Source organism: Actinocorallia aurea, from assembly GCF_054783995.1.
Window position 1 is genome coordinate 56,577 of record NZ_BAAGPQ010000029.1, and the last position, 55,827, is coordinate 112,403.

53 protein-coding genes and 1 pseudogene (2 of these 54 running past the window's edge) are annotated in these 55,827 nt (G+C 72.3%); 21 read left to right on the forward strand and 33 right to left on the reverse strand.

Going from position 1 to position 55,827, the window contains the following annotated elements:
• On the reverse strand, positions 1-461 hold the 5' portion of the coding sequence (locus ACYVOM_RS32915; protein ID WP_460307468.1) for a hypothetical protein. Its footprint begins 94 nt before the window's first position; 461 of the gene's 555 nt are visible here — the first part of the coding sequence; it begins with the start codon at positions 459-461; its stop codon lies beyond the left edge, outside the window.
• A gap of 69 nt (positions 462-530) precedes the next feature.
• Complete coding sequence (locus ACYVOM_RS32920) at positions 531-1,091, reverse strand: TetR/AcrR family transcriptional regulator (RefSeq protein ID WP_460307469.1); 561 nt, start codon at positions 1,089-1,091, stop codon at positions 531-533.
• Between the two features lie 80 nt (positions 1,092-1,171).
• Between ACYVOM_RS32920 and ACYVOM_RS32925 the strand changes: the two genes are divergently transcribed.
• Entirely contained in the window at positions 1,172-2,065 is an 894-nt protein-coding gene (locus tag ACYVOM_RS32925; protein WP_460307470.1) for a DUF4437 domain-containing protein, read from the forward strand.
• A 157-nt stretch (positions 2,066-2,222) separates the two neighbouring features.
• Entirely contained in the window at positions 2,223-2,801 is a 579-nt protein-coding gene (locus tag ACYVOM_RS32930) for a DUF6668 family protein (protein ID WP_460307471.1), read from the forward strand.
• 18 nt (positions 2,802-2,819) lie between these two features.
• Here the strand turns inward: ACYVOM_RS32930 and ACYVOM_RS32935 are convergent, their stop codons facing one another.
• Positions 2,820-3,500 carry a hypothetical protein gene (locus ACYVOM_RS32935; protein WP_460307472.1) on the reverse strand — a complete coding sequence of 227 codons (681 nt, stop codon included), beginning with the start codon at positions 3,498-3,500 and terminating at the stop codon, positions 2,820-2,822.
• Positions 3,467-3,721, reverse strand: a complete 255-nt coding sequence (locus ACYVOM_RS32940; protein ID WP_460307473.1) for a hypothetical protein — start codon at positions 3,719-3,721, stop codon at positions 3,467-3,469. Before ACYVOM_RS32940 ends, ACYVOM_RS32935 begins: the two co-directional genes overlap by 34 nt.
• 161 nt (positions 3,722-3,882) lie before the next feature.
• On the opposite strand from ACYVOM_RS32940, the gene ACYVOM_RS32945 reads away from it, so the two are divergent.
• Together ACYVOM_RS32945 and ACYVOM_RS32950 are read left to right on the forward strand one after the other, a co-directional pair.
• Positions 3,883-4,437 (forward strand): hemerythrin domain-containing protein, encoded by a 555-nt coding sequence (locus ACYVOM_RS32945; protein WP_460307474.1) that lies wholly within the window; start codon positions 3,883-3,885, stop codon positions 4,435-4,437.
• A gap of 147 nt (positions 4,438-4,584) precedes the next feature.
• Positions 4,585-5,049: a hypothetical protein gene (locus tag ACYVOM_RS32950; RefSeq protein ID WP_460307475.1), complete on the forward strand. Its 465-nt coding sequence runs from the start codon at positions 4,585-4,587 to the stop codon at positions 5,047-5,049.
• A gap of 155 nt (positions 5,050-5,204) precedes the next feature.
• Here ACYVOM_RS32950 and ACYVOM_RS32955 read toward each other — a convergent pair whose 3' ends face one another.
• Positions 5,205-5,915 (reverse strand): DNA alkylation repair protein, encoded by a 711-nt coding sequence (locus tag ACYVOM_RS32955; protein ID WP_460307476.1) that lies wholly within the window; start codon positions 5,913-5,915, stop codon positions 5,205-5,207.
• 61 nt (positions 5,916-5,976) lie between these two features.
• A complete protein-coding gene (locus ACYVOM_RS32960; RefSeq protein WP_460307477.1) occupies positions 5,977-6,624 on the reverse strand; it encodes a hypothetical protein in 648 nt (215 codons plus the stop codon).
• Between the two features lie 230 nt (positions 6,625-6,854).
• Here ACYVOM_RS32960 and ACYVOM_RS32965 point away from each other — a divergent pair, with 230 nt between their 5' ends.
• The gene (locus ACYVOM_RS32965) at positions 6,855-6,998 is read left to right on the forward strand and encodes a hypothetical protein (protein ID WP_460307478.1); all 144 of its coding nucleotides are present in this window, start codon (positions 6,855-6,857) and stop codon (positions 6,996-6,998) included.
• A 234-nt stretch (positions 6,999-7,232) separates the two neighbouring features.
• On the opposite strand, the gene ACYVOM_RS32970 is transcribed toward ACYVOM_RS32965, so the two are convergent.
• From ACYVOM_RS32970 to ACYVOM_RS32980, 3 genes are all read right to left on the reverse strand, one after another.
• On the reverse strand, positions 7,233-8,807 hold the full coding sequence (locus tag ACYVOM_RS32970) for an acyl-CoA carboxylase subunit beta (RefSeq protein ID WP_460307479.1): 1,575 nt from the start codon (positions 8,805-8,807) through the stop codon (positions 7,233-7,235).
• Between the two features lie 219 nt (positions 8,808-9,026).
• Positions 9,027-9,599: a dihydrofolate reductase family protein gene (locus ACYVOM_RS32975; RefSeq protein ID WP_460307480.1), complete on the reverse strand. Its 573-nt coding sequence runs from the start codon at positions 9,597-9,599 to the stop codon at positions 9,027-9,029.
• The gene (locus ACYVOM_RS32980; RefSeq protein ID WP_460307481.1) at positions 9,526-10,707 is read right to left on the reverse strand and encodes an MFS transporter; all 1,182 of its coding nucleotides are present in this window, start codon (positions 10,705-10,707) and stop codon (positions 9,526-9,528) included. The genes ACYVOM_RS32975 and ACYVOM_RS32980 overlap by 74 nt, the downstream gene beginning before the upstream one ends.
• Before the next feature lie 47 nt (positions 10,708-10,754).
• On the opposite strand from ACYVOM_RS32980, the gene pdxR reads away from it, so the two are divergent.
• On the forward strand, positions 10,755-12,131 hold the full coding sequence (gene pdxR / locus ACYVOM_RS32985) for a MocR-like pyridoxine biosynthesis transcription factor PdxR (RefSeq protein ID WP_460307482.1): 1,377 nt from the start codon (positions 10,755-10,757) through the stop codon (positions 12,129-12,131).
• 55 nt (positions 12,132-12,186) lie between these two features.
• On the opposite strand, the gene ACYVOM_RS32990 is transcribed toward pdxR, so the two are convergent.
• The 3 genes from ACYVOM_RS32990 to ACYVOM_RS33000 form a co-directional block, all read right to left on the reverse strand.
• On the reverse strand, positions 12,187-13,026 hold the full coding sequence (locus ACYVOM_RS32990; RefSeq protein WP_460307483.1) for a class I SAM-dependent methyltransferase: 840 nt from the start codon (positions 13,024-13,026) through the stop codon (positions 12,187-12,189).
• Positions 13,027-13,138: 112 nt separating this feature from the next.
• Complete coding sequence (locus ACYVOM_RS32995; protein ID WP_460307484.1) at positions 13,139-14,347, reverse strand: HEAT repeat domain-containing protein; 1,209 nt, start codon at positions 14,345-14,347, stop codon at positions 13,139-13,141.
• 23 nt (positions 14,348-14,370) lie between these two features.
• The gene (locus tag ACYVOM_RS33000; protein ID WP_460307485.1) at positions 14,371-15,501 is read right to left on the reverse strand and encodes a HEAT repeat domain-containing protein; all 1,131 of its coding nucleotides are present in this window, start codon (positions 15,499-15,501) and stop codon (positions 14,371-14,373) included.
• Positions 15,502-15,992: 491 nt separating this feature from the next.
• Here ACYVOM_RS33000 and ACYVOM_RS33005 point away from each other — a divergent pair, with 491 nt between their 5' ends.
• Positions 15,993-17,582 (forward strand): GMC oxidoreductase, encoded by a 1,590-nt coding sequence (locus tag ACYVOM_RS33005; RefSeq protein ID WP_460307486.1) that lies wholly within the window; start codon positions 15,993-15,995, stop codon positions 17,580-17,582.
• Between the two features lie 295 nt (positions 17,583-17,877).
• On the opposite strand, the gene ACYVOM_RS33010 is transcribed toward ACYVOM_RS33005, so the two are convergent.
• The gene (locus ACYVOM_RS33010; RefSeq protein ID WP_460307487.1) at positions 17,878-18,090 is read right to left on the reverse strand and encodes a hypothetical protein; all 213 of its coding nucleotides are present in this window, start codon (positions 18,088-18,090) and stop codon (positions 17,878-17,880) included.
• Between the two features lie 222 nt (positions 18,091-18,312).
• On the opposite strand from ACYVOM_RS33010, the gene ACYVOM_RS33015 reads away from it, so the two are divergent.
• Together ACYVOM_RS33015 and ACYVOM_RS33020 are read left to right on the forward strand one after the other, a co-directional pair.
• Positions 18,313-19,119: a helix-turn-helix domain-containing protein gene (locus ACYVOM_RS33015; protein ID WP_460307568.1), complete on the forward strand. Its 807-nt coding sequence runs from the start codon at positions 18,313-18,315 to the stop codon at positions 19,117-19,119.
• A gap of 17 nt (positions 19,120-19,136) precedes the next feature.
• Positions 19,137-19,319 (forward strand): DUF397 domain-containing protein, encoded by a 183-nt coding sequence (locus tag ACYVOM_RS33020; RefSeq protein ID WP_460307569.1) that lies wholly within the window; start codon positions 19,137-19,139, stop codon positions 19,317-19,319.
• Here the strand turns inward: ACYVOM_RS33020 and ACYVOM_RS33025 are convergent.
• Positions 19,294-19,434 (reverse strand): hypothetical protein, encoded by a 141-nt coding sequence (locus ACYVOM_RS33025; protein WP_460307488.1) that lies wholly within the window; start codon positions 19,432-19,434, stop codon positions 19,294-19,296. The genes ACYVOM_RS33020 and ACYVOM_RS33025 overlap by 26 nt on opposite strands.
• Before the next feature lie 6 nt (positions 19,435-19,440).
• Between ACYVOM_RS33025 and ACYVOM_RS33030 the strand changes: the two are divergent.
• Together ACYVOM_RS33030 and ACYVOM_RS33035 are read left to right on the forward strand one after the other, a co-directional pair.
• A pseudogene (locus ACYVOM_RS33030) lies at positions 19,441-19,677 on the forward strand (TetR/AcrR family transcriptional regulator); the annotation flags it as partial.
• A gap of 204 nt (positions 19,678-19,881) precedes the next feature.
• A complete protein-coding gene (locus tag ACYVOM_RS33035; protein ID WP_460307570.1) occupies positions 19,882-20,697 on the forward strand; it encodes a VOC family protein in 816 nt (271 codons plus the stop codon).
• Here ACYVOM_RS33035 and ACYVOM_RS33040 read toward each other — a convergent pair.
• On the reverse strand, positions 20,684-21,571 hold the full coding sequence (locus tag ACYVOM_RS33040; RefSeq protein ID WP_460307489.1) for a helix-turn-helix domain-containing protein: 888 nt from the start codon (positions 21,569-21,571) through the stop codon (positions 20,684-20,686). The genes ACYVOM_RS33035 and ACYVOM_RS33040 overlap by 14 nt on opposite strands.
• A 180-nt stretch (positions 21,572-21,751) precedes the next feature.
• On the opposite strand from ACYVOM_RS33040, the gene ACYVOM_RS33045 reads away from it, so the two are divergent.
• From ACYVOM_RS33045 to ACYVOM_RS33060, 4 genes are all read left to right on the forward strand, one after another.
• Positions 21,752-22,219, forward strand: a complete 468-nt coding sequence (locus ACYVOM_RS33045) for a DUF4262 domain-containing protein (protein ID WP_460307490.1) — start codon at positions 21,752-21,754, stop codon at positions 22,217-22,219.
• 163 nt (positions 22,220-22,382) lie between these two features.
• Positions 22,383-23,732 (forward strand): sensor histidine kinase, encoded by a 1,350-nt coding sequence (locus ACYVOM_RS33050; RefSeq protein WP_460307491.1) that lies wholly within the window; start codon positions 22,383-22,385, stop codon positions 23,730-23,732.
• 207 nt (positions 23,733-23,939) lie between these two features.
• A complete protein-coding gene (locus tag ACYVOM_RS33055) occupies positions 23,940-24,803 on the forward strand; it encodes an amidohydrolase family protein (protein WP_460307492.1) in 864 nt (287 codons plus the stop codon).
• A 9-nt stretch (positions 24,804-24,812) separates the two neighbouring features.
• On the forward strand, positions 24,813-26,975 hold the full coding sequence (locus ACYVOM_RS33060; RefSeq protein WP_460307493.1) for an acyl-CoA dehydrogenase family protein: 2,163 nt from the start codon (positions 24,813-24,815) through the stop codon (positions 26,973-26,975).
• Between the two features lie 150 nt (positions 26,976-27,125).
• Here the strand turns inward: ACYVOM_RS33060 and ACYVOM_RS33065 are convergent, their stop codons facing one another.
• The 6 genes from ACYVOM_RS33065 to ACYVOM_RS33090 are packed head-to-tail and all read right to left on the reverse strand — an operon-like array spanning position 27,126 to position 39,977.
• Entirely contained in the window at positions 27,126-28,895 is a 1,770-nt protein-coding gene (locus tag ACYVOM_RS33065) for a hypothetical protein (protein WP_460307494.1), read from the reverse strand.
• On the reverse strand, positions 28,888-33,234 hold the full coding sequence (locus ACYVOM_RS33070; RefSeq protein WP_460307495.1) for a DUF6603 domain-containing protein: 4,347 nt from the start codon (positions 33,232-33,234) through the stop codon (positions 28,888-28,890). The genes ACYVOM_RS33065 and ACYVOM_RS33070 overlap by 8 nt, the downstream gene beginning before the upstream one ends.
• Positions 33,231-34,433, reverse strand: a complete 1,203-nt coding sequence (locus tag ACYVOM_RS33075) for a ComEC/Rec2 family competence protein (protein ID WP_460307496.1) — start codon at positions 34,431-34,433, stop codon at positions 33,231-33,233. The genes ACYVOM_RS33070 and ACYVOM_RS33075 overlap by 4 nt, the downstream gene beginning before the upstream one ends.
• 11 nt (positions 34,434-34,444) lie before the next feature.
• Entirely contained in the window at positions 34,445-36,565 is a 2,121-nt protein-coding gene (locus ACYVOM_RS33080; RefSeq protein WP_460307497.1) for a LamG-like jellyroll fold domain-containing protein, read from the reverse strand.
• On the reverse strand, positions 36,562-36,726 hold the full coding sequence (locus ACYVOM_RS33085; RefSeq protein WP_460307498.1) for a hypothetical protein: 165 nt from the start codon (positions 36,724-36,726) through the stop codon (positions 36,562-36,564). Before ACYVOM_RS33085 ends, ACYVOM_RS33080 begins: the two co-directional genes overlap by 4 nt.
• A gap of 8 nt (positions 36,727-36,734) precedes the next feature.
• Entirely contained in the window at positions 36,735-39,977 is a 3,243-nt protein-coding gene (locus ACYVOM_RS33090) for a hypothetical protein (protein ID WP_460307499.1), read from the reverse strand.
• 472 nt (positions 39,978-40,449) lie between these two features.
• Between ACYVOM_RS33090 and ACYVOM_RS33095 the strand changes: the two genes are divergently transcribed.
• Positions 40,450-41,064 (forward strand): TetR family transcriptional regulator, encoded by a 615-nt coding sequence (locus tag ACYVOM_RS33095; RefSeq protein ID WP_460307500.1) that lies wholly within the window; start codon positions 40,450-40,452, stop codon positions 41,062-41,064.
• 118 nt (positions 41,065-41,182) lie between these two features.
• Here the strand turns inward: ACYVOM_RS33095 and ACYVOM_RS33100 are convergent, their stop codons facing one another.
• Together ACYVOM_RS33100 and ACYVOM_RS33105 are read right to left on the reverse strand one after the other, a co-directional pair.
• A complete protein-coding gene (locus ACYVOM_RS33100; protein ID WP_460307501.1) occupies positions 41,183-42,619 on the reverse strand; it encodes a DEAD/DEAH box helicase in 1,437 nt (478 codons plus the stop codon).
• A 127-nt stretch (positions 42,620-42,746) separates the two neighbouring features.
• On the reverse strand, positions 42,747-42,950 hold the full coding sequence (locus tag ACYVOM_RS33105; RefSeq protein ID WP_460307502.1) for a cold-shock protein: 204 nt from the start codon (positions 42,948-42,950) through the stop codon (positions 42,747-42,749).
• A gap of 886 nt (positions 42,951-43,836) precedes the next feature.
• Between ACYVOM_RS33105 and ACYVOM_RS33110 the strand changes: the two genes are divergently transcribed.
• Entirely contained in the window at positions 43,837-44,151 is a 315-nt protein-coding gene (locus ACYVOM_RS33110; RefSeq protein WP_460307503.1) for a MerR family transcriptional regulator, read from the forward strand.
• Positions 44,152-44,363: 212 nt separating this feature from the next.
• On the opposite strand, the gene ACYVOM_RS33115 is transcribed toward ACYVOM_RS33110, so the two are convergent.
• On the reverse strand, positions 44,364-45,440 hold the full coding sequence (locus ACYVOM_RS33115) for a lysylphosphatidylglycerol synthase transmembrane domain-containing protein (protein WP_460307504.1): 1,077 nt from the start codon (positions 45,438-45,440) through the stop codon (positions 44,364-44,366).
• A 95-nt stretch (positions 45,441-45,535) separates the two neighbouring features.
• Positions 45,536-46,492: an MFS transporter gene (locus ACYVOM_RS33120; protein ID WP_460307571.1), complete on the reverse strand. Its 957-nt coding sequence runs from the start codon at positions 46,490-46,492 to the stop codon at positions 45,536-45,538.
• Positions 46,493-46,497: 5 nt separating this feature from the next.
• Here ACYVOM_RS33120 and ACYVOM_RS33125 point away from each other — a divergent pair, with 5 nt between their 5' ends.
• From ACYVOM_RS33125 to ACYVOM_RS33140, 4 genes are all read left to right on the forward strand, one after another.
• Positions 46,498-46,851 (forward strand): TetR/AcrR family transcriptional regulator, encoded by a 354-nt coding sequence (locus ACYVOM_RS33125; RefSeq protein WP_460307505.1) that lies wholly within the window; start codon positions 46,498-46,500, stop codon positions 46,849-46,851.
• Between the two features lie 51 nt (positions 46,852-46,902).
• Positions 46,903-47,436 carry an Imm1 family immunity protein gene (locus tag ACYVOM_RS33130; protein ID WP_460307506.1) on the forward strand — a complete coding sequence of 178 codons (534 nt, stop codon included), beginning with the start codon at positions 46,903-46,905 and terminating at the stop codon, positions 47,434-47,436.
• A gap of 166 nt (positions 47,437-47,602) precedes the next feature.
• Positions 47,603-48,793, forward strand: coding sequence for a methyltransferase, FxLD system (gene fxlM / locus ACYVOM_RS33135; protein WP_460307507.1), 1,191 nt, complete (start codon positions 47,603-47,605; stop codon positions 48,791-48,793).
• Between the two features lie 112 nt (positions 48,794-48,905).
• Positions 48,906-49,607, forward strand: coding sequence for a hypothetical protein (locus ACYVOM_RS33140; RefSeq protein ID WP_460307508.1), 702 nt, complete (start codon positions 48,906-48,908; stop codon positions 49,605-49,607).
• Positions 49,608-49,697: 90 nt separating this feature from the next.
• Here ACYVOM_RS33140 and ACYVOM_RS33145 read toward each other — a convergent pair whose 3' ends face one another.
• The 8 genes in view from ACYVOM_RS33145 to ACYVOM_RS33180 are tightly spaced (at most 51 nt apart) and all read right to left on the reverse strand, a layout consistent with a single transcriptional unit that may run on beyond the window.
• Positions 49,698-50,387: a class II aldolase/adducin family protein gene (locus ACYVOM_RS33145; RefSeq protein WP_460307509.1), complete on the reverse strand. Its 690-nt coding sequence runs from the start codon at positions 50,385-50,387 to the stop codon at positions 49,698-49,700.
• Positions 50,384-51,259, reverse strand: coding sequence for an alpha/beta fold hydrolase (locus tag ACYVOM_RS33150; RefSeq protein WP_460307510.1), 876 nt, complete (start codon positions 51,257-51,259; stop codon positions 50,384-50,386). The genes ACYVOM_RS33145 and ACYVOM_RS33150 overlap by 4 nt, the downstream gene beginning before the upstream one ends.
• The gene (locus tag ACYVOM_RS33155) at positions 51,259-52,125 is read right to left on the reverse strand and encodes an alpha/beta fold hydrolase (RefSeq protein ID WP_460307511.1); all 867 of its coding nucleotides are present in this window, start codon (positions 52,123-52,125) and stop codon (positions 51,259-51,261) included. Before ACYVOM_RS33155 ends, ACYVOM_RS33150 begins: the two co-directional genes overlap by 1 nt.
• Positions 52,122-52,877, reverse strand: coding sequence for a dienelactone hydrolase family protein (locus ACYVOM_RS33160; RefSeq protein ID WP_460307512.1), 756 nt, complete (start codon positions 52,875-52,877; stop codon positions 52,122-52,124). The genes ACYVOM_RS33155 and ACYVOM_RS33160 overlap by 4 nt, the downstream gene beginning before the upstream one ends.
• 17 nt (positions 52,878-52,894) lie before the next feature.
• On the reverse strand, positions 52,895-53,710 hold the full coding sequence (locus tag ACYVOM_RS33165) for an IclR family transcriptional regulator (protein WP_460307513.1): 816 nt from the start codon (positions 53,708-53,710) through the stop codon (positions 52,895-52,897).
• Positions 53,711-53,717: 7 nt separating this feature from the next.
• Positions 53,718-54,698: a sugar ABC transporter substrate-binding protein gene (locus ACYVOM_RS33170; RefSeq protein WP_460307514.1), complete on the reverse strand. Its 981-nt coding sequence runs from the start codon at positions 54,696-54,698 to the stop codon at positions 53,718-53,720.
• A 51-nt stretch (positions 54,699-54,749) separates the two neighbouring features.
• Positions 54,750-55,724, reverse strand: coding sequence for an ABC transporter permease (locus tag ACYVOM_RS33175; RefSeq protein ID WP_460307515.1), 975 nt, complete (start codon positions 55,722-55,724; stop codon positions 54,750-54,752).
• On the reverse strand, positions 55,721-55,827 hold the 3' end of the coding sequence (locus tag ACYVOM_RS33180; RefSeq protein ID WP_460307516.1) for a sugar ABC transporter ATP-binding protein. The gene runs 1,393 nt beyond the window's last position; 107 of the gene's 1,500 nt are visible here — the last part of the coding sequence; its start codon lies beyond the right edge, outside the window; its stop codon occupies positions 55,721-55,723. The genes ACYVOM_RS33175 and ACYVOM_RS33180 overlap by 4 nt, the downstream gene beginning before the upstream one ends.

Here is a 55,827-nt window from a genome sequence, read left to right on the forward strand (position 1 = left end):
GCCCGGAACGGCGTGACCGGCACCCACGGCCGCGCCACGCGCAGCACCCGTGCGGCGAGCCGCCGCACCAGCGAGCAGAAGAGTTCCTCACCCCGCCGCAGCCACGCCGCGGACAGCAGCGCCACGATCACGTGCGTGAGGAGCATCGAGGAATGGGTGTGGTCCATGACGACCAGGCCCGACCCGTCGAGCGCCTCCACCCGATGGACGGGCGCCATCTCACCGAACAGGGTGTGCAGCCCGTACTGCGCCGCGAACGTCACCGGCAGGATCACGCCGGCACCGCGCTCACGCCCGAGGAGCAGGAACGCCCCCGCCGTGAGCCCCAGAGCGGCGAGCGCGAACCCCACGGGTCCGATGAGACCCCCACCGCCGTACCAGTGCGCCCCCGCCGAGATCACCGTGCACACCGAACCGAACCCCGTCGCGCGCACCAGGCGCAGACTCCAGTCCGGCTTCACCCGCTCATTATGAGCCATTCCGACGGCCTGCGATCGTCCGTCCACAGGCGCAGCGCGACGGCCCGCGGCTCAGCGCGCCGCGCGCCCGGTGAGGAACTCCTCGACGATGCGGTGCGCCCTGGCGCGGTCGGGGAGGCGATCCAGGAGGAGGGCGTCGACCAGCAGGGGCGAGACGAGCGCGGTGACGACTTCTTCGGCCTCCGCCTCCGGCACGCCGGCCTCGGCGAGGGCGGCGTGGAAGGGGGCGAGGAGGTCGGTGACGTAGCGGCGGCGCAGGTCGGCGGCGGAGGCGTCCAGGGAGACGGCGCTGACGAGGGCTTGGAGCATGCCGCCGACGGGCTTGTCGCGCAGCCGGTCGCAGAGCCCCTCGACCTCGGCGTGCAGGTCGGTGCCGAGGTCTCCGGACGGCTCGCGCCGGTCGAGTGGGGCGACCGCGACGAGGGCTTCCAGCACCGAGTGCGGGGTGGGCCAGTGCCGGTAGACCGTCGAGCGGGACACGCCCGTCGCGGTGTGCAGCCGCTGCGGCGTCAGTGCGGCGGCGCCCTCGCTCAGCAGCAGGTCGAGTGCCGCGGTGAGGACGACGGCGGCGGTGTCGTGGGTGGGGCCCGTGGGGCGTCCGGGTCTTGTCACGCGTAAACGATACAACTTGTCCGGGAATCTGATTAGCGATACATTCCGTACCGAAAACCCCCGGACGTGAAGGAGGGCCCATGCGCCCGCACGTGGAACTCATCGACGAACGCGACCTGATCTGGCACATGGCCGAGTTCCAGCACGCCACCGGCACCGCCGAGCAGCGCAACCTCTCCTACGACGAGGAGGACGGCTCGGCCTCGTCGAAGGTCCGCTTCACCTCCGACTGGTCGAGGCCCGCGGGCGTCCACGCGGCCGACACCGAGTGGTACGTCCTGTCCGGCAGCGTCACGATCGGCGACACCGTGCTCGGCCCCGAGGGCTACTGGACCGCCCCGGCAGGCGTCCTCACCCCGCCCGTCTCCGCCACCGAGGGCACCGAGATCCTTCTCTTCCGCGAATACGGCGACTGGCACTTCGACGCCGCGACCGAGAACCGGCCCACGGTCCGCGAAGACCAGGTCCTCGTCGTCCGCGACACCGCCGCGATGCCGTGGATCGACGTCAAAGACGGCAGCCCCATGCGCTTCGACCTCGGCGGCACCCCCGTGCCCGGCCTCTACATCAAACTCCTGCACCGCGACGAGAAGACCGGTTTCTACACCCGCCTCATCAAGGCCAAGCCCGGCTGGCGCGAGGAGCCCCTGGCCCACCACCCGTGCAGCGAGGAGGCCTACTGCCTCGACGGCGGCTTCGACTACAACTACGGGAAGATGTGGCCCGGCACCTACTTCTGGCGGCCCGCCCTCATCCGCCACGGCGATTTCACCGCCGACGCCGAACTCGGCTGCACCTGGATCGTCCGCTCCGACGCCGACCTCGTCGACTGGTACACCGACAACGCCCGCGTCACCATGACCGGAGACCCCCAGAACTGGGGCGACGGCCACCCCCAGAGCGTCGGCCCCCGCTACATCGAACCCGTCCGCTCCCGCAGCATCGGCCCCTGGCAGGACCCCTCCTACCAGTGACGCCGAGCCCCGTGCCGGTCAGCGGCTGGCGGACGTTTCCGAGCAGGCGTCGCGAACAGGCTTGTTTCAGGTGGTTGTGTCCGCGATTCCCGTTACGCTGCTTGATTACTGCGCCTTGTTCGGCGCCAGCACCGAAGAAGTATGAGGCTTTCTGTCAATGCCGCCGCGTCACCGGAGATCCGAGAACCAGAACGTCGCGCCGTCGGCCGCCCACGAGTCGGGAGGGTTGCCGGTCGCCTGGTTGGACGAGGTTCCCACCGGCATATGGTTCGTGGGATGCCACGGTGGAGCCGGGACCACCACGCTGTCCCGGTCCGCCCACGAAGTCAGGGACGGGGGCAGATGCTGGCCGGTTCCCCAGGCCGGCGCGACCAAGGTCGTGTTGGTCGCGCACCCTGACGTCCAGGGCCTCCGACGGGCGGAGGCCGCTGTCCGGCAGCATGCCGAGGACCCGCGCCTGCGCGCCCGCGTCCACCTGCTCGGTCTCGTCCTCGTCTCCTGGGCGCCCGGGCGCCTGCCCAAGCATCTGGTTCACCTGCGGCAGTCCCTTCGGCGGGCCTTCCCCCGGATCTGGGATGTCGAGTACATCCCGGAGCTGCGTCTGGGCGAGAGCCTCGCCGACATGCGCCCGCCCAAGTCCCTGCAGACACTCCAGGACGACTTGGAGCGCCTGGAGGACGACCACTGGGCCGACGCACTGCGACAGGTCAACCAGGCGGACGGCCATCCGCGCTGAGATGACCGATTCCCGTGCTCAGCCGGAGTGGTCCTGCAGCCGGGGGACGGGGTGCGGGCCCTCGGTCTGGAGGCGGTAGTCGGTGCCGAGCAGGTCGCGGTGCTGCTCGATGACGACCTCGCTGGGCGGCTCCCGGCCGTCCATCAACCGCTGCTGCATCTGCTCGAACCGCTCGTGCGCCTCCATGACGAAGCCCGTGCCGAGCGTGGTGTAGTCGATCTGGGTGGCGAGCACCTCGCGTACGTAGGCCTTGTTCGGCTCGAACGTGACGGGAGCGGGCAGCTCGGCCGCCAGGATGCTCTCGGGGTCGCGCCCGTCATGGGCGCGCATCAGCTCGCAGGCCTCCTGGAGGTGCGCGAGCTCCATCTCCAGGTGCAGCTCCCAGAGGGCCTTGACGCGCGGGTCGGACTCGGTCTCCATGAACGAGTGGTACAGGTAGCACTCGTTGTACTCGTGGTTGACGAGGCGCTCCCACCACGTCTCGCCGGGGTCCACCAGGGACTCGTAGTGGGTGACGTGCTCCTCCTCGACCATCCCGATCTCCTGGTAGAGCTGCCGGGCGATCGGTTCCATGTACTGCGGGCCGACGTTCATGTAGTAGTTCATCGTCTGCTGCTCGGCGGCCATGATGGTGAGGGCGTGCAGTTTGGACAGGGGCGCGGCGGTCAGCTTGTCGTAGGGCTCGCGCACGTTGTCCACCGGGTCGCGGTGGTGGCGGACCGTGGGCCGTCCGGGCAGACCCGGTTCAGGTGGTGGCTGAACATCAGCGCCTCGACCTCGATGCCGTTCATCGCGATGATCCGGCAGCGCGTGTACGGGTCGGCGTTGTCCGGGTCGATCGGCGCGACGTCGAGTTCGCGCCAGTTCCGGAGCTGCTTGTCCCACGGCATGCCGCGGTGTTCGAGCGGGTTGAAGGCCATCGGAGGAACCCTTTCGCGCGACGGCGTCGTCGCGGGTGCCCTACCCGGAGAAAGCGACAAAACGGCCTAATCAAATCTTTACTTACCGAACGGGAGTTCTGTTCAGGCCCGGAGGGGCTGGGGTAGGGCCACGCGTGTCTCGTTCAGCGATGGAGGAACCCATGGCGACCGACGCCCACGATGCCGACGTGATCGACTTCCTGCTCGACCAGCACGGACAGATCCATGAACTGTTCGGTCACGTGCTCATGTGCCCTCCGGGCGAGCGGCAGGAGGGCTTCGACCGGCTCGTCAGGCTCCTGGCCGTCCACGAGACCGCCGAGGAGGAGATCGTGCATCCGCTGGCCAGGCGCGTCCTGTCCGGCGGGGAGGGCATCGTCGACGACAGGCTGGAGGAGGAGCGGCAGGCCAAGGAGATCCTGGCGAGCCTGGAGGCCATGGGCGTCGACGATCCGGCCTTCCTCGACACCCTCGACGCGCTGCGCCTGTCCGTCCTCACCCATGCCCGCGCCGAGGAGCGCTACGAGTTCCCGCGCCTGCGCGACTCCTTCTCCAAGACCCAGCACGTCGCCCTCCTCGCCGCCGTCAAGGCCGCCGAGTCCACTGCCCCGACCCACCCGCACCCGGGCACCGAATCCGCCACCAAGAACCTCGCCCTCGGCCCCATGGCCGCCATCGCCGACCGAGTCCGCGACGCCATCAAATCCATGAAATAGCCCGCCCCTGGCCCGAACGCCTCGCCCTGCGTCCGGGCGGTAGCTCGACCCGGTGGATCAAGGGCCTTTCACACCCCGTGCGGGCTTCTCGGCGCCGACGAGGGTGATGCGGGGTTGGCCGGGGACGCCGAGGTGAGGGTGAGGACGATGCGCCTCCTCCGCCTGCCCGCACTCTTCGGTCTCACCGCCCTCACCGTGATCGCCCTCGGCGTTCACGCACCCGCCGCGGGCGCGTCCTTCGGCGAGCCGGTCCGCTTCTCGCTCGAAGCGGCGAGCCGGCCGCGGGCGCAGCACCCCGAGCTGGAGCAGGTCAAGCAGCGTGCCAAGGCCAACGGGGTCTCCCTCGGCGCCCAGCTCCGGGCGGAGTTCGGCAGGCTCCCCATCGAGAAGGACGGCGTCTACAGCCCCATGACGGCCGGGCACTGCGTCCCGGTGGGGCAGGTCGGCAGCTGGTACATGATCTACCAGCTGCACGGTGGCGACGGCTCCTCGACGACGAACGTCTACTCCAAGCTCCGCCACGTCGGCGCCTACGGGGACTTCTCCCGCTTCGGTCCGGGCACCATGAGCGCGACACCTTCTACGAGGACTGGAGCACCAAGCGGTACGTGACGAGCGTGATGCCGCTCTCCGAGCTCTATACGGGTCGCGCCCTTTGCAAGTTCGGCACGGTGACGGGCCGCGGCTGCACGGCGATCCGCAAGCACCGAGTGCCCTCAACGGGTGGACCGTCCGCGTCCACTGAACCGAGCCCTCACCCGCAGGCCTCACCGGGTCCTGACGAAACGGGAGCGGTCGGCCGGGTTCAGCCGCTCCGTCGCGTGGCGGACGGTGACGCGCGGCAGGCCGGCGGCGTGCCGGTCGAGGAAGTCCACGAGCGTGTCGGGGGCGCGGCGGCCGATGTCGCGCAGCATCCAGCCGAGCGCCTTGTGGACGAGCGGCTCGGGGTCGCGCCGCAGGGCGAGGACCAGGCGGAACGTCGGCTCGAAGCGGCCGGCGCGGATCAGGGCGAGGGTGGCCACCACGGCGATCCTTCGGTCCCAGACCGAGGCCGAGGCGGCGAGCCGGTCGAGGACGGCGGCGCCCGACGCCTCGGCCCCGGACTCCAGCAGCCACGGGCCCAGGATGACCGGCGCGGACCCGTCCACCAGGTCCCAGTCGTTCACCCCGGCGGTGCGCGCCAGGTAGAAGTCCACCAGCGCCGCGCGCGCCTCGCCGCGGGCCGTGCGGACCCGCTCGGCAAGGACCAGCAGCCCGGCGAAGCGCTCCTCGTGGACGGGGCTGCGCAGCAGCGCGTCGACGTCGTCGAGGCTCAGGTCGCGGTAGCCGCGGGCGAGCCTGCGCAGCACCGGGACGCGGACACCGAGCAGCACGTCGCCGTTCGCCCCGGTGAGCACCCTCACCTGCTGCTCGCGCACCCTGGGCTCGGCCTGGGCGCGCAGCTCCGCGCGCAGGCGCGGAACGGCAGAGTCCGTCATAACGGACGACGTTAGCGCACCCGCGCGCCGAGCCGACAGGACGTGCCGGGGCCGCGGTCGGTCAGTCGCCGCCTCTGAGCCAGGCCCGGGGGAGGCCGTCGGCGTCGAGGTCGGCGGACTTCAGTGCGTCGGCGACGTCGGGGTCGCCGGGCGGGCCCGCGGCGATGACGCCCTGCGGCGCGTAGCCGTTGCGCTTGGAGCGCACCGAGCGGTGGCCGCCGTCGTTGGGGTGCACGAGGTCGGCGAGGGTGAGCGTCGGCTCGACCAGGAGGACATGGTCGCCGCGGGCGGTGCGCTGGTCGATCATCGGGCTGATCACCGCGTTGTAGGCGCTGATGCGCGCCTGGATCGCGGGGTCGGCCGACGGGGCGATCACGCGCCGACGACCGACGGCGTGCGTCACCGGGCCGTCCCCGGCATGCACACCACTGCGTGGCTGAGGGCTCCAACTGGCGGCGAGGACCGTTCCGGGGCGTTCGTCGAGGGGGCCGTCGAGTTCCAGCACGGGCAGGTTCGTCCAGGCGTCGAAGGGGTCAGCGCTGAGCAGTTCCAGCAGCGCCTCGTTCATCCGGGAGCGGAGTCCGGGCATCTCCGGTGGCGGCAGGATCCGTTCGGTTTCGGGGGTGAGCACCGTGACGACGAGCACGTCGGCCTGCGGCGACGCCAGGCTCCGTACCGAAAACTCCAGCAGGGCCCGGTGATCCTCCAAGGAGGGCGGGAACCCGAACCGTGCGGCCCCCGGGGCGAGAGGTGTGCTCTTTCGGCGGGGGCTCCGGCTGGTCGGTGGGGAATCAGTGGGTCGGCTGGGTGCAGAGCGCGGTGGTGACGCCGAAGTCGGCTATCCAGGTGCGGACCTCGTGGGAGGAGCCGGACATGTCGTCGCGGCCTGCCCGGACTACGCGTTCTTCGCACTCGGGCGCGCTGTTCGGGGGTGGGCGGGTGGCCTTCGATGAGGGCGTCGGCGACGCGTGGGGGAGCGCCTTCGAGGACGGGGACGTGCGGGTCGTGGGAGAGGCCGCCGGAGGCTGGGAAGAGGACGCGGCGGTCGAGTTCGGCGGCGGCCTCACCGAGGGCGGTGCGTAGGTGTGATGCCCACGAGCGTTGTTGACACGGGTTCGGGGTGGTTGATCCATGGCGAAGACCTCCGGTGTGGTGGAGGTGTCTAGGCTCTTCACCGCACGCGGAGGTCTTCGTGCCTCACCGTCATGCCCGGCTGACCGGGCGGCTGGGGTGTCTGGAGAGCGCCGGGGTCGAGCACGACGGTAGGGGAGGTCGCGTTCGGGGACGGACCCGTAGGTGATGTGTAGGTTTCTCTAATCAGACGGGCATGTTGCCGTGTTTGCGGGGGAGGGTGTGCACGCGCTTGTTCTGGAGGGCGACGAAGGCTTCGGCGACCGCCCTGCGGGTCTCGTGGGGGAGGATCACCTCGTCGACGTAGCCGCGTTCGGCGGAGACGTAGGGGTTGCACAGGTCGCGGGTGTACTCGGCCATGAGGCGGCTGCGCTCGGCCGCCGGGTCCTCGGCGGCCTTGACCCTCCGGTGGTGCAGGACGGTGACGGCGCTCTCGGCGCCCATGACGGCGATCTCGGCCGTCGGCCAGGCGAAGTTGATGTCGGTGCCGATGTGCTTGGAGCCCATGACGCCGTAGCCGCCGCCGTAGGCCTTGCGGGTGACGACGGTGACCATCGGGACGGTCGCCTCGCAGTAGGCGTAGATCAGCTTGGCGCCGCGGCGGATGATGCCGCCGCGTTCCTGTTCGAGGCTCGGGAGGAAGCCCGGCACGTCCACGAGGTTGAGGATCGGGATGTTGAACGCGTCGCAGGTGCGGATGAAGCGGGCGGCCTTCTCGCTGGCGTCGATGTCGAGGGCGCCGGCAAGGTGCATGGGCTGGTTGGCCACCACGCCCACGCTGCGGCCGTCGATCCGGCCGAAGCCGCAGATGATGTTCGGCGCGTAGAGGGGCTGGACCTCGAGCAGCTCGCCCTCGTCCAGGACGGTGTGGACGACCTTGAGCATGTCGTAGGGCTGGTTGCGGCTGTCGGGGATCAGCGTGTCGAGGGCCAGGTCCTTCTCGCTGATCTCGGCCGGCTCGGTGGCCGCGTAGACGGGCGGGTCGTCCATGTTGTTCGACGGCAGGTGGCCCAGGAGCAGGCGCACGTACTCGAAGGCGGACTTCTCGTCTGGAGCCGCGTGGTGGGCGACGCCGGAGACCGTGCTGTGGTTGTGCGCGCCGCCGAGCTCCTCGCGGTCGACGTCGTGGCCGGTGACCGTCTTGAGCACCTCGGGACCGGTGACGAACATGTGCGAGGTGCCGTCGACCATCACGATGAAGTCGGTGACCGCCGGGGCGTACACGGCGCCGCCCGCGCACGGGCCGGCCATGAGGGAGATCTGCGGGATCACCCCGGACGCCCGGACGTGCCGCTTGACGAGTTCCGCGTAGTAGGCGAGGGAGACCACGCCCTCCTGGATGCGTGCGCCGCCGGAGTCGTTGATGCTGATGATCGGGCATCCCGTGCGCAGCGCCAGGTCCATGACCTTGACGACCTTCTCGCCGTACACCTCGCCGAGGGCACCGCCGAAGACGGTGAAGTCCTGGGCGAACACGCAGACCCGCCGGCCGTCGATGGTGCCGTACCCGGTGATCACGCCGTCGCCCAGCGGGCGGTCCTCGGTCAGGCCGAGGGCGGGGCTGCGGTGGCGGGCCAGCGCGTCGAGCTCGTGGAAGGACCCGGGATCGAGCAGGCCGTCGATCCGCTCGCGCGCGGTCAGCTTCCCCTTCTGGTGCTGGCGCTCGACCGCGCGAGGGTCCTGCGGCTCCGCGAGAAGGGCTCTACGCCGCCGCAACTCCTCAAGCTTCTCCGCCGTAGCTCCTGCGAAGTCCCCAGACATTCCGTCTCCCGCCGTCAGCCGACCCGCTGGATCTTAGTCCCGATAGGTACGCACATGTCCATACTCCGACGATTCCCTCCTGGCGCGCAGGCCGCGACTCCCCCGCGGAGCGGGCGGTTTCCGCGCTGAGGCGGCTGTGCCTGACCCAGCCCCTGCCCGAACACCTCAACTCGGCCGACGCAGGGCATGGTTCCTTCCACGCAGCGTGCCGGGACGACGTCAGCGGGTGTCGTCTGGTTTGGGCTTGGTGTGGGGGTGTTGGACGCGGTAGTGGAGGTGGGTGGTGTGGGGGGTGGTGCGGGCACTGAGGCACACGAAGGCGTGCCGGTCGGCTTCGGTGAACAGGCGGGTGCCGGAGCCGAGGGTGAAGGGGGCCAGTTGGAGGTGAAGTTCGTCGATGAGGTCGGCCTGGAGGGCCTGCCGGGTGATGTCGGCGCCCATGATGATGACGTGTTTGTCGCCTGCGGCCGTGTGTGCGCGCCGGACGGCGTCGGCGAGGTCGTCGGTGAAGGAGAAGGAGGCGCTTTTCATCGCGAGGTCGTCGCGGGTGCGGTGGGTGACGACGAAGGACGGCACCGGGTAGGGCGTGTCGTTCCACTGGCCGAGGCCGACGTCGAAGGTGCGGCGGCCGAGGACCACCGCGCCGACCGTCGCGAACGTTTCGGCGATGATCGCGCGATCGGCGGGCGAAGGGTCGAAGATCCAGTCGTGCAGGCGTTCACCGCCCGCCCCCATCGGCAGGTCCGGGCCGACGTCCGGCCCGGCCACGAAGCCGTCGAGCGAGAGTGTCACGTGTGCGTGCAGCATCGGGTTCCCCGTTCAGGGTGAGTGCGGTGAGGATGAGCGCCGCGGTGAGCGCGTAGGCGGCGGGGTAGCCGGTCAGGCCCGCCGCGACGCCGAGGGCCGCCGCCCCGAGGCCCATCCCGGCGTCGAAGGCGAGGTTCCACAGGGCGCTGACGGTGCCGTAGCCGGAGGCGTCGACCCGGGAGAGCATCAGGGCGTAGGTGGCCGTCTGGGCGAGGCCGAAGCCGGTGCCCAGAAGGGCCGCGGCGGCCAGGGGCGCGGGTCCGAGCAGGGCGGCTCCGGCGGCGGAGACGACGAGTGCGGGCGCGACCAGCCGGGACGGTCCGTGCCGGTCCGCCAGCCGCCCGCCCCACCAGCGGCTCGCCGTCGTCGCCACTGCCTGGATCAGCAGCGCGGCCGGCGCGATCCGGCCCGCCGTGAGCGGCAGGAACGTGATCGCCGCTCCGGCCGCCATGGCCGTCACGCCGAACATCACCGACGGCCTGACCAGGCCGGGGCTGCGCAGCCCGGCCAGCATCCCGGCCTGGTCCGCGGGGCCGCGGTCGGGCAGCGCGGGCAGGCAGCACAGCCCGGCCGTCGCGGCCAGGCCGCCGAGCACGAAGACCGGGGTGAAACCGACCGTGCGGGCCAGCCAGACGCCGAGCGGCAGGGCCAGCACCGCCGGGACCGCCGAGACGACTCCGGCCACCCCGAGGCCCTCGCCGCGACGCCCCTCGGGCACGAGCAGCGGGACCAGCGCCCCGCCGACCACGACCACGAGGCCGGTGCCGAGGCCGCGCGCGACCGACACCCCGCCGACCAGGGCGGCGGAGGCGCCGAGCGGGAGGAGCAGCGCGGGCAGGCCGAGCAGGAGCAGCCCGGCGCCGAGTACTTTGCGGTGGCCGAAGCGTGCCGTCAGCGCGGGGGTGAGGAGTTCGGCGGCGACCGTCGCGGCGAGCAGCAGCGCGTTGGCCGCGCCCGCCTCCGCCCGGCTCGCGCCGCCGCTCGCGACGTAGAGCGGCACGACCGACAGGAGCAGGTAGAAGCCGGTGAGCGCGCCGAAGGTCGTGGTGAACAGCAGGGCGAGCCGTCTGCTCACCAGACGCGATCGGGTCATGCGGGAACCGTAGAGGCGGGGACCGGCCTCCGCTAAGGTCCAATTCCATGGCCATCGAGTGGGCCGGTCGGTCGCCGGAGCTGCTGGTGCGGCTGGACCGCGCGGGGCCGCTGCGCGTCCAGCTGGAGTCCGCGCTGCGGGAGGCGATCCGGTCGGGGCGGCTGTCGCCCGGCGAGCGCCTGCCGTCGTCGCGGGCGATGGCGGCGCGGCTCGGCGTCTCCCGGGGGCTCGTGCAGGAGGCGTTCGACCAGCTCAGGGCCGAGGGGTATCTGACGACCCGGACGGGCTCCGCGACCCGGGTGGCGGAGCTGACGGTCCCGCCCACGGCACCCGCCGCCCGGTGCGAGCCCCCGGATCCGCCGATGCTCGCCGATTTCCGGACCGGCGTTCCCGATCTGGCCTCGTTCCCGCGCGCCGACTGGGCGTGGGCGCAGCGCGAGGCGGCCCGGACGGCCCGCACCGCCGATCTCGGGTACGGCGATCCGCGCGGCGCGCGCGAGCTCCGCGAGGTGCTGGCGGGCTACCTGCGCAGGGTGCGCGGCGCCGCCGCCGACCCCGGCGACCTCGTGATCTGCGGCGGCTTCGCACAGGGACTGATCCTCGCGCTGAGGGCCGCCGGGGTCCGCAGGATGGCCGTCGAGGACCCCGGGCACAGCGCCGAACTGCTGGCGGCCGCCGCCTGGATCGGCGTGGAGACGGTGCCCGTCCCGGTCGACGAGGAGGGCGTCGACGTCGCGGCGCTGCTCGCCTCGGGCGCGGGCACGGCGGTCCTCACCCCGGCCCACCAGTGGCCGACCGGGGTGGTGCTGTCCCCGGCGCGGCGCCGGGCGCTCGCCGCGGCGGACCTCCTGCTCATCGAGGACGACTACGACGCCGAGTTCCGCTACGACCGCGACCCCGTCGGCGTGCTCCAAGGGCTGTCGGTCGACCGCGTCCTGCTGATCGGCACGGTCTCCAAGTCGCTCGGCCCTGCGGTGCGGCTCGGCTGGGTCCTCTGCCCGCCCGCCCTGACCGGCGCCGTCGCCCGGCAGAAGGAGATCCTCGACCGGGGCTCGCCGCACCTGGACCAGCTGGCGCTGGCCGCGCTGCTCGCCTCCGGCCGCTACGACCGTCATCTGCGGCGGATGCGCACCCTGTACGCGGCCCGTCGAGAGGCCCTGGTCACCGCACTCGCCCGGCACGCCCCGCAGGTCCGCCTGTCGGGGCTGGCGGCGGGCTTCCACGCCGTCGCGCACCTGCCCGCGCACCTGTCCGAGGGCGAGGTCATCGCCGCCGCCCGCGAGCGGGGCGTGGCCCTCTACGGTATGAGCCCCCACCGCTCGGACGGCGCCCCCATCCCGCCCCGCCTCGTCCTGGGCTTCGGCAACCTCTCGGCCCGAACGATCCACGAGGCCGTCCCGCTCATAGCCCCTCTCCTGCGCTGACCCGAGGATCTCGGCCCGTACCGCGGAGACGGCGGCCGGTGGCCCACGCCCTGGGTCAGTGCTTGCGGGCGGTGATGAGGTGGCAGGCGGCGGTGAAGCGGACGTCGGGGCCGTGGACGTAGGGGGCGAAGGCGGGGCGGACGGTTTCGATGACGCGGGCGCGGGTGGTGTCGTCCAGGCCGCGCAGGAGGGTGCCGACGGGGCCGAAGGTCGTGAAGTAGGTGACGAGTTCGGCTTCGGGGAAGGCGCAGACCACGTCGACGGGCTGGAGGCCGATGTCGGCCCAGCCGGCGGTGGTCAGGACGCGGCGGACCAGGTCGGGGTTCGCGAAGCCGAACTGGCCGGGCTCGTCGGGCCGCCGGACGGGCAGGTCCGGGAGCAGCGGGGCGGCGGCCCGCTCGGCGGTGGTCATGAACGGGTTGTCCTCGACGGCGCGCCAGACGATCAGGCGCAGGCGGGCGCCGTCGGCCGCCGCGCGGCGCAGGTTCGCGAACGCGCGCGCGGGGTCCGCGAAGAACATGACGCCGAAGCGGGAGACGACGGCGTCGAAGGCGCCGGGAGCGAACTCGTGCTCTTGGGCGTCGGCGAGGACGAACGACGCCCGCGAGTCCTCCAGCGCCGCGCGTTCCCTGGCCATCTCGAGCATGGGGGCCGAGATGTCGACGCCGACGCACACGCCGTCAGGTCCGGCCCGCCGTGCCGCCGCGACCGTCGTGGCCCCGGTGCCGCACCCCACGTCGAGGACCCTGGCCCCCGCCTCGACGCCCTCCGCCAGCAGTTCTTCGAGCGGCCGGAACATCCCTTCCATCAGATCCCGGGACTCGACCCAGGCGCTGCCCGAGGGCCCGTTCCACCGCGCCCCCTGCCCGCTGCCGCGGGCGCTGTCCTCATCCACGGCCGGCTCCTCGGCCTCGGCGTCAATGCCGGGCGACGGCCCCGGCAACGTGCCCGACCAGCATATAAGCGCCGGACCCGCCGCGCCGTGGTGACCACGAGCTGCCTGGCGATCACCAGTCCTTTGGGGAGAGCGGTTCCGGCCAGTAGTACGGGACGCGCTCGCGGAGGCGGTGGTGGAGCCGGCGAAGGAACGCGTCGCGGTTCCCCTCGTCGGGCGGGGCGTCGGCGTCGGTGACCGCGGTCCAGTCGGAGTCGGCCAGCCGGTCGACGATCGCGTCGAGCGCGGCGTGCAGCTCTCGGACCAGGAACGCCTCGCGCAGAACGGCGCGCGACGGGGAAGGGGCGGAGGCCAGGGCACGGAGGGAGTCGCGGGCGGCGACGTCGCCGAAGATCGCGCGGGCGGACAGGACGCGGAGCCGGGCCTCCTCGGCCTGCGTGCCCGCGTGCCCGCGCAGGGCGGCCTCCGCGGCTTCGGCGGAGCCGAGGCCGAGGCGGACCAGGAGGACGAGGAGGCCTGCGGCGGCCGCGACGACCTCGGGCGCTTCCTCGTCCGTCAGCAGGGCACGGGTCTTCGCGAACAGTGCCTCCCCATGCCGGTGGCCCCATCTGCTGCGATAGAACTCGAACCGGCTCATCGGCGACGAATGGACCCGTACGCCGGCGAGACCGGTAAGGACGCCGAGGGCGTGCGCGCGGACGGCCGGGTCCGGGTCGTCGAGCGCCGTGACCATCCGGTGCGGGGCGTCGGGGGCGTCCCAGTGCTGCAAAGCCTCCTGCGCGGCCTGCCGGACCGTGGGTTCGGGGTCAGCGAGAGCGGCCCGGACCAGGGAGTCGAAGGACGTGTCGCCGAAGTCCTCGTCGATCGGCCGCAGGCCGCCGACCGCGGCGGCCCGCAGGGGCGCGTCGGGATGACCGGCCAGCGTCCGCAGCAGCGGCGGGTACAGGCCGGCAGGCCCTTCGCGGCCCAGGATCCGCAAGGTCTCCAGCAGGACCCGCGGATCCTGGTCGGGGACGCACAAGGTCGCCACGACCCTGGCCGGGGTCCTGGCGAGCCGCTCCCCGTCGAGCGCGCCTCGGCCGTGCTCGGCCCGCTCCATCAGGTGGAGGCCGCGCAGGACGTCGTCGGCGGAGGCGGCGCCGCACAGGGTGAGCGCGGCGCGCAGCATCACGCTCTCGAACCTCCAGGGGCTCCGCTTCCGGTCGAAGAGCCCGGCGAGATCGGGGAAGTCGGCCACCGGGATCGTCCGGGCGAGGCCGACCATCACCGTGACGTCCTGCCAGTGCCGGTCCCCTGCGCTGAACCGTTCATCGGTGGACACTGCGGGATCTCCTTTCGCGCGGTTCAGCCGTCCCAAGGCCGGGACACGTAGACGGAAGGGGGGCGGGGGTCGAAGTCGCGGTCCTGCGCGTAGTGCTCCGCGCGGAGCTCTTCGAGATGCTCGAGCCTGCGGGACGGGCTCCACCCGTCCCGGTCAGGCAGCCCGGACCACGTCGAGAGGTGCTGGGGGGGAAGGTCGGGGTCGAGGCAGCGTAGGACGGCGCGGATCGCCTCGGTCTCCAGCACCGCCTGGTAGATCGCGTACGACAGGTAGGCGCGGTCCACGGCCTCTTCGGCGAGTTCGGCGCGGAGCAGGCTCGCGGCCTCCTCGTCGCCCAGTTCGACGGCCTGCACCAGGACGCAGGCGCGCAGCTCGACGTCGTCCGTCGTGTGGAGCGGGCGCAGCAGCTCCCGGACCTCGGCCTTGGTGCCGCAGACCAGCGCCACACGGGTGAGGAGCACGACGGCGGAGGTCGCCGCGGCTGAAGGGTCGCGGGTGATGAGCCGGGTGAGCAGGTCGTGGACGGCCCGTTGTTCCCGGTCCAGCCAGCTGCTCCGGTAGACGGTGTTCCCGGACTGCACGAAGCACTCCTCCGCGAAGAACCTCAGTGCCGCGTTCCGGATGGCGGCGGCGGGATCGTCCAGCAAGGAGACGATCTTCTCCAAGGAAAGGCGCAGGCGACTGAAGCGGGCCTGATCGTGCAGGACGGCCAGCCGCACGCTCTCGGCGTCGTCGTCGAGGGCGGCCTGAAGGACCTCCGCGACGGCCGGGTCACGGAGGTCTCCGAGCCGCAGCAGCACGCCGACCGCGTGCGCGCGGACCCGCGGATCGGGGTGCCGCGCCACGGCCAGCGCCTCCGGCAGGCGCGCGCGCCCCTCCGCGCCGCGCAGCGAGTCGAGGGCGAGGGCGATCACCTCGGGGTTCCGGTCGGCCGCGCACAGCCCGGCGGGCGCGACGCCCTCCTTCCAGAGTGCGCGCAGCACCCGCAGGCCCAGCGCCACGTCATCGTCCGACGCCGACGCGCACAGCCGCCGCACCGCCTCCCGGGCGGACGGCCCCGCGTCCAGCACGCCGGCGTACCGGTCCGCCTCCTCGCGCGGGAGCGCGCGCATCAGCGCGATCGCCGCCCGCACCCGCCGTTCCTCGTCCCCCATCGCGCCCCCAACCGTCACGACCGTCGCCCAGGCTAGGTCCGCTCCGGCGGCGCCCCCAGTGACCGGCGTCCCAAGCCCGCCGGGACACCATCGGCCGGGCCGGGCCGGCTCGCCGGCGGGGGGCGAGAAGGATCACGGGGGCGGCGACGAGGAGTTCGCCGAGGGCGGCCCCGCGGATCCACTTCGCGGATCGGCGGCGGCTCCGACCGGGCCCGCGGCTTGTGCGGCGGCACACCGATCGTGTGCTGAGCACCGACGACGCGGCTGCGCGGAGCGCGAAAGCGCAGCTCGGAGGCCAGGTCGATGAGGATCGCCTTCCGCCGACGGTGTGACGGGCCCTTGCCGCCCCCTGGGCCGGGTTCTACGCTCCTGCAGTATCAATCATTACAATGATTGCAAAGATGATTCCCGCGGTTGAGCACTGTGCGTCTGCGGATGGGTGCCTTCTCGGCCCACCCGATCCATCCATCGGATGACCAGGAGTCGAAACAATGTCCACAGTCACCCCTGTCCCGGCCGTCGGCCGCAGGACCGTGCTGGGCGCCGCCGTCGGCGGGCTCGGCCTCGCCGTCGCGGCCCCGTCGCGGGCCCGCGCGGTGCCCGTGACCGAGTCGCGTGAGCGCGCCGTCGTCGTCGGCACCGGCTTCGGCGGCGGCGTGACCGCGCTGCGGCTGGCGCGCGCCGGAGTCCGCACCCTGGTGCTGGAGCGCGGCCTGCGCTGGCCGACCGGCCCGAACGCCACCACCTTCCCGCGCATCGCGAACGTCGACCGGCGCGCGGCCTGGCTGAGCGACCACAGCGGCATCCCCGGCGTGCCCGGCACGTGGAAGCCCTACACCGGCCTCATCGAGAGCCTCAAGGAGCAGGGCATGACGGTGCACTGCGGCGCCGCCGTCGGCGGCGGCTCGCTGATGTACCACGGCATGACGCTCCAGCCCACCGAGGAGTACTTCGCCGCCTCGATGCCCTTCGCCGCCGACGACTACGCCGCCCTCGACCTGTGGGCGTACCCGCTCGTCGCACAGATGCTGAAGATCGGGACGATCCCCGACGACGTCCTCGCGACCGACCCCTACAAGTCGTCCCGCCTGTTCCTCGACGTCGCGCCCAAGACGGGCCTCGACACCTTCAAGGTCCCGCTGCCCATCGACTGGTCGTACGTGCGCGGCGAACTCGACGGCCGCTACACCCCGACCTACACGACCAGCGACCTCGCGTTCGGCGTGAACAACGGAGGCAAGCACTCCATCGACGTCACCTACCTGAAGGCCGCCGAGGCGACCGGACGGGTCCGCGTCGAGACCCTGCACGTCGTCAGGGACCTCGCCCTCGACGCCCGCAAGCGCTGGGTCCTGCACGTCGACCGCATCGACACCGACGGCGTCCTGCTGGAGACCAAGCGGATCACCGCCGACGCGGTGTTCCTGAACGCCGGATCGGCCGGCACCACCCGGCTCCTGGTCAAGGCCCGCGGCAAGGGCCTCGTCCCCGACCTGCCCGACGCCGTCGGCACCGCCTGGGGCAACAACGGCGACCGCATCTACTCCTGGCTCCAGATGGACGGCGACCCCGGCGCCCGCCAGGGCGGGCCCGCCTGCGTCGGCGGCCGCGATCCCGACGCGAAGATCCCGTTCACCATCATCCACGCGGGCTCCCCGATCGCCCCGCCGAACGGCGCGAAGATGATGACCGTCGTCGGCTTCGGCATCGTCGACCCCGTCGGCACCTGGGCCTACGACGCCACCGCCGACGACGCCCGCCTCACCTGGTCCGACTCCGGCGACGCCGCCCTCCAGGCCCTGCTCAAGGAACGCATGACCGCCTTCACCACCGCGGGCGGCGGCATGATGCTCGACACCAACGCCGCCGAACGCTCCACCTGGCACGCCCTCGGCGGCGTCCCGATGGGCCCCGCCGTCGACCGGGCCGGCCGCGTCCGAGGCCACCGCGGCCTCTACGTCCTGGACGGCTCCCGCATCCCCGGCTCCACCGGCGCCTGCAACCCGTCCATGACCATCGCCGCCCTCGCCGAACACAGCCTGGCCACGATCCTCCTCCAGGACCTAGGCCGAGTCTTCTGACGACCCCTTCGGGGGCGCCGAACATGGCCGGCGTCCCCGAAGGCCCCGAACCGAACGAACGAGGCGGACGCGGTCGTGACGTCCTGAACGGCTCGCCCGTGGCAGGCTTCCCGAAGAGCTCCTGCCGTCGGCGGACGCAACACCCGGGAAGCCCGCCGAAGCGGCGGGCGATCGCGGAGCGGGGCGCAACCCCGCTACCGCGCGGCACAGTGTGGAAGGTCAGGCGATGGCGGTGATGTCACCGTTGACGAAGTAGATGGCCTGGTGAATGCGCACCGTCCCGGGCCGTAGTTCCTTATTTCGGGGGCTCGATGCGGGACTGGGCGGCGAGGGAGGCGGCGAGGGTTTCGGCGGTGTCCTCGATGAGGGTCATCGCGAGGCCGGCGCCGAGTTCGTGGGCGGTGAGGTGGTAGCGGTCGCGGCGGGTGGCGATGAAGAGGGACGTGGGGGTGGGGCGGATCATCCAGTGGGGGTAGCGCCGCTGGAGGTCGGTCAGATCGGTCGTCATGCCTGGTCCTTGGGTTTGTCGGTGGATTCGGTGACGAGATTGGCATGACGGAGTTACTGTCGGCTACGCAACAAGCACCCACCGGCCCGCACCCGGAGCATCCTGGATATGCACCTCGCATCGGGTGCACCGCTACCGCCCTGCACCTTGTAGGCCACCTGCGGCACCCGGGTGCGCTCGACTGCGACCGGTATCGAACCGTGCAGAGAGGTGAAAAACGTGATGTCGTACGCGAGGCGTATCGAAACGATCGTTCAGCGACTTTTCACTGAGGAGCTCAAGGCGCGGCGTGAAGCCGGAGGGCTTTCCCGGGTCAGGCTCGCCGAGTCGCTGGGGTGCACCCGGCAGTGGTTGGACAAGGTCGAGACCTTGGAAAGGACGCCGTCCGGAGGGCTCGCGGATGACCTGGACACGTACTTCAAGACCGGTGGGACGTACAGGCGCCTATGGGAGGCGCTCAGGGAGGTGCGGAAGCTCGTCCTGGTCCCGACCGGTTTCCTTCCGATCATCGACATCGAGAAGGAGTCGAATCGGATCAGGGTCTATGAGCCGATGCTGATTCCCGGCCTGTTCCAGACGGAGGAGTACGCGAGGACGGCCTTCGCCGTCGCGCACGAGCCTCCGCAGGTGGAGGAACAGGTCGCCATTCGCATGGCGCGACAGGAGATCATGGACAAATCCAGCCCGCCGTGGATCTTCCTGCTGCTCCGCGAGAGCGCGCTCCGCGATGTGCCCGCCCACTTGCTCCCCGAGCAGTGCAAGCGTCTGCTGGACGTTTCGGAGCGCCTCCGCGTGTCGGTCCAACTCTTGCCGATGGGCGCCCCGGTCTTCGTGGGCGGAGCCTTCCAGATCACCAGCACGGAAGCCGCCGATGTCGTGTTCGCCGATGCGGCCAACGGCTGCGGGCAGACGATCCAGGACCCGGAAAAGGTGGCGACCTTCGCCCTAAACTTCGAGCAGATCAGATCGTCTGCGCTGTCGGCGGAGGAGACCAGGAGTCTCATTCGGCGGATCATGGAGGATGCGTGAACGCGGCAAGGGGCTCTGTGGACTGGCGTAAGAGCAGCTACAGCGATTCGGTCGGGTCGAACTGCGTTGAGTTGGCCCCGTTGGGGGTGTTTGTTGGGGTGCGGGATTCGAAGGATCCGGAGGGGAGTGTGCTCGTGGTCGGGCGGGGGGTGCTGCGGGAGTTGTCGGTGGCGGTCAGGGGGTCTGCGGGTGTTGGGTGAGGGTCGTGGTGAACAGCAGGGCCGCCCATGCGATGGCGAAGGCGAAGCGGACGAAGTAGAGCCGGCGCAGTGCCGCGCCGAGCGAGGGGGCGGAAACGGTCTCTGTCGTGGTCATGGATCGATGTTCTTCGCGAGGGTCGCCCGGGTCGGGTGCGAGGGGAGGGCCGTGGTGAGCGAGGCGCCGGTGGATCGGCAGGACGTCAGGACGCCGGGGAGGGGCGCCGCGCAGACGCGTGCGCGCATCCTGGAGGCGGCCGGTGAGCTGTTCTACGCCGAAGGGATTCGCGCCACCAGCGCGGATCGCATCATCGAGCAGGTCGGGATCACCAAGGTCACCTTCTATCGGCACTTCCGCACCAAGAGCGATCTCGGATGTCGCCGAAGTGCTCGCGGCCGCCTTCGACGCCGTCCTGGCGGCAGCCTGAGGTCCGGGATCGCGCTGCGTCGTGGTCGTCAAAGCGCTGGCGGCGCGGGGCAAGGACCGGGCGGAAGGTGCGCTGGCCGGGGTAAAGGTCTTGGGGCGGGAGGTCTGGGACGGATCGGGGCAGCCGAACATAGAGCTATGGAGCATGATCGGTATCCGCTGGGGGCGCCCTGCTGGGTGGAGTTGAGCGCCCAGGACATCGATGGGGCCGAGTGGTTCTACGGTTCGCTCTTCGGCTGGGAGGTGCACCGGCTTCCGGCCGGATTCCCGGTCTTCACCCTCGACGGGGCGCCCGTCGGCGGGCTCTGGCCTGAGCCGATCTCGGCAGGGGCGGCCTCCTGGGCCGTCTACTTCAGCGTCGAGGACATCGGCTCGACCAGCGCGCTCGTCGAGGACGCCGGAGGCCGCGTCGTCATCGAGCCCTGGCCGTTGGAGGACTACGGAGTCCTCGCCGGCTACCTCGACCGCGAGCACGTCCACTTCATGGCCTGGGAGCCGCGGACCCGTCACGGCGCGCGCGTCTCCGGCGAGAGCTTCACCTGGGCGTGGCCGGAACTCGTCACGCGTGACATGGACGCCGCGACCTCCTTCTACCCGCGCGTCTTCGGCTGGGGACGGACCCGCGAAGGCGAGCAGACCCGCTGGACCGTCGAAGGACAGCCCGTCGCCGGCCTCTACCCCGTCCCGCCGGAGGCCCCCGACGAGGTCGTGTCGAGCTGGGTCGTCCACTTCGCCGTCCCCGACCTGGCGCGGTGGTCCCGCCGCGCCGAGGACCTGGGCGCCCAGCGCCTCGTCGACGTCGACGACCCGGTCTTCGGGCCCAGCACGGCCTTCGCCGACCCGCAGGACGCCGTCTTCGTCCTCGTCCCCGCCTCCACCGTCCCCGCCCGAGTCCGCCGCCTCACTCCGGGGTCGCCGGCGCCTTACGGCCACCGGATCGTCACCCCGCCGTGACGCCGGTTCCTTCTCCGCGACCGAAGAGGCCGATCCCCAGGTCGACGACGGGGACCGGGGGAGCGGCCAGCCGGCGCAGCGCCTCGGCCGTGCGCGGCTCGCCCGGCGCGGGCGTGTAGCCGTAGAGCACCAGGCCGGGGGCGCCGGGCACGTCGAGCGCCGCGTACTGCAGGATCATCGGTCCGACCGCCGGGTGGATCACGCGCTTGAGCCCGGTGCGGTGGAACCGGACATCGTGCTTGTCCCAGCGGGCGCGGAACTCGGGGCTCGCGGTGCCCAGCTCGTCGATGAGGTCGGCGAGGTCGCCGTTGCGGGGCGTCCTTCCCGTCTCGGCGCGCAGGAGCGCCGCCGCGACGTCGGCCATCGCGTCCCAGTCCAGGTAGAAGCCGCGCGACCGGTCGTCGAGGAACACATAGCGGGCGAGGTTGGGCGGCTCGCCCGCTTCGTAGGCCTCGCTGTAGAACGCCCGGCCCAGGGGACCGGTCGCCACCACGTCGAGCCTGCCGTTCTGCACGACCGCGATCGCGCCGGTGAACGCGTCGAGCAGCGCGTGCACCGGGGCGGGCAGCTCCCGCGTCGGGAGTGCCGCGGGGTCGCGGTCGGCGCGGGCGAGGGCGAAGAGGTGGGAGGCCTCCGCCTCGTCCAGGAGCAGGGCGTGGGCGATGGCGCGCAGCACCTCGTCGGAGACCCCGGACAGGTGGCCGCGCTCGATCTGGATGTAGTACTCGGCGCTCACCCCGGCGAGGGCGGCGACCTCCTCGCGGCGCAGGCCGCTCACCTTGCGGCGGGCTCCCCGAGGTAGCCCTACCTGCTCGGGCTGCACCTTGGCGCGCCGGGTCATCAGAAACTCGCGGAACTGTCCAGCGACGGTCACGGTCAGCGATTCTACCGGTGAGAGGTGTCGCCAGACAGGGGATCGCAGTCCCCCCGTGACCAGCCTCTGGCTCGGCCGCGCCGACTACGGCAGGCTCGTCACCGACTACCGCCGAACGGCCCGTCACCCTCGGAGGGGCGGCGCACCTACGCCGACCGGGAAAGGCAGCTGAAGCCGCGGATGGAATCGGTGTTCCACACCCGGATCAGCAACGACATCGCCGAGCGCGGATGGGCGCTGATCTGCAAGCCCTCGATCCCGCTGGACACCTATGTGTCGTACTCGGTGGGCCTGCCGCAGACCCTGCGCCTTCCCGACCTCGTGCTGCTGGGCGTCGGCCCGTCGGCGTCCCTGACGATCCTCGGCGCGCTCGTCGACGCCTCCTGCTCCGGCGTCGACGTGCTGGACCGCGCCGCGGTGTTCGACGCGCTCGGCGGCCGCCTCGGGATGGCGCGTCCGGCGGTCCAGCTCATGCCGGTCGACGCGTCGTGGCTGCGCGACGCGTCGCTGTTCGCCGAGGCCCGCGACTACGGCGGCGGCCTGCCCGCGGCGATGCACCAGGTCGTCATCGCCGACCCTGAGGGGCGCTTTCCCTGGCAGCCGGGCTGCGCCCAGGTCGACGTGGCCCGGCTGTGGCAGCCGCGCTGAGCCTCACCGCTCGCACGAGTTGAACAGATCTTCAATCCCGCGGACGCGATCCGCGCGCGATCTCGGGCAGGAACCTCGATGACGCGCCCTTGAGAACCGGGGCGCTCGCCCGGACGCGGAGCCGTGCGGCGTTCGGGGCCGAGTACCGGGGGAGGGCGGGCAGGTGCGGTCCTGGTCCATCCGCGCGCGGTTGACTCTGCTGGCCACGCTCGCCATGGCGCTGGTGTGCGCGGTGTCCTGCGCGGCCATCACCATGGTCAACCACCGGCAGGCCGTCATCTTCCAGACCAGCCAGATCGAGGGCCAGGCCCTGCAGGTGGTGCGCCTGATCCGCACCGGCGACCTTCCGAAGAACCTGCCGACCTCCGGTCTGGGGAGCACCTCGGTCCAGGTCGTCGACGGGCGCGGAGCGGTGGTGTCGGGCACGGGGGACCTGTCCGATCGGGACCGATTGTCGGGCGTCGTGCCGCCGAGCGACCGCGTCACTTCCAAAGGGACCTGGTGCGACCTTCCCGACGCGCCCGGCTGCGTGCGCATGGTGATAGTCCGGGTGCACCGGCCGGATGGCGACTGGTTCGTCTACGCCTTCGACCGGGCGTTGCCCTGGTATGTCGGCCCGCGGTTCATCGGCTGGCTGGTGGCCGGAACACTGCCGGTGCTCCTGCTGACCGCGCTGGGCACGTCCGTGGTCGTCCGGCGGGCGCTGTCGCCGGTCGGGCGGATCCGCCGGGAGGCCTCGGAGATCGGCAGGTCGGTCGCCGCGGGGCGGAGCCTCGGCCGCCGGGTGCCGCTGCCCGAGCACCAGGACGAACTGCAGGAGCTGGCCGTCACCATCAACACGATGCTGGAGCGCCTGGAGGCCTCGATGCTGCGCCAGCGTCAGTTCGCCTCCGACACCTCCCACGACCTGCGCACCCCCGTCACCGGCATGCGCGCCGAACTCGAAGAGGCGATGCTGCACCCCGACGACGTCGACTGCCCCGCGCTCATCGCCCGCCTGCACATCAGCGTCGAACGCCTGCACCGGCTCGTGGAAGACCTCCTGGCGCTCAGCCGCCTGGAATACGGCGGCCCCGCCGAACTGCAGAGCCTCGACCTCGCCGACCTCGTCCTCACCGAGGTAGCGCGACGCGAACCCGACGCACGCCTGCGCCTGAACACCGAGCCGGTGACCGTGCGCGGCTCGGCCCTCCAGCTCACCCGCCTGCTCGGCAACCTCCTCGACAACGCCGAACGCCACGCCGCCCGCCGCATCGACGTCCGCGTCCGCCAGGAAGGCGACGAGGCGGTCCTCGAGGTGGAGAACGACGGCGACACCATCCCCGCCGAAGCCTGCGAGACCGTCTTCGAACGCTTCACCCGCCTCGACGCCTCCCGCACCAAGGACACCGGCGGCAGCGGCCTGGGCCTCGCCATCGTCCGCGAAATCGCCCACGCCCACCACGGCGCCGCCACCGCCGCCCCCACCCCCGAAGGCACCCTCCTCCAAGTCCGCCTCCCGGCGGCCCGCTGAAGCCCCGCGCGCCGGCGGCCGGTGCGGGCTTCGTTCAGGGGGTGCGGGGCAGCAGCGGTAGGCGGGCGGACCTGGCCGTAGGACTTCCCACTCGTTAGAACGTGATTTCTGTTTGGGCATGACCAGGGTCGTGGCGTAGAGGGTTTGGTCTTGACATGGATAGAACGAAGTTTCAGGATCTGATTCCACGCACGAGAGGAGCCCGTGATGGCCTTCCCCGAGGGCACCCCCGTCATCGACACGATGATCGCCTTCCCGGAGGCGGGCTCGGCCCGCTACGACTTCATCCGCGCGCAGACCAAGGACGTCTCCTCCAAGGAGGAGATGGAGTTCCCGGCGGAGTACATGTTCAAGGAGGTCCCCAAGGACCTGCCGACCGACGACCCGATCGCCGTGACGCTGCGCGAGATGGACCGCTTCGGCATCACCCACGGCCTCATCGGCGTCGAGGACGAGGTGTCGCGGGCCGCGCTGAAGCTGTTCCCCGACCGCTTCGTCGCCTCGGGGAACATCGACCCGAACACCGGCATGGACGGCATCCGCAAGATGGTCCGCGAGCACGAGGGGTTCGGCACCCGGGCCGTCGGCGTCTTCCCGGCCGGCACGTTCCCGCAGGTGGCGATCAACGACAAGAAGATGTACCCGTTCTACGCCAAGTGCGTGGAGCTGGACATTCCGATCTTCGTGTGCGCGGGCGTCCCGGGCCCGCGGCTGCGGATGGACCCGCAGCGCGTCGAGTTGATCGACGAGGTCATGTACGACTTCCCGGAGCTGGTGATGGTGACCCGGCACGGCTGCGAGCCGTGGACGGACCTCGCGGTGAAGCTGATGCTGAAGTGGCCGGGCCTGCACTACTCGACCAGCGCGTTCTCCCCGAAGTACTACCCGAAGGACATCATCGACTTCGCGAACACCCGCGGCGCCGACAAGGTCCTGTACGGCGGCTACTTCCCCATGGGCCTGTCGCTGGAGCGGATCTTCGAGGCGATGCCGCACGTGCCGTTCCGCGATCACGTCTGGCCGAAGTTCCTGCACGAGAACGCCCGCCGCGTCCTCAAACTCGACAGGTAGGACCGGCCGATGACCCTCGGACTCGATCAAGAACACCACGCCCTCGCCGAGGCGGTCGCCGGGTTCGCCGAGCGGCACGCGTCCCGCGCGGCCACCCGGCGGGCCCTCGACGCGCTGAGCGCGGGCGAACTCCCCGAGAGCTGGGAGCGGCTCGGCGAGCAGGGCTTCCTCGCCGTGCACCTGCCCGAGTCCTGCGACGGCGGCGGAGGCACGGGGGTGGACCTCGCCGTCGTCGTCGCGGAGATGGCCCGCAGCCTGTACCCGGGGCAGTTCCTCGCGACGGCGCTCACCAGCGCCGTCCTGACCTGGGCCGTCGACGGGCCGCCGCCGGAGACCGCGCTCAAGCGCTTCGCGGCGGGCGCTCCGGGCACCCTCTCGCTGGACGCAGGAGCGCTCATCGCGCGCGAGACCGCCGACGGCTACGAGGTCACGGGCACGACCGGGCATCTGCTGTCGCCCGCGCACGCCGATCTGATCCTGCTCGGCGCCGAGGCCGAGAGCGGGACCGTCTGGTTCCTCGTCGACGGCCAGGGCCTCGCGCCGAACGACCTCGCGGCGGTGCCGGGCGTCGACCCCACGCGCGACACGGGCCGGCTCACCCTGAAGGGGTACCCCGTCTCCCGGGACTCGGTCGTGGCCGTGGACGCCGCCCGCGCCGCCCACGTCGTCGCGACACTGTGCGCGGCCGACGCGGTGGGCCACGTCAGGTGGGGCCTGGAGACCGGTCTCGCGTACGTGAAGACGCGCGAGCAGTTCGGCCGCCCCGTCGGCTCCTTCCAGGCGATCAAGCACAAATGCGCCCGGATGTTCATCGAGCAGGAGACCATGGCGGCCGCCGCCTGGGACGCCGCCCGCGCGTTGGGCGGCCCCGCCGACCAGCTCGCGCTGGCCGCGGCGGGAGCCGCCGTCACCTGCGTGGCCCCGGCCCGCCGCCTCGCCCTGGAGATCATCACGCTGCTCGGCGGCATCGGCTACACCTGGGAGCACGACGCCCACCTCGCCTGGCGCCGCTCGATCGCCCTCGGCGCGCTCGCCGGCTCCGCCGCCTCCTGGGAGCGCAGGCTCGGCCTCGCCGCCCTGGACGGCGAACGCCGCTTCGACCTCGAACTCAGCGACGACGATCCGGCCTTCCGGGCGGAGGTCGCCGGGGTGATCGCGCGGGCGGCGGACGGTGAGGGGCGGGCGCTGCTCGCCGCCGAGGGCCTCGTCGCGCCGCACTTCCCCGCCCCGTACGGCCGGGCGGCGACGCCCGCGCAGCAGATCGTCATCGCCCAGGAGTACGAGCGGGCGGGGGTGCCGCAGCCCGCCATGGTGATCGGCGAGTGGGCGCTGCCGACGGTCATCGCGCACGGCACGCCCGAGCAGGTCGAGCGGTTCGTGCCGCCGACGTTGCGCGGCGAGCTCGTGTGGTGCCAGCTGTTCAGCGAGCCCGGTGCGGGCTCCGACCTCGCGTCCCTGACGACGAGGGCCGTCAAGGTCGAAGGCGGCTGGCGGCTGACCGGGCAGAAGGTGTGGACGTCCAGCGCGCACGAGGCCGACTGGGGCATCTGCCTGGCCCGCACCGACCCTGACGCGCCCAAGCACAGGGGCCTGTCGTACTTCCTGGTCGACATGCGCGCCGCGGGCGTCGACATCCGGCCGCTGCGCGAGGCCAACGGCGGCCACCTGTTCAACGAGGTCTTCCTGGGCGACGTGTTCGTGCCCGACGACCGTCTCGTCGGCGCCCCGGGCCAGGGCTGGACGCTCGCCCGCACGACCCTCGGCAACGAGCGCGTCAGCATGGGCGGGATGAGCGGAACCGCGCTGGACCTGCGCGGCCTCGCCCGCGCCGCAGGGGCCCCCGCCGATGACGCGGTGCTGCGCGACCTCGGCAGGCTGACCGCCGCATCCCAGGCGATCTCGGCGATGGGCCTGCGGGCCACCCTGCGCAGCGTGTCCGGTCTCAAGCCGGGGGCTGAGGCGAGCCTGATCAAGGTCGCCGCCGGGTGGCAGACGGCCCGGATCGGCGACACCGTCCTGGAGTGGGCGGGCGACGCCGCCCTGCGCGACGGCGACGCCGACGAGGCGGTCCACGCCTACCTGTCGGTCCCGCCGCAGCTCATCGGCGGCGGCACCGTCGAGATCCAGCTGAACGTCATCGCCGAACGCATCCTCGGCCTTCCCCGCGGTTGACCCGCCCCGGGCCTCGGGCGCCGTCCCGAGGCCCGCCGCCGTCCAGCCCGTGAGCGGTACACCCCGTCGGATGCCGGTCCCCTATCCCAGAGGATCGCGAGACCACGCACGACCTCGTCGTCGGCCCGAGCCGCGACCCGGGCGGGACCTTCACGGGTGGGAGCCCTCGGCGAGGAAGGTGACGCGTTCGGTCGTCGCGAGCAGGTGCGCGGCGAGGGCGGCGGATCCCAGCGCGGGCCGGCCGAGGACCGCGGCCACGCGATGAGCGAGCTCCGCGAGGGGGACGGTGCGCTCAGGACCCAGGCTCAAGGGCGTGAGGGGCTCCGCGCCGGAAGCGCGTGGGGTGATCGTGAAGAATCCCCCGGCCCGCGTCTCGACGGCGAAGTGCATCGCCTCGGGAGGTTGCGCCAGGTCGAGGCGGTCGACGCCGCCGACGAACAGGCAGAGCAGCACGTCGGGCGCGAGCCGTTCCGTGCGGACCGGGTGCAGCGCGGGTCCGGTCCTGCCGTGGGCGGTGACGGTGAGGTCGGGGTGGTCCGCGACCAGGCCGGAGCGCAGGAGGACGCCGGTGAGGGGAGGGACGGCGACGGGGAACGGGTGGGCGGCGTCGTCGGCGGCGTCGGCCGAGGTGAGGCGGCCGATGCTCGCGGCGCCGTCGACCAGGTGGGCGACCCAGGTGCGGTCGAGGTGGAAGAAGCGCAGGGACTCCGGTGGGAGCAGGCGCTCGTCGGGGACGAGGTAGCGCAGGGGCACGCCGCGCAGGACGGTGAGGCCGCGCAGGAACTCCAGGACGCCCGCGGGCGGCGCGGTGTCGATGCCGGCCACGGCCAGCGGGTGGTCCTCGGGCTCGGGCCTGCGCAGCCGCTGCGCGCGGCGGCGCTTCCAGCCGTAGAGCGCGGTGGCGGTGGCGGTGTGCTGGAGGGCGAGGAGGCGGCCGAGCTGCCAGGCCGCGGCCCGGCTGCCGTCGAGCATCCCGGACCCGGGGTGGTAGCGCAGCAGCTGGTCGGCGGCCCGCACGGGCAGCCGCGGCTCCGGCGGAACGGGGCCGACGGCGAGCGGGCCGCGGTACCAGGAGAGGGTGCGGCCGCCCTGGCGCAGCCGGTGGCGGACCGGCACGTAGCCTTCGCGCAGGAACGGGTCGGCCCGCGGGTCGCCGCTGTCGGGCAGGTGGAACAGCCCGCGCTGCCGGGTCAGGGCGCGGGCCAGGTGCGGGAACGTGCGGGCGGCGTCCAGGCAGGAGAAGCGCCAGCTCGCGAGGGTGACGAGCCGGACGAGCGCGCCGGGCCGGGCTGGTCCGAGGTCGAACCCGCCGGGCCCGTACCGGTCTTCGACCGACACCAGGTGGACGGTGCTCTCCGCACCCGCGGCGGGCAGCCGGCCGCCGACGACGACCGAGGTCCGAGTGCCGTCGGCGGCGTGCCGGACGTGCGCGAGGTACGCCAGGTCAGCGGGCGACGGCATGATCCGGGCCAGAAGGTCGCGCGGCACGTCGATCACGGTGACGGGGTCCTCGGGACGCTGGTGCCGTTCCGGCTCGGGCACCCGGACGTGGACGGCGTCGGCGGTGAGCGTGCCGAGCGTGACCGTCTTGGGGGAGGGTCGCTCGTCGGCGTCGAACAGCAGCAGCACGAGCCAGGGGCGGGTACCCGGAACACCGGGATCGCGCTCCCAGGGCAGGGTCGCCCGGTCGAGCATCAGGTGAGGCAGCACCGCCGCGTGGTCGCCGGTGCTGCCGTCGGGCGGGAAGACGGCGCGCACCGCGGCGGGCGGCAGGGCGAACCGCTCGCCGCCGACGGTGAAGTCGCGTGCCGCGGTGAACGGTTCGGGCTCGGTGGAGACCGACTGCCGCACGGTGATGCGGTAGTCGCCGGACGGAACGCCCGGCACGAGGTGGTCGATGAGCCTCAGTTCCTCAGGCATGGGCCACCTCCGGGGCGGCGAGCAGGTCGTCCGCGGTGAATCCGGCGAGGTCGAGGGCGGCGCCGGGCAGCAGCCTCGCGGCGATGGCGGCGCGGGCCTGCGCCCCTGCCGCGAGGTCGGCGGTCGCGCCGGGGGCGGGGCGGAAGGGCGACCGGGGAATCCAGGCGAAGGCGTCCCGTTCGGTGAACAGCGCGGCGGGCGCGGTCAGCTCGGTGGCCGGCACCGCGACCGACGGTCCCGGCTCGGGGTCGGCGGGCCGGATCGTGTAGCCGGTGAGCGCGTTCTCCACCAGCGCGGGCGCGTCCACCGCAGGGGTCAGGCGCGAGCCCCACAGGGCGGCGGGCAGGCTCTTGCCGACGGGCTCGAACCGGAACAGGTGCTCCACCGAGGAGCCCCGGCGGCTGATGCTGATGTGGTGGACCGAAGCGAACCCGCCCGGGGCGAGCCCGACGGGCGCGACGCCGAGCGCGGTCCCGGTCACGGGCAGGTCGACGATCTCGGGAGTGGGGAAGCCGCCGGGCCCGGAGATGATGTCGGACCCGGGCGGCGGGACGGATCGGGGCTCGGCGGGCCCGGCCCGTCCCGCCGTGCTGGGGATCGCCGCGTCGGTGCCGAGGACGAGCCCCGTCGGGTCGAAGGCGCCGAGGTCGGTGCCGGACCCGGGGACCAGGGCGCCGCCGCGCGCCGAGATCGTCACGATCTTCCCGGCTTCGGGGAGCTGGGCCGCGCGGAACCCGCTCCACGGCACGGGGTCGGGTGACGCGCCGGACGCCGAGCCGAAGGAGATCGCGAAGGACACCACACCGAGGTCGATCGTCGCGGTGCCGCCGAACTCCGGCCCCCAGAGGTCGACGTCGGTGCTCACGTACATGGTGAGGGTGTGCGTGCCGAACAGCGAGAACGTGTAGGAGGCGCCGACGCTCAGATGGAAGGACGCCTCGTAGTGGTAGGGCTGCCAGGCGATGAGGAAGTCGATCGAGGCGTCGAACCAGGCGCGCAGCGAGCCGTCCTCCCACGTGGCGCTGAGCGCGGCGCCCGCCATGAGCGCGGCAGGGGTCAGCGCGTAGTAGGCGGAGCCCTTGAGCGATAGCTGCTCGCTCACCTGCCAGGTGAAGCTCGGCCGGGGCACGACGGGGTAGTGCGCGGGCGGCGTGAAGTGCGGGTGGTAGCCGCCGACGCTCAGCACGAAGTCGCCGTGGTGCTCCGCGCCGAACCAGGTGGCGAACGCGAACCCGCCGGTGAGGCGGCAGGCGCGGGAGAAGAGGTAGGAGTCCGGCGCGAGCTGGGCCTGGAGCAGGAAGTACCCGTCGTCGGGCGCGAAGACGGCGCGCAGCGCGAGCCTGATCTCCGCGACCGGCGTGACCTGGCGTCCGGCCTCCGGGGCGGGCAGCACGAGCGTGGACACGCCGAGCACGTCGAGTTCGCACTTGTGGCCGAGGCCCGCGACCGCGAGCAGGAACGAGTCGACCATCTCGAACGAGGTGAAGTGGACGCCGAAGGCGAGGAAGAAGTCGCCCGGCGAGGGCGGAAGGTAGGGCTCCAGCCGTTGCAGCTCGGCGGTGGGGTTGTCCGGGATCCGGGCTCCGATCGCCTCGGCCACCAGGGGGAAGTCGGCGATCTCGTCGATCGGCGGGGCGGTGAACGCGCGGTTGTAGCCGAACCCGGCGGCAAGGCCCCGCACGAAGAAGAAGGCGGGGCCGCCGATCGGATGGTCGAGGAACGCGTGGACGAAGAGCGACGGTCCTTCATCGAGCTGGACATAGGAGCCGAGCGCGCCGACCGAGAACGTCTCGGTGGACAGCGACGCGGCGCCGGTGTAAGCGGTGACGTCCAGGCCGCGGTAGGAGACGGTGCCCTTGCGGAACGCCCCGCTGAGCGCGAACGGGCCCTGCGCGTAGGACAGGCCGAGCCCGTCGAGGTCGAAGTCGTGCGAGGCGCCCGGGTCCGCGAGGGAGATCCCCGCGGAGAGCCCGGAGCAGGACAGGGTGAGGCCGCCGAGCGACACGGCCGCGTCCAGCAGCACCCTGAGCCGCGCGTCGTCCCCGGGATCGTGTCGGTAGGCCATGCCGACCCGCTCCACGTGGACGGGGCCGAAGCTCCGCCGCACGTCCAGCCACGCGACGTCGGTGGCGGGCCGCTCAGGCGTTCGCGCGGGCGCGGCCGGCCCGGCGACGGGCAGGGTCATCGGCTTGCTCAGCGGCCCGAGCCGGAGCACCCCGTCGAGGGTGAACCCGGCCGGAAGATCGCCTTCGGGGAGCGGCTTGACACCGTCGGGCAGCAGCGGGTTGAGCGCCGCGAGGTCCGCCCCGGCGAACCCCGCCCCGGCGGCGATGAGGCGCAGCGGATCGAAGCCGACGATCGAGTCGCCGGTCAGGGCGGGCCCGACGACCGGAAGCCCGGCCAGGTCGAGGGTCGCGGTGAGATCCACCATGACGAGATGGCCGGTGCCGTCCGAGGCCAGGACCGCGTCCAGGACGTCGATGACGATCCCTGCCGGGACGTACGGCGCGGCGGACGGCACCAGCGCCCCGACGAGCGCACGCACGCTCGGCGACGGATCGGACGGGTCGCGCAGAGAGGACGCCGCGTACAGCGTCTTCTCGCGCTCCTCGGTGAAGTGCACGGCGAAGACCAGCGCGGGCTCGCTGAGCGTGATCCGCCCGCCATAGGACGGCGGCGCGTCGTCCCCGCCGGTGTCGATGTCGACGGTGAGGTCGACCTCGGCCGTCCCGAGCGGCAGCAGCATGCCCGCGGTGAAGGTGAGCCGCCCGTCGCCGGTGGCGAACGACGCGGCCAGGTCATGGACCTCCACCCCCCGGATCGGCGCCGGCGGCGTCAGCCCGGTGAACCGCTCGGGCAGCGTTCCGATGATCTCCCCGACCTTCGCCCGCTGTCCGGGCAGGCTCGCCCCCTCGAATCTCCAGCCCGCGTCGTCGTCATAGGACGCGTGCAGCCGAAGGCTCATCGCGAGCGCCGTCAGCACGGCGTCCGTGGTGAACACGGCGGTCTCCCCGTCGACGGCGAGCGAGAACCCGACCTGGTCGAGCGTGACCCCTTCCAGGACCTCCCAGGCGCCGGTGAGCTCCAGGTATCCGTCGCCGTGCACGCCGCCGTCGGGCGGCACGTCGAGGCGGACGCGGAACTCGGACACGTCAAGTGGTGGCAGATGGCCGACGTCGTCCCGGTCGGTGAAGGCCTGGTACACCTCGTGCAGGCTGAGCGGCTCGGCGCCCGCGCGCAGCGTGCCGCCCAGGGAGATCCCGTCGTCGAACGAGGCGCCGATGTCCAGCACACCGTGCTCGCCGATGGCCACGAGCCCGCCGAAGACGACATCGACCTCGGGGGCGTCGGACAGCGGGCGCGTGATCTGGAACGTCACGTCCACCGCTTGGAGTTCCAGGACGCCCGCGTCCCAGGTGTCGTCGGTCTCCAGCGTGAGGCTCGCCATGCGCAGGGGCTCGGCTCCCGCCGGGTCGAGGAGGAGCGTCAGCCGCGCGGGGACGACGGGCGCCTCGATCTCGAAGCCGCCGGGGACGTCCAGGCTCTCCCGCCGCAGGAAGGCGGTGACGTCCGCGAATCCGGACCGTCCCGCCGCCCGGAGATCGGCGGTGAGCAGGACGGGATCGCTCCAGCTCCGGATCCGGGTGGTGATCGGGATCTCGAACGTGCTGCGGTAGGAGGTGAAGGCGACGGTTCCGGTGAGGACGACCTGCCCGGCGACGGTCATGTCCCGGCCGAAGAGGTCGAACTCGGGGTCGCCGAAGATCTCGTACCGGACGTTCGAGACCGTGAGCAGCCCGAGATCGAGCGCGGCGCCCTCCGGGCCGAGGAGGGTGACCTGGGGAACGGGCGTGACGCCCGGGATCTCGTCGAGGATCACGATCCACCCGGAGACCCGGTGGCCCACCCCGGGTACGAGCAGGTCGAGCGGCGCCGTCTCCGTGGTGATGACGAGATCGCCGGTGAACGTGAAGCCGCCTTCGGCGCTCCGCTCCAGCGCGGGCTCGCGGAACCGGAGGGCGCCGAGAAGGCAGTGCCGCACCGCGGGGAAGCCGTCGGACAGCGACCAGTCCTCGGTTCTACGCTCCTCGGGCAGGACGCCGGTCGCCGTGACGCCGAGCGAGGTGAACGAGGCGGTCATGAAGAGTCCCTTGAACGGCCCGTCGAGAGCGGTTCCGGAGACCTGGACGCCGTCGCCGTTCGGGAGTTCGGTGCGGACCGCGCCGCGCAGCACGAGGGAGGGCCCGAGGTCGCGCAGCAGCGCGGCGTCGCCGAGGCCGGTGAGGTCCACCCCGTCGGTGGTGAGGACGACCGCGGCGCCGATCTCCCCGGGCGTCATTTCCCGGCCTTGTTCGGCGCGTCCGTGGCGTGGTGGTGGACCGTGGTCCCGGTGGACCAGATCGGCTGGTTGGTCGGGTAGCTCCTGTTCGACCCGGCGCTCCAGCAGGGGACCGGGTGGTCGTCGACGACCCTGTTGCGGAGCCTCCTCATGGAGATCTCCCAGTTCATCACCACGTCCATGCTCGGCAGGTGGTTCTTCCCGCTGGTCGCGGCCGCGCAGATCACCGCGGTGTTCGGGTTGGTCAGGGCGATGTACCTCTCCTGCGACGAGGTGACCTCGCTGCCGTGGTGGCCGACCTGGATCAGCTCGAGGTCCTGGATCTTCGCCCGATGGTGGTTCATCAGGTAGTCCTCGGTGCTGAAGGTCGCGTCCCCGACGATCAGGATCCGCTCGGAGAAGGCCGTGATGAGGGTGACGATGGACCCGATGTTGTCCGGATCGGCACCGTCGTCGTCGCGGGACCGGGTGACCCCGGCGGCGAGGATGTCGACCTTGCAGTGCTCCTCGTCGAGGATGCGGATCACGTCGCCGACCATGAAGGCGGGCTCGCCGAGGTTGCCCTTGCGGTCGTCCTGGGGGATGGGCCGGCCGCGCAAGGTGCGCACGGGATCGCCGTTGCGGTCCAGGCAGTGCTGCACGCGCCTGGCGGAGGCACCCCGCTCGCGGAGGTGCTTCATCATGTTGACGCCGTGGTCGCAGGCGTAGGAGCTGAGTTCCTGCGAGTGGTAGACGGATTCGTAGACCGCCGCGGTCTCCTCGAAGATCGCGGGAATCCAGCAGTAGTGGTCCTTGTCCGGGTGCGTCATGATCAGCGCGTGCACACGCTGGTGGTTCAGCATGAAGCGCGGTTGCCCGAGGATCTCCCGGCACTCCTCCAAGGATTTCGTGCCGGTCCCGTCGGTGGCCGTGGTCCCGCAGTCGATCATGATGAACCTGCCCTGCGGGCTCATCATGATCGTGCAGTCGCCCTGGCCCACGGGCAGGATGCTCAGGTAGAAGTTGCCGTCCCCGCGCGTGCCGCCCATCTCGTCCACTACGAGAGGGGGGTCGGTGGTGATCTTCGTCTTGACCTTCTCGGTGGTCTTCTTGAGGGTCTCCTCGCGTGATCTCCGCAAGTCGGTGCGCGAGGTGCCGCCGGAGCCGTCCTTCGTCCTCTGGTCGCGGGGCAGATCGCGGTCGCTGGTTCTGCGTTTCACTCTCGGTCACCTCATCCCGGGAAGCGGAGTTGCCAGCGGCCCTGGTCGACGCGGTCCTTGCGGCGCCAGGTGAAGACGTGCCTGCGGTCGGCGTCGAAGGGGTTCAGGTCGGCGGCGTAGGCGTACTCGCCCTGTTCGACGTTGAAGAGGTCGAACTCCAGTTGACCGGCCGCGAGCTTGCGCAGGACGCGGAGTTCGGCCTCGCCGATGGTGGTGGCGCCGATGCGCAGGCCGGCGACGATCGCGGTCTGGGCGTGGACGTCGATGAGGGCGTCGCCGCCGAGGTGGCCCTGTTTGAACTGGATGCCCTCGGGGCGGGCCTCGATCCGGTGCCAGAACTTCTCGCCGTGGTGGAAGCGGATGCTGGGGAACGTCACCGCGGGGCCCTGGGTGGTGTCCTGGAACAGTTCGAGGAACAGGATCTTTCCGCCGCCGCCGAGGGCTGCGTCGCGGCGGAGCTGGAGGTGGTTCTCGGCGCCGCTCACCGCGAGGCGGAACGGCTCGGGGCGCTGGGTGCCGAGGCCGGCGTTCGCGCCGCTGAACAGCAGCGGGGTGCGCTCGACGGGGACGGTGCGGGTGCCGTCGACGTAGCCGGGGACGTTTCGGTGGTCCACCTGGAGCGGGGCGTGCCCGACCGACGGCAGCGCGACGATCCCGGTGAGCTGGAGTTCCACGAAGGAGCCCGGTGCGAGGACCAGATCCTCCTTTGGGCTGATCGTCCACCGTGCCCGCTGGCCGGGCGGGGCAGCGGTGATCCGCCAGCGGTCGTCCGGCGTGGTGAGCGACGCCTTGGGCGCGTCGGCGGCGGAGACGAGCGCCCAGGGCCGGTCCTGGCCCTGCTGCTGGACGTCGAAGGACAGCGCGAACACCGAGTCCTTGCGCAGGGTCGTTCCCGGGCCGTCGGCGAGGACGTCGGCGAGGTGGACGCGCAGCGCGCTCACCGCCTTGCCGTCGGACAGGACCTTGTTCCCGCCGACCAGCCGCACGTCGAGCGGGAGGTCGCGGCGGCTCCGGGGCCGGACCAGGTCGAGGAACTGCAGGCGGGTCCCGGTGATCTCGTCGGGTTCGCCGGGGTGCCGCCAGGCCCGGTAGCCGAGTTCGACGCGGGTGCTGCGGGTGCCGCCCGCGCCGTCGGCGCCGAGGCCCTCGATCCGGACGGCGGTCGATGAGCCGGGCGCCAGAGTCGCGGGGCGCTTCCACGTCAGGTAGAGCGCCGTCCCGTCGGGCTCGGCGGCCAGCGCCCAGTCGGCGCTCGCGGCACGCGGCGCGAGCCCGGCCGCCAGGGTGCCGGGGCGCAGCCGCAGCACGCAGTGGTGGGCGCTCGGGCCGGGCGCGGCCGACAGCGCGCTCGCCTCGATCGGGTAGCGGGAGCCGTTCGTCAGACGCAGGGTCAGCGCCTGCCCGGTCCCGGCCTCGTCGATGAACAGGACGGGATGGGCGTCGTCGTTCAGGAGCGCGAAGTCGAGCGGGTGGGTGCGGACGAAGGCCTCCAGGATCGCCTCGTCGGCGGCCATGTCCCGCTTGATCTCCACGGGCGTGAGCGCGTCGTCGTACAGGCGCAGGTGGGCGAGCGATCCCGCGAGGAACCTGCCGGGCCCGGCGCCCGCGACGGTCAGGCCCGAGCCGTCGACGCCGCGGGTGCCGGTGAAGGCGAGTTCGGCGGCCTGCACGCCGTCGAGGTGGATCCGCGCGCCGCTCCCGTCGTTGGTGACCGCGACATGGGTCCACCGTCCCGCGGGCACGGCGCCGGGCGGCGTCGCGAGGCGCAGTTCGGCGACCCCGCCCAGCGGGCCGAGGACCTGGAAGCGGTGGGAGAGCGAGCCGTCGGCCTCCAGCAGCACCTGGAGGCCGCCGGCCTGCCGGGCGCAGACGACCATCGGCGCGGGTCGCGCGCCGGGCGCGGGGTTGATCCATGTCTCGAAGGTGTAGGTGCGCTGGCCGTCCGGGGGGAGGGCGCGCAGGAACAGGTGGTCGTCCGCGCCGTCGAACCGCAGGCAGGTGCCGAAGCGCACGTCGTGGTCGGTGGTCGGGGCGCCCTTGACGTCGGCGGGGAGCAGGCCGTCGGCGTCGTCGGCCACCCGGCCGTCGGCCACCGCGTCCAGCGGCCAGTGCAGGAGGAGGCGGGCGGTCACGCGGTCTCCCCGGCGACGGGGGCGAGACCGATCTGGCCGTGCGCCTGCCCGCGCACCTTCTCGACGAGCTCGTACACGTGCGCGTACGGGAGCTGGCCGAGCGCGTCGAGGACGAGGTTCGTCTCCGGGATCGTCAGGGTCAGGGTGATCTGCTGCTGCATCGCGGTCCTCACTCGGGGACGGGGTCGAGGGTCAGCCAGCCCTCGCGCAGGGTGGGCTCGGTCGGGAAGGCCGAGGCGGGCGGACCCCCGGCCACGGCGTGGGCGCTCCAGCCGGACGGTTCGCGCTCCCGCCACGTCCAGGCCCGGCCCGGCTCGGAGGGCACCGGGAGCGCGGCGGTGCCGGGGCCGTCGTCCAGGATCGGGGCGACGAAGTGGAGGGGCCGCAGGGCTGCCAGCGCGTCGCGGTAGTGCGCGGCGGGGATGCGCAGCGCCTTCACGGGCAGGATGCCGCTGGTGAGATGGACCGGAGCGCGCGGGTCGACCAGCATCGTGAGCCGCAGGGGTGGAAGGTCGAAGGCGGTCTCCAGCACCGCCGTCCCCACCGAGGCTGTCTCCGGCATCGCGGTGTCGTCGACGAGGCGGACGTCGCCGAGGCCGCCGTCGGGGTCCTCGGCCCAGTAGGCGACCAGGCCGTCGTCCAGACGGCTCGCCGAGCCGACGCGCACGGGGAAGCGGACGCGCGTGAAGCCCGCGGTCTCCCGTTCGGCGCGGCCGAGGTCCTCGCGGAAGACGTTCCAGTCCTGGTGGACCGCGGGAAGGCCGCGGAGCTGGAGGTCGATCTCGGCGCGGACGACCGCGAGGGCCGTCGCGGTCAGCGGGCCCTGGAGGTGGTCGGCGGGCTCGACCCCGGCGAGGAGGACGTCGAGGTCGGCGAGCAGCATGCCGAGGCGTTCGCGGCCCGCGTCGCGCAGCGCGACGGCCACGGCGCGCAGATGCGGCTGGGCGATGGCCTCCGCGGCGGGCGCCCCGCCGCCGGGCACCGGCCGCCAGAGGGCGGGCCCGGTTCCCGGGACGGCGACGAGGGCGCCGAGCGGCCTGCCGTCCGCGGCGTGGAAGGTGAGCGCGCCGTCGAGGTCGTCGGGCACGACCCAGCCGCAGACGGGCGAGGTCGCCGGGACGTCGTTCATCTCGCGCTGGTCGTGGTCGGCGTCGAGCCACCGGAAGGACAGCCGGGCGGGCTGGGCGAGGCGCGGCGGGAGCGCGGCCCAGCCCGCTCGGTCGGGCACGCGCAGCCGGGTGGACGTGACGACGCGGCCCGTGTCGACCTCGTGGGGCACGCCGAAGTTGTCGATGATGCGCAGCCGCCGGACGCGGAGCGAGCCCGCCCGGATCGGGTTGAAGTCCGCGAAGGGCTGTGGGCTGTGCCGGGCGTCCCGGCCGACCGCCGCCGCCACCGTCGCGGCGAAGCGCCGGGACGAGGGGAAGCCGAGCGGGTCGGCCACGGGAAGCTGACGGGTGAGGCGGCGCATGAGCAGCGCGTCGTTGAAGCCGCCCAGCACCTGGGCCAGGTTGGCGCGCTCGTGCTCGCTCAGGTGGGCGTGGATCGCGACGAGAGTGCGCAGCCGGGCGTCCTCGCCGTACGCGGCGTACCAGGCGAGGGCCGCTCCTGGCGACTTCACGAAGTCCTCGGGGGACAGGGCGGCGCCGGTGGCCTCGGCGTACTCCGCGGGAACGTGCCCCGCGAGGTAGCGCAGCACCCGCGCAGCGAGGACCGGTTGCGCGGCCGGCGCGAGCACCGTGGAGCCGCGGTAGACGTTGGCCCCCTTGGCCGGGGCCTGGTGCCGGGGCTCCAGATCGACGTCGCCGAGGACGTGGCTCGCGGTGACGTACGACGGGTCGTAGTCGCGCACGTCGCCGTCCCTGCCGACGGGGAAGAACTCCGCCTCCCACTCCAGCAGGACCGGATGCCACGGCGCGTGCGTCCAGACGGTGTCGCCCGGACCGCCGACCACCGCAGCCCCGCGCAGCGCCTTGAGGTCGGCGAGGTTCGGCAGCGCGGTGATCCGGCACCGCAGCAGCCCGTCCGGATGGCCGGCGCCGTCCCTGCCGTGCCGGTCGCTCGGCGTCGCGGCGTCGCCGGTGAGCAGGACCACCGGTTCGGCGGGGACGTGGTGGCCGGGGGCCGCCACCCGGTCGAGGACGAAGTCGGCGGCGACGGGATGGGCCCGCTCGGCGTTGAACACCCTCAGGGCGTCGAGCAGGGCGGTGCGGGCCGCGTCGAGGGCTCCGGAGTCCGTCCGCGCGGCGCGATCGGCGAGCGCGGCGACCTCCCGCTCCAGGAAGAAGCGGACCTCGTCGGGGTCGGGGTAGGGCTCGCGGGCGGTGTCGGGCGGATAGGCGCAGGTCAGGTACCTGTGCCAGTCCAGGAAGAGTCGCTCGCGGCCCGACTCCGCCTCGTGCCCGGCCCGGTCGCGCGCCTCCTGGGCGGCGTTGAGCGCGTCGAGCAGGTCGCCGATCTCGTGCGGCAGGCGCAGGGCCTCGCGCCGCTGGCGGAGGGCGGGTGGCGCCGGGCGGTCCGCGCGCCGGACGGTCCACAGGGTTCCCGAGGGGACCGCGCGGAAGCCCGCGCCGTGCCGCGCGGCGGCCAGCGCCGGCCCGGCGTCCAGCGGGCGCGACTCCAACTCCCCGGCGAACGCGAGGGCCTCCAGCAGGTTCTCGACCTCGTCCGCGGTGACGCCGGGCAGCACGGAGCCCGCGAGGGAGTCGCCCAGGTGGGCGGCCAGCGCCTCGGTCGGGCTGAGGCCGACGCAGACTCCCGACTCACCTCTGAGCTGGGGCCTGGTCGGGTCCGCCGCAGGCCGGAAGACGAGCCGCGCCGAGCAGACGGTGCGCGTGGGCCGGGATGCGCCCGCGGGGACGGTCCAGCCCAGGTCCTCGGCGATCGCGTCCCGCCACCCGGGGCCGGTGCGGGCCGCCATCGGATCCTGCCCCGGATCGGCGTACCACCCGACGACGTCATAGGAGAGGTCGTGGGACGGCACCGCCTTGACGGCGGGGTCGTGCAGTCCGAACACGCTGCGGCAGTCGGGGTAGTAGGCGGCGAACGCGGGCTCCCCGTAGCCGACCGCGGTCAGTTCCGCGAGCCTGTCTCCGCCTCCTTCCCGCCACTGGGACAGCGGCATCTTGCGCCCCAGCCTTCGGAAGGGGACTCCGCCGGCGTCCGGCGCGGCGACCGGATAGGCGATGCCGTCGCCGTCGTGGAGCAGGTCGCTGTCGACCACCCACTGGGCGTCGATCCGTCCCCGCCGGGTCCGGGTGACCAGCCATCGGTTCGGCACCACCGGGACCGAGGTGCTCCCGTTCCGCTGGACGAGCCGGGTCAGTCCGTCGGGGAGGGTCCAGTGCAGGTGCGTGCCCGCGGCCAGCCGGCCCCCGTGTTGAAACGGTGGAACGACTACTTCTTCGCTCAAATAGGGAGAATTCGGACTGGCGTCCGGTCTGCCGTCCGGAGCGTGGGGGAGTCGACCGAAGTCCGTCCGAGGCCCCGCGACCGTCGTTTCGGAGGCCAGCACCAGAGCGTCCAGCCGAACCGGCACCACAAGCACCTCGACCACGTCCGCTTCCCTCCGGCTCGCTTAGACGCGAAATCTATACCTTCTGTAATGGAACGTGAGGTAAGAGTTATATGCCGGATAAAGCAGGAAACCATCGCGAAGTCGTCACTGATCGGGGTGATGGGAACGCGGGGCGTCACCCCCCCCTGTGCGGGAGGGCTCCAGGGGTCAGAAGGGGTGAAATGGGGTTCTCTAAAGCGGGCCGAGTGAGGACTGCGGCGGTCTCCGATCGTGGATCGGACCTCATGAACTGCGGGATCGCCGAGGCGCGTGACCAGGGCGTCAGCGTCTCTGGTGAGGTGAAACCGGGTTGCTCTAGACTGGGCCCGTGAGCCACGACTTCTTCCGCTCGCCGGTCACCACGATGACCCCGAACCAGCTGGCCCGGCGAGCCAGGCTCACCGAGACCGTCATCGAGATCGTCTCGGAGACCGGGCCGGAGAACCTCCAGATGCGGGAGGTCGCCGAGCGATCCGGCGTCGCCCTCGGCACCGCCTACCGCTACTTCTCCTCCAAGGACCACCTGCTGGCCGCGGCGTGGGCCGACTGGCACGGCCGCCTCACCGACCGCGTCATCGCCGAGATGAGCGGCCGCGGCCCGAAGCGGGCCGAGACCACCGCCTGCGAACGGGTCCTCGCCTTCGTCGAACGCGAGATGCGCGCCTTCCAGCGCAACCCGAACTTCGCGCGCCTGGCCGTCCACCTGGAGACGTCGAGCGACCCCTACGTCAGCGAGACCCTTCAGGAGATCGGCGAAGCGAACGCCCACGTGATGCGCGCCCTCATGGAAGGCGTCCCCGAAGAGGTCGCCCGCCCCGCCCACATCGCCATCGGCTCCACCCTCGGCATGGGCCTGATCTCCTGGACGACCGGCCGCGCCACCCTGGCGGAGACCCTCCGCAACCTCGCCGACGTCACCCGCCACACCCTCCAAGGCCACTGACCACGATCAGGCGGGAGTCGTCCTCCTCGATCGCCAGGCCACCGGCCCGCCCGCGACGCGGGCAGCGTGCCGGGAAGTGCTCGACCCGGTGTTCCCGCGAGGGAACACCGGGCCGGGGCTAGCGGGAGGCGGCGGTGCGCTGCGGGCGGCCGTGGCCGCTGCGGCGGGGCTTGCCGACGCCGGATCCAGAGCCGGAACCGGCGCGGCGGCGGTTGCCGCCGCCCTGGGCGGCGCGGCGCGGGGCGGGCTCGGCCGGGGGAGCGATGACCACCGGGATGCCGGAGGGGGCCTGGGCGCCGGTGATGCGGGTGAGGAGGGCCTCGCCCGCGGCCACACGGGCTTCGGCGGGGGTGATGCCGGCGGTGCGCATCATCTGGTCCATCTCGCGGCGCTGGCCGGCCAGGACCAGCGTGACGACCGTGCCGGACTCGCCGGCCCGGGCGGTGCGGCCGCCGCGGTGCAGGTAGTCCTTGTGGTCGGTCGGCGGGTCGACGTTGACGACCAGGTCGAGGCCGTCGATGTGGATGCCGCGGGCGGCCACGTTGGTGGCGACCAGCACGGTCACCTCGCCCGTGCGGAACTGCTCAAGGGTCCGGTTGCGCTGCGGCTGGGACTTGCCGCCGTGCAGGGCCGCGGCCCGGACGCCGCTGGACAGCAGCTTCTTGGTGAGACGGTCGGCGGCGTGCTTCATGCCGACGAACATGATGGTGCGGCCGTCACGGGCCGCGATGTGGACGGCGGCGTCCAGCTTGCCCGCGTCCGAGACGTGCAGCAGGTGGTGCTCCATCGTCGTGACCGCGCCGGCCGACGGGTCGACCGAGTGGGTGACCGGGTCGTCGAGGAACCGCCGGACCAGCCGGTCGACGTTGCGGTCGAGGGTGGCCGAGAACAGCATCCGCTGCCCGCCGGGCTCGACCTGGTCGAGCAGCCGGGTGACCTGCGGCAGGAAGCCCATGTCGGCCATCTGGTCGGCCTCGTCCAGCACGGTGATGCCGACCTCGTCGAGCGCCACGGCACCGCGGTCGATCAGGTCGGCGAGCCGGCCCGGGGTCGCGATGACGACCTCGCAGCCGCGCTGGATCGAGGAGGCCTGCCTGCCGATGGACATGCCGCCGACGACCGTGGTGAGGCGGATCCGCACCGCGTCGGCGTACGGGGTGAGCGCGTCGGTGACCTGCTGGGCGAGCTCGCGGGTCGGCACCAGCACCAGGGCCAGCGGATGCCCGGAGCGGGCCCGCTTCCCGGAGATGCGGGAGAGCATGGCGAGCCCGAAGGCGAGGGTCTTACCGGAGCCGGTGCGGCCCCGGCCGAGCACGTCGCGGCCGGCGAGCGCGTTGGGCAGTGTCGCGGCCTGGATGGGGAACGGCGCGGTCAGGCCCTGCGCCGCGAGGGTGGCCAGCAGAGGGGCCGCCATGTCCATCGCGGCGAACTCCTCGACCGGCGGCAGCGCCGGCACGATGTTGGCCGGCATCGCGAACTCGCTGTGCCGAGTCGCGGGCTGGGTCTTGCGGGGGGCGCTGGAGCGATTGGACCTGCGCTGGGCTGAACGGGTCAAGGGAACGACCTTCCTCGGATCGGCACGTATCGAGGAAGCGAACCCAAGTACGAACCAGGTATGGAGCAGAAAAGCCCACGAGGGCTCGAATCACTGGGAATACGAGCCCTCGCGGGAGGTGAAGCGGTCAGGCGGGAACGATGTTCGCGGCCTGCGGGCCCTTCTGGCCCTGCGTGATGTCGAAGGAGACCTTCTGGCCTTCCTGCAGCTCACGGTAGCCCTGGGCGGCGATGTTCGAGTAGTGGGCGAAGACGTCGGCGCCGCCGCCGTCCTGCTCGATGAAACCGAAGCCCTTTTCCGCGTTGAACCACTTCACGGTGCCAGTAGCCATAGGTGAAATACCCTCCGAAGGCGTGCGTGGAGCCCGCACTTTACGAGCTCCTCAGCTGCCGAAGATGGCTCCGCCAGGAATGAACCTGTCCAACAAAAAATGCGCCGCCGCCAGCCAGATTGCCTGCGGAGCGCATAAAAAGTCTATGGAAACCACAACTAAAGTACAGCTGACGACAACTGTACCACCCCTCGCCCCGGAAGGCGAACGGGACGGGCCGGCGCGCGGCCAGGCCCTGGTCGGACCTGCCGAAGCCGCTGCGCAGGCGCCGGTGGCGGCGGGCCCCGGTCGGGAGTACACCCGGACCGGCTCCGGGCAGCCTCCACTCCTTCTGAGAGTAAAACTGTCTTCGCCGGAGTAGACATCGGCGCTCGGCCTGGGTAGAGTTCCTGTTGTAAGAACGAACGAGATCAGAGATACCCGGGAGATGACGAACTGCCGGGAGCATGGATCGCAGTACGGCAGTACGTCGCGGGGCCAGGCCTGTGCAGTAGGGGCTCTGCGACGACGTGACGCCCCTGCCGTGGCCGGAAGTGCGAGGGCCACCGGCAGGGGGCGTCGCCGATAGGGAAAAGGCAAGTGCAGTAACGGCTAGCGCAGTAAAAGCAAGTGCATGAACAGCAAGTGAAGGATCAGAGGAGAAGGGAAGGGTTTTACGCCGTCGGATCGCCCGACTCAGGTAGCTGTTCACCTGGCGGGTACCGCAGTCCCATCGGATTGGAAGGTGGTTCTCGGTCACGCATTCGCGATCCCCGCACACCGGTCCTTTCCGGCCGGCGCACGCGGAACAAGTAAGCCGGTGTTCACACCGGTGGATGGTGTAGTACCCGTAAACCCTGGGCCCCGGCGGACATCGCCGGGGCCCTCGACGCGTGGAAAAGGTGCAATGGATTCATCGGAACAGATCGACGGCAAGTTCGATGACGACGATTACCCCGCCTACACGATGGGCCGGGCCGCGGAGATGCTGGGCGTCAAGCCGGCTTTCCTGCGGGGCCTGGGCGAGGCGAAGCTGATCGAGCCGCAGCGCTCCAGCGGCGGTCACCGCCGCTACTCCCGCTACCAGTTGCGCCTGGCGGCGCGCGCCCGTGAACTCGTCGACCAGGGCACCCCCATCGAGGCCGCCTGCCGCATCATCATCCTGGAGGACCAGCTCCAAGAGGCCCTCGCCATGAACGAGCGCTACCGCCGCGGACAGTGACCCCCTTGGCGCAGGCGGACGCGGCATATGCCCCGACGTACCCCGTTTCGGTAGTGCCCGGGACCTCGCCGGATGCGTGGCGGTCGATCTCGTCGTGGTCGCCGTCGAGGTGTCCCGCCATCGCGAGCCGGTGACGCTCGCGTTGGCGGCGGGAAAGACCGTCCCGTGCCGTCCGTCGGCCGAACGGAGGAGGGCCCGGGGGACGCCGGAGGCTATTCGCTCGCGGGGCGCTGTTCGGGGACAGGGGAGTGGCCGAGGGGGTGGCGGCGGATGAGGAGCCAGGTGAGCCAGCCGATGCCGATGATGAAGGCGAAGCTGATGAGGCGGTAGAGGACGATGGTGGCGATGGCGGTGGGCGTGGTGATCCCGGCGGTGATGAGGCCGAGGATGAGGGCGCTGTCGATGATGCCGAGGCCGCCGGGCACGATGGTGATGCTGCCCGCGGCCATGCCCGCGCAGAAGGCGATGAGGATCTGGACGGTGTCGAGGGGCGTGTCGCTGACGGCGTGGAAGCACAGGCCGAGGCAGACGGCGTCCAGGAGCCAGTTCAGCAGGGCGTAGGCGGCGGCGGCGAGGGCGTGCCGGGGGCCGAGGTGGACGGCGCGGAGCTGGTCGATGAAGGAGCGGGTGGAGGCGAGGCCGCGGGTGGCCGGCCGGCGGCGGAGCCGGTTGAGGCGGGCCAGGACGGCGCGGATCGCCGACTCCACGGCTTCGCTGTGCCGGGTGAGGTGCCGCACGCCGAGGGTGATGACGAGGGCCGCGACGGCGAGGCCGGCCAGGCTGGTCCAGGGCGGGGCGCCCTGGGCGGCGAGCGCGCTGACCGTGGTGAGGACGGCGAGCGCCGAGGCCGACAGGATCCCCGACAGGGCGATGCACCAGGAGGCGATGGCGGGGGTCGCGCCGAAGCGGCGCATCTGCTGGAAGTTGAAGTGGGTGGAGAAGGCGGGGCCACCGGGCAGCGTGGCGCTGAGAGAATGCGCCGCGTAGGCGAGCGCGACATGTTCGCGGAGCGGAGCCCGCACTCCGGCCGAGCGCAGCAGGCGGCGCTGCATGCGGGCGTACATGCCCATGGCGGCGACCTCGGCGGCGACGGCGGCGGCCAGCCATCCGGGGTGGGGCGCGCGCAGCTGCGAGAGCGCCTCGGTCAGCGAGGCCCAGCCCAGCGCCAGCTCGACGCCGAACACGACGAGGACGGCCGCCACGGCGACGCGCCGCCCCCACCTGCGGACGGGCGGCGGCTCCGGAGGGGCGGTGCGGTCGGGGGCGGGCTGGGTGGACTCGTCGGCCATGGGTCTCCCGCTCGTGCGGCCGGGGCTCGCGGCGTCGTCTGGGTGAGGGGCCCGGTTCGGGCGGTTCGCGGCGTCCGAACCGGGGCCGTGGCGGGTCAGAGGAGGGCTGTGGACTTGTCGGGCTGGGCGCTTGCGCTTCGCGCCTGGTAGAGGACCGCGGTCAGGAGGGCGCCTGCGGCGAAGATGCCCGCCGACCACCAGAAGGCCGTGGTGAAACTCTGGAGCTGTGCCTGCGCGATCGTCTGCGGGCCCGGCGCGTGGCTTTCCAGGTAGGCGGTCGCCGCGCCGGTGGCGAGCGTGTTGAGAAGGGCGGTGCCGATGGAGCCGCCGACCTGCTGCATGGTGTTCACGGTAGCGGAGGCCGCGCCCGCGTCGGCGGCGAGGACGCCCGCGGTGGCGGTCCCGATCGCCGGCGGCATGACGTGCCCGAGGCCCAGGCCGATGACGACGAGCTGCGGCAGGACGTGGCCGCTGTAGGAGGTGCCGACGCCGATGCCGGTGAGCCAGACCAGTCCGCCCGCCGCGATCAGCATGCCGACGGGGACCGCCGCGCGCGGCCCGAGGCGCGGGACCGTGACGTTCGTGGCGATCTGCGCGGACACCACGAGCCCGGCGATCATCGGCAGGAACGCGACGCCGGTGCGGACCGGGCTGTAGCCGAGCGAGACCTGGAGGTAGTACGTGAGGAACAGGAAGATGCCGAACATGCCGCAGGAGACGATGAGGATCGCCAGTAGGAGGCGGCGCGGTCGCGGTGGCGTAGGACGCGCAGGGGCAGCAGCGGGTTGGCGGCGCGGGTCTGCCAGAAGGCGAACACGGCGATGAGGAGCACGCCGCCGGTCAGGAAGCCCCAGGTCAGGACGTCGTCCCAGCCGTGGGAGTCGGCGTTGGAGAAGCCGTAGACGAGGCAGAACAGTCCGGCCGAGACCAGGAGTGTGCCCTGGAGGTCGAGCGTCGGCTTGGCCGCCCGTCCGGCGCGCTGGAGCAGGAGCAGGCCGCCGGCGAGCGCGAGGGCGGCGAAGATCAGGTTGACGTACAGGGTCCAGCGCCAGCTCAGATGCTCGGTGAGCAGGCCGCCGACCACGTTCTGCGCAGCATCGAGTGCACCGACAACCGGCTGAAGATCACCGGCCTGGTCCGCGCGACCACGTCAGAGGAGGCCGCGGCCCGCATCCTGCGCGAACGCATCTCCGGCGCCCTGCTCGTCCCCCTCGCCGAGAACCTCGACGTCCCGCAGGCCCAGCTGCGCGCCGCCCTGGCCGGCTCCCAGATGATCGGCCTCATCATGGCCCGCCACATCATCGGCATCCCCGCCCTGGCCGAAACCCCCGCCGAAACCCTCACCCAAGCCGTAGCCCCCGTCCTCCAGCACTACCTCACCACTCCCACCCTCACCGACCCCCCACCCTGACCCCGAGTCGATGACGTTCGCGCAGGCTTGAGCAAGGAGCCTGAACGATTGATGGCGCGCGTGTCGAGCGAGCCCGAAAAAAGAGGACCGCGGCGCGATGGATTCACCGCACCGCCGATCCGGCACCCGTCGGAAAACGTCAATCAAGGCCATCAGGACCAAAGGGGGGAAATGGTTCCGCGTGCTGAAGCGCGTTATCGGATCGGGCACAATAAGAATCCCGTTCATCTGTACGTTCCGAATGACGGTGACGCCCTGATCGACGATCTTCTGGCGGGTCCTGCGCATGAAAATCTTGCGCGGATCCACTCTCTTGAGAGAGAGGATCTGGCGTCCGGGTCTCCAGATCATGAACTCATGGTCGGGGTCGACAGGGAGCTCGGGGTCGGCCTCCTTTCCTTTATGGATGCCGACGGAAATTTCGTCTCCGCAGGTTCGGTGAGTTCGACCTACTGCATTCAAGGTCATCTGACAGAGTTTCCCGAGTCCTCTGGTATTCCGCTCGACGTGGTGCGGCGTGGGCTGAGGGAGTTCATATCCACGGGTGGTATGCGGCCGGAAGTCGTTCCATGGGTGAAATGGTGAGAGAAATCGCTTGAGTGCTTCTTTGGGTGGGGCGCTTCAAGGGGTGATCGGGGCGGGGCGGTTTGGGGCGGCTCTCGCTCTTGGGATGAATCGTCGAACTCGGGAACTGGCGGGGGTGGGTGCGTAGGGTTGTGGGGTGATGACGGGTGGGGATCGCGGGGGGTCCTTGGATCTGCTTCGGGCGCGGATGGTCGCGCGGTTGCAGGACGAGGGTTACATCGAGCGGGCCGAGGTCGCTGCGGCGTTCGGGGCGGTGCCGAGGGAGAGGTTCTGTCCTGAGGTGGGGCCGGAGGTCGCGTATTCGGTGTGGGATGCGGTGCGTACCCGGTTCGATGTGGACGGGCGGTGCACCAGTTCGCTCAGCGCGCCCTGGCTTCAGGCCGCGATGATCGAAGCGGCCGGTGTCGCGGCGGGGATGCGCGTGCTGGAGGTGGGGAGCGGCGGGTACAACGCGGCTCTGCTCGCCGAGATCGTCGGCCCGCGCGGGTCGGTGGTGACCGTCGACATCGATCCGTGGGTCACCGAGCGCGCGAGCAGGTTCCTCGCCGAGACCGGGTATTTCGACGTCCGGGTGCTGCTCGGGGACGCCGAGCACGCCGCCGACGGTCTCGGGCCGTTCGACGCCGTCCTCGTCACCGTCGGCGCATGGGACGTGCCCTGGCTCCGGCTGCTGGCGCCCGGAGGTCGGCTGGTCGTCCCGCTGCTGTTCAAGGCGGTGACGCGGTCGATCACCTTCGTCCGCGACGGCGACCGCCACATCGGCCTCGATCCCACCGTGTGCGGGTTCGTCTCCATGCAGGGCGTCGGCGCGCACCCGCCGCGCGAGGCGGCCCTCGCCGACGGCGCGGTGACCCTCACGATCGAAGACGGGCCCGATCTCGACCCCGCGACGCTCGACACCGCGGTGAAGGGGCCGCGCACCGAGGTGTGGACCGGCGTGACCGTCGCGGGGGACGAGCCCTTCGACACGCTCAACCTGTGGATCCTCACCGAGGACGACCGCTTCGGGCTCATCCACAACGACCCCGCCCGCGGCTGCGACCTGGTGCGGACCGCCGCCCGCTGGTACTGCCCGGCCCTGATCACCCCGACGTCCTTCGCCTACCTCACCTCCCGCCGCACCGAGGCGGCCGACACGAGTCCGGGCCGCTGGGAGTTCGGCGTCCACGGCCACGGCGACGACGCCGCCGCCCTCGCCCGAGCCCTCCACGACCACATCCTCATCTGGGACCGCGACCACCGAGCCGGCCCCGGACCGGCCTTCACCCTCCACCCGCCCGACGCTCCCGTGGCACCCCCGTCCACGGGCCGCCTGTTCCCGAAGACCCACACCCAGCTCGCCATGACCTGGCCCTGAGCAGCGCAAGGACGACGCGGCCTCGGATCACCCCGCACAGGCCGCGGGACGGGAGCCGGGGCGGTTCGAGTTCTCGTCCAGCGGGCACATGGGGTGAGTCGAAAGGGGACCTGTGGCCGCGAACGACACCGAGACCGACACCGACACCCGGGTGTGGGATCCGTTCGGCACGCTCGGCAAGGCCCTGTGGATCGGCGGCGGGCAGTGGGCCGGCAAGTCCACGGTCGCGCGGCTCCTGGCCGTCCGGTACGGGCTGACCGCTTACCACTACGACTTCCACGACGCCCGCGCCCACAATGACCGGCGCATCGCCCGTCGCATCGCCCTGGGCGAACCGCCTGACGGTCCGGACGCCGACCTGACCTGGGTGAACTCCACGCCGGAGGCCATGGCCGCCGAAACGCTGGCCGGCTTCCCGGTCCGGTTCGCCTGGGCCCTCGACGACCTGCGCGCGCTGACCTCCGGGCGGCCCGTCCTCGCCGAAGGGTGGGGGCTGCGCCCCGAGCTGGTCGCGTCGATCGCGGACGCGCCGCGGCGCATGGTCGTCATGGTGCCCACCCAGGTCTTCCGCGACCGGCAGCTGCGCGACCTCGCCCGCGCGGCCGCCGTCGGCCACGCCGTCAGCGATCCCGTCCTGGCCCAGCGCAACAGACTCGAACGGGACCGTCTCGTCGCCGACGACGCGGTCCGCTCCGCACGCGGCCTCGGCATCCGCGTGATCGAGGTCGACGGAACCCGCGACGCCGAGGCCGTGACGGACCTCGTCGCCGCCCACTTCCACCCCTACCTGCCCCCACCGGAAGCCGCCCGGTGACCCGCTCTCCGCCGCCGCATACGTCCGGCACGACGTTCGGGCAGCGCGGACGCGCGAAGGGCGGCGCCGTCGAAGAGCCGAACCGGTGTCTCAGACCTGCGCGGGGAGCGTCCGGACGAGGTAGGCCCAGGCCGCGTCGAGTTGCCGGGGGGAGTAGCAGCGCGAGCGTTTGGCGAGGGCCTCGGCTTCGTCCGAGGATTCGAAGGGGGCTCCGCGGGCTTCCAGTTGCAGTTGCATGCGGCACGCCTTCTCCAGGAAGACGGCGGTCAGGACCGCGGTGGCCACGTCCGGGCCGACGGTGACGAGGCCGTGCCGGTGCAGGAGGAGGGCGTTGCGGTCGCCGAGGGCGGCGGCCACGGAAACGCCGAGCGCGCGGTCGCGGATGAGGTCGCCCGTCTCGGTGAAGCGGGCGACGTCCGGCGGCCAGAAGAGGGTGCCCTCGTGGCCGACGGGGCGCAGTTCCGCTCCGGTGGCGGCGAAGACGATGGCGGATTCGGCGTGGCTGTGCACGACCGCGCCGACGTCGGGCCGGGCCGCCATGATCTCGGTGTGGATCGGGTACTCCAGGTGCACCCGGTCGCCGCCCGCCAGCAGCGCCCCGTCCCGGTCGATCAGGACGACCCGATCCGGCGTGATCTCCTCCATGCCGTATCCGGCGGACTTCAGCCAGACACCCCTGCCGTCGGGGTCGCGCCGGGAGAGGTGCCCCCAGATGAGGTCGGCGTTCCCGTGCGCGGCCAGGACCCGGCATCCCAGGGCGACCTCCTCCGCCGGCGTCACCCGCCGTCCTTGACGAGGAAGTCGCCGACGATCCGGTTGAACTGCTCGGGCTGCTCGAACATCGGCCAGTGGCCCGCGCCGGTGACCATGTCGAAGGACGCGTTCGGCAGGATCTCCGCGGCCCGCCGCCCGACCTCGGCGGGGGTCGTCGGGTTGTGGTCGCTCCACAGCACGAGCGTCTCGTGCGGGATCCCCGCGAGGTCGGCCTCGCGCAGGAGGTGGGCGCGGTTGCCCTCGCTGGGCTGCTCGGCGACGAGCTTGGCCAGCGCCTCCTCGGCGCCCGGCAGGGTGTAGTAGCGGTAGCGGCACTCGACGAGTTCGTCCGTGACGGTCGCGGGGTCGACCATCAGCCATTCGAGCCGCTCGCGGACGCTCTCCCGGGTGGGCGCGGCGGCGGCCTTCGCCGTGACGGCCTTGACGCGGGCGTGCACCTGCTCGCTCTCGGCGGCGCGGGCCGCGTCGTCCAGGAGGATGCCCGCCCCGGTGACGGAGACGATCTTGCCGACCCGGTCGGGGTGCTTGAGCGCGGTGTACAGGGCGGTCCAGCCGCCGAGGGACTGGCCGACGAGGTGGGCCCGCTCCGCGCCGATGGCGTCGAGGAAGCCGATGAGGTGCTCGGTGAAGACCGGCGCGTGGTAGGTGACGTCGGTGGGCCGGGCGGTGAGGCCGTGGCCGAGGGCGTCGATGGCGTACACGCGCAGCCCGCGTTCGGCGAGCGGCACGACGTTGCGCAGGAAGCCTTCGGCGTGGCCGGTGAGCCCGCCCATGAGGACGACGGCGTCGCCTTCGCCCGCCTCGATGGAGCGGGTGCGCCAGCCGGCGGCGTCGCGGTAGCGGGTCTCGGCGCCGAGGGAGTCGGTCCACAAAGTCATCAGGGGTTCTCCTTGGTGAGGAAGTCGTGGGTGAGGAAGTCGACGAGAGCGGAGTTGACGAGGTCGGGCCGTTCGTACTGCGGCCACTGCTTGGCGCCGGGCACGGTCAGCAGCCGCGCGCGGGGCACCGCGGAGACGGCGGCCGAGACGACGGACGCGGGGGTGTGCCCGTGCTCGCCCCGGATGAACAGCACGGGCCGTGCCAGGCCGGACAGCCGCTCCGGCGTCAGGAGGGACGCCCCGTTGTCGGCCGCCCGCACCAGCCGGTGCACCCGCCGCGCGTCCTCGGGCCGGTAGAGCGCGGTCCGCACTTCGACGAGTTCGGCGTCGACCGTCGAGGGGTCGGCGAGCAGCCCGGCCAGCCGGGTCCGGACGGCCTCGGGCGTCGGTTCGGCGTAGGCCTTGCCGCCCCGCTCGTAGGCCGCCCGCACCGTCGGGTCGGCGAGCCGTTCGGCCTCGGCCTGGAGTCCGGCGGGTTCGATGAGGGCCAGCCGCCGCACCCGTTCCGGCGCACGCAGCGCGGCCAGCGCGGCGGCCCACCCGCCCAGGGACTGCCCGACCAGGTCGGCGGAGTCCAGTCCGAGCGCGTCGAGCACCGCCAGGACGTGGCGGGTCAGCTCCGCCACCGGGTAGGAGCCGGACGGGGACCTGCCGGTGAGCCCGTGCCCGAGCAGGTCGATCGCGATCGCCCGGCGTCCCGCGGCGGCGAGCGCGGGCAGCGTCCGTGCGAAGGTCTCCAGGTGGCCGCCCCGCCCGTGCAGCAGGACGACGGCCTCGCCCGAGCCCAGGGACGCGACCCGCGTCGCCGTCCCGGCGGCGTCGACGTGCCGGATCTCCGCGCCGAGCAGGTCGGTCCAGAGGCTCACAGGTGCTTCCTCAGGAAGGCGAGGGTGCGCTCCCAGGTGAGGCGCGCGGCGGCGGCGTCGTGGTTGGGGTGGGTGTCGTCGTGGTAGGCATGCCCGGCGCCGTCGTAGACGTGCACTTCGGTCTCCTGCCCGGACAGCTTCAGCGCGTCGCCGAGCCGGGCGACCTGGTCGAGCGGGATGACCTCGTCGGCCCCGCCGAAGTGCGCCTGGACGGGGCAGCGGACGGCGTCGGCGATGGTGATCCGGGAGCGGACCTGCCCGGTGGGGCTGTAGGAAGGCGGCAGTTCCGGCAGTCCGTAGAGCGGAACGGCGCAGGCCAGCCGGTCGGTCCGGGTCGCCCAGGCGAGGGCGAGCCCGCCGCCGAGGCAGAACCCGACGATCGCGGCCCGCGAGGCGTCCACGTCGGCGCGGCCCGCCAGGTGGTCCAGGCCCGCCTCAAGGTCGGGGATGGCCTGCTCGTCGCGGGCGGCCAGGAACGCCTTGGCGCGGCGCTCGTCCGGGGTCGTGAAGTCCTGCGGGGGGCGTCCGCCGATCCTGCTGTACAGGTCGACGGTCAGGCACGCGAAGCCCTCGTCGGCGACGAGTTCGGTGACCCGCCGCCGGTGCTCGGTGACGCCGAGGTTCTCGTGCGCCATGACGACGACGGGCGGCGGGGCGTCGCCGGGGCGGTGGACGGGGACGGCGAGGTAGCCGCGGATCTCGTCGGCTCCGCTGGGGAAGGTCACCCAGCCCGCTTCGTGTGCTGTCTGCATGGTGGTCTCTCCAGGGGTCAGCCCGCGCGCGGCGGGGAGGGCGGGTGCGCGGCCGCGGTCCGGCCGAGCAGGTGCTTGATGTGGGTGCCGAGCGCTTCGAGCCGCCGCCGCGGCATGCGGGCGATCTGGCCGCAGACCGCGATCGCGCCGGCGGGCCTGCCGCCGACCAGCACCGGGACGGCGACCCCGGCGATGCCGGGGATGAACTCGCCGATCTCGATGGCGTAGCCGTAGCGGCGGCAGGTCTCCAGTTCGCGGCGGAGCGCCTCGGGGTCGGTGATGCTGGCGGGGGTGCGCTGCGCCAGCGGCAGCCTCGCGACGATCTCCTCGCTCTCCTCCCGCGGCAGGCCGCTGAGGATGGCGCGGCTGATGCAGCCGTTGGCCAGCATCGAGCGCCTGCCGAGCGGCGACAGCGACTCCGGGGAGTGCGGCGCCTCCCGCTTGCCCGTGATGAGCAGCGACCGGTCCCGCCAGTCGACCTCGGCGACCAGCACGGTCTCGCCGGTGGAGCGGATGAGCTCCTCGGCGACGCCCTGCGTCAGGTGGGACAGGGCGGTCGTGGCCGAGACGAGGCTGCCGAGCTCCAGCAGGCGGTTGCCGAGGACGTACGCGCCGTCGGCCTCCTGGCGCAGGAAGCCGCGCTCGACCAGGGTCACCGCGATGCGGTGGGTGCTGGTCTTCGGCACGCCCGCCACCTCGGCCAGCTCGGTGAGCTGGAGGCGCGGGTGCGCGGCGCTGAACGCGCCGAGCACGTCCAGGGCGCGGTCGACGGAGCGTACGCCGCGGCGGCGTCCGCCGTCGTCGTCGGGAAGGGAGCGAGGAGAGTCGTTCATCGGTGCCTCATGCGCAGTAGGAAGGAGCTTCGCTCGCATTCTCGCTGGTCACGAGCGCGTCGGGGACCGTGGCGATCTTCTCCACGCCCTGCTTCCCGCGCAGGAGGCCGACGACGTTGTCGACGGCCATCTCGCCGACGCTCTTGGGGGTGTTGCTCACGGTGATCGCGAACTCCCCGTCCTTGACGGCCTTGACGCCCGCCTCGCTGCCTCCGTTGGTGAGGATCTTGATGTCGTCGCGGCCTGCGGCCTTGAACGCGGCGAGCGCGCCGAACGCCATGTCCTCGTTGTGCACGAAGACGTAGGAGACCTCGGGCCGCGCCTGCAGGAGGTTGTCGGCGACGTCCTGGGCCTTGGCGCGCTGCCACATCGCGGGCTGGTCGAAGACGACCTTCGCCGAGCCGCCGACGGCGCCCTTGAACGCGTCGTTCATCAGGTCGGCCGCCGCGCCGGGCGCGCCGCCGATGACGCCGACCTCGACGGCCTTGCCGCCGCTGTCCTTCGCGAGCCACTCGCCGAGTTCGCGGCCGACCTTCTGCACGTCGGTGACGACCGCGCCGAGGATCTTGGTCTGGTCGACCGACGCGACGGAGGTCAGGAAGATCGGGATGCCCGCGCGGTTGGCGCGGCCGATGCCGCCTTCGAGCGAGTCGATGTTGACCGTCTGGACGACGATGGCGTCGACCTTCTTGACGATCATGTCGTCGATGTTGGACAGCTCCTTGGCCGGGTCCATCGCGGAGTTCGAGGTCAGCAGCTTGACGCCGGAGGCGTCGGCGCGGGCCTGCATGGCGCGCTGGAGGCAGGTGTGGAACTCGATGGAGTTGCCGTTGACGAAGCCGAGGGTGAGCGCCTTGTCGGAGGGGACCGGCGCGGCGGCCGTCTTGCCCTCGTCGACGGAGCAGCCGGCCAGCGCGAGGCCCGTGAGGGCGAGCGCGGCTGCGGTTCTGAAGGCGGGGATGCGGCCTCTGCCGGGGGTGGCGGACATGGCTTTCCTTCCGAACTGATTCTTGGGGTGGGTGGTTGGAGCGGTCCTGCGTCAGCGGGGTGTGCCGCGCAGGTGGTTGGTGACGGCCGCGACGAGCAGCACGGCGCCGAGCGCCACGTCCTGGAAGTGGGAGTTGATCTGGAGCAGGTTGATGGCGTTGGCGACGACGCCGAGCAGCACCACGCCCAGGGCGGTGCCGGCCATGGTCCCGCTGCCGCCGTGCAGCGCGGTGCCGCCGATGACGACCGCGGCGACCACGGTGAGCTCCAGGTGGAGGCCGCCGGTGCCGGGGCTGGCGGCGCCGAGCCGGGCGACGAGCATGACCCCGCCGAGCCCGGCGAGCAGCCCACCGAGCGTGTAGAGCAGTAGCTTGGTCCGCGCCACGGGGATGCCCGCGAGGCGTGCCGCCTGCTCGTTGCCGCCGATGGCGAAGGCGTTGCGGCCGAACGCCGTCCACCGCAGGATCAGGCCCGCCGCGACGCAGACCGCGATCGCGACGACGACCAGCGCGGGGACGCCGCCGAGGACCTCGCCGAACCCGAGCGACATGAGCGCGTTCCCGATGGAGATGCTCTTGCCGTCGATGATGAGCAGCGCAGCGCCGCCGAGGATCGTCGAGGTGGCGAGGGTGGCGACGAACGGGGTGACCCGCAGGTACGTCACGACGAGCCCGTTGACCAGGCCGATCGCCGCGCCCAGCGCGAGGGCCAGGCCCGCCGCGGTCCACTCGTTCACGCCCGCGACGATGAGCTGGGCGGTGACGCCGTGGGTGACGGCGGCGATCGCGCCGAGGGAGAAGTCGATGCCTCCGGCGGTCATGAGCAGGGTGAGCCCGGCCGCCAGGACGGCGACCACGGCGATCTGCTGGGAGACGTTGAGCAGGTTCGGCCCGGTGAGGAAGGCCTCGCTGCGCAGCGCGGTGAAGGCCCCGATGAGCAGCAGCACGGCGAGCAGGCCGGTGTGGCGGGACACGCCCGGCGGCAGGCCGAGCCGGGGCAGCCCCTTCGAGGTGGTGAGTGCGGTCAAGGGTGTTCTCCTCCTGCGGTGAGCGTGACGAGGTCGTCCCGGCTCACCTGGTCCATGGGCAGGTCGGCGACGGTGCGGCCGCCTCGGACGACGACGACGCGAT

Coding starts and splice junctions, on each gene's coding strand:
- ACYVOM_RS33025 (WP_460307488.1), bottom strand. CDS start 19,434: ATGACCACGACAGAGACCGTTTCCGCCCCCTCGCTCGGCGCGGCACTG.
- ACYVOM_RS33010 (WP_460307487.1), bottom strand. CDS start 18,090: ATGACGACCGATCTGACCGACCTCCAGCGGCGCTACCCCCACTGGATG.
- ACYVOM_RS33110 (WP_460307503.1), top strand. CDS start 43,837: ATGGATTCATCGGAACAGATCGACGGCAAGTTCGATGACGACGATTAC.
- ACYVOM_RS33130 (WP_460307506.1), top strand. CDS start 46,903: ATGGCGCGCGTGTCGAGCGAGCCCGAAAAAAGAGGACCGCGGCGCGAT.
- ACYVOM_RS33105 (WP_460307502.1), bottom strand. CDS start 42,950: ATGGCTACTGGCACCGTGAAGTGGTTCAACGCGGAAAAGGGCTTCGGT.
- ACYVOM_RS33125 (WP_460307505.1), top strand. CDS start 46,498: ATGCTCGGTGAGCAGGCCGCCGACCACGTTCTGCGCAGCATCGAGTGC.
- ACYVOM_RS33035 (WP_460307570.1), top strand. CDS start 19,882: ATGGAGCATGATCGGTATCCGCTGGGGGCGCCCTGCTGGGTGGAGTTG.
- ACYVOM_RS33065 (WP_460307494.1), bottom strand. CDS start 28,895: ATGCCTGAGGAACTGAGGCTCATCGACCACCTCGTGCCGGGCGTTCCG.
- ACYVOM_RS32955 (WP_460307476.1), bottom strand. CDS start 5,915: ATGACGGACTCTGCCGTTCCGCGCCTGCGCGCGGAGCTGCGCGCCCAG.
- ACYVOM_RS33160 (WP_460307512.1), bottom strand. CDS start 52,877: ATGCAGACAGCACACGAAGCGGGCTGGGTGACCTTCCCCAGCGGAGCC.
- ACYVOM_RS33005 (WP_460307486.1), top strand. CDS start 15,993: ATGTCCACAGTCACCCCTGTCCCGGCCGTCGGCCGCAGGACCGTGCTG.
- pdxR (WP_460307482.1), top strand. CDS start 10,755: ATGGCCATCGAGTGGGCCGGTCGGTCGCCGGAGCTGCTGGTGCGGCTG.
- ACYVOM_RS33070 (WP_460307495.1), bottom strand. CDS start 33,234: ATGACGCCCGGGGAGATCGGCGCCGCGGTCGTCCTCACCACCGACGGG.
- ACYVOM_RS33085 (WP_460307498.1), bottom strand. CDS start 36,726: ATGCAGCAGCAGATCACCCTGACCCTGACGATCCCGGAGACGAACCTC.
- ACYVOM_RS32930 (WP_460307471.1), top strand. CDS start 2,223: ATGCCGCCGCGTCACCGGAGATCCGAGAACCAGAACGTCGCGCCGTCG.
- ACYVOM_RS33015 (WP_460307568.1), top strand. CDS start 18,313: ATGTCGTACGCGAGGCGTATCGAAACGATCGTTCAGCGACTTTTCACT.
- ACYVOM_RS33170 (WP_460307514.1), bottom strand. CDS start 54,698: ATGTCCGCCACCCCCGGCAGAGGCCGCATCCCCGCCTTCAGAACCGCA.
- ACYVOM_RS33045 (WP_460307490.1), top strand. CDS start 21,752: ATGGAATCGGTGTTCCACACCCGGATCAGCAACGACATCGCCGAGCGC.
- ACYVOM_RS32970 (WP_460307479.1), bottom strand. CDS start 8,807: ATGTCTGGGGACTTCGCAGGAGCTACGGCGGAGAAGCTTGAGGAGTTG.
- ACYVOM_RS33115 (WP_460307504.1), bottom strand. CDS start 45,440: ATGGCCGACGAGTCCACCCAGCCCGCCCCCGACCGCACCGCCCCTCCG.
- ACYVOM_RS32980 (WP_460307481.1), bottom strand. CDS start 10,707: ATGACCCGATCGCGTCTGGTGAGCAGACGGCTCGCCCTGCTGTTCACC.
- ACYVOM_RS33165 (WP_460307513.1), bottom strand. CDS start 53,710: ATGAACGACTCTCCTCGCTCCCTTCCCGACGACGACGGCGGACGCCGC.
- ACYVOM_RS33055 (WP_460307492.1), top strand. CDS start 23,940: ATGGCCTTCCCCGAGGGCACCCCCGTCATCGACACGATGATCGCCTTC.
- ACYVOM_RS32950 (WP_460307475.1), top strand. CDS start 4,585: ATGCGCCTCCTCCGCCTGCCCGCACTCTTCGGTCTCACCGCCCTCACC.
- ACYVOM_RS32945 (WP_460307474.1), top strand. CDS start 3,883: ATGGCGACCGACGCCCACGATGCCGACGTGATCGACTTCCTGCTCGAC.
- ACYVOM_RS33060 (WP_460307493.1), top strand. CDS start 24,813: ATGACCCTCGGACTCGATCAAGAACACCACGCCCTCGCCGAGGCGGTC.
- ACYVOM_RS32940 (WP_460307473.1), bottom strand. CDS start 3,721: ATGGCCTTCAACCCGCTCGAACACCGCGGCATGCCGTGGGACAAGCAG.
- ACYVOM_RS33000 (WP_460307485.1), bottom strand. CDS start 15,501: ATGGGGGACGAGGAACGGCGGGTGCGGGCGGCGATCGCGCTGATGCGC.
- ACYVOM_RS32925 (WP_460307470.1), top strand. CDS start 1,172: ATGCGCCCGCACGTGGAACTCATCGACGAACGCGACCTGATCTGGCAC.
- ACYVOM_RS33150 (WP_460307510.1), bottom strand. CDS start 51,259: ATGACTTTGTGGACCGACTCCCTCGGCGCCGAGACCCGCTACCGCGAC.